Below are 54,412 nucleotides of genomic sequence, written 5' to 3'. Positions count from 1 at the left end.
CAGGCGCCCCACGACGTGGTGCTCGTTCTGGATGCCACCACCGGGCAGAACGCGCTCAACCAGATCGAGGTGTTCAAGGAAGTGGCCGGTGTGACCGGCCTGGTTATGACAAAGCTCGACGGCACCGCGCGCGGCGGCGTGCTGGTCGCCGCGGCCGAAAAGTTTGGCCTGCCGATCCATGCGATCGGCGTCGGCGAAGGAATGGACGACCTGAAGCCGTTCGATCCCGCCGAACTCGCCGAGGCGATCGCGGGCGCAAAGCCGGCCGCCTGAAGCGGCAGGCTTTTCAGGACTGGTTTGCCTGCACCTTCGCTGAGAAATTCCGACAGCATGAAAGTTGGCCGGGCGCGTTCCGCTAGAGATGCATTGAGCGATCCTGGCGGCAACCGCGGCATCGGGAGAGCGTTGACGAGGCGAACGCTTCCCTCGACTTCCCCGTTACGGACGGGCAGGACCCCGCCCCATGACCACTGCCGATCCCTCGCCCCGCGCGCCCATGTCCACCGGCCTCAGGCTGGCGGTGGATTATGGTCCGCTGGTGATCTTCTTTGCCACCAACCAGCTGGCGCCGGGCGCGCTTCATATTCAGCGCGTGCTGACGGCCACCGCCGCCTTCATGCTGGCGCAGATGGCGGCCATCGCGGTCAGCTGGTGGGTCGAACGGCGCGTGCCGCCGATGCTGTGGATCACGGGTGCGCTGGTGCTGGCCTTCGGCGCGCTCACCTTCCTGTTTCGTGACGAGCGCTTCATCCAGATGAAGCCGACCTTCGTGTACCTGCTGTTCGCCGGCACGCTGGGCATCGGGCTGATGACCGGCCGGCCCATGCTGAAGATGCTGCTGGACACCACCTACCCCGGACTGACGGACCTCGGCTGGCGCAAGCTCACCCGCAACTGGACGCTGTTCTTCCTGGCGATGGCCATCCTGAACGAGATCGTCTGGCGCTCCACCAACTTCGATTTCTGGGTGGGCTTCAAGCTGTGGGGCGCGATCCCGCTGACGCTGGTGTTCGTGCTCGCCAATATCCCGATGCTGCTGAAGAACGGCCTCGCCGACCCGACCGATCCGATCGCAAAGCCGCCGGCCGAGGGATGAGCGCCCCCGCACCAGATCCGCTGGTCGACGAGAACGGACGGCGCTGGCCACCCCTCGATCCCGTCAGGACGGGCGTTCTCGGGAGGTGCCCACGCTGCGGTCAGGGCCGGCTGTTCAAGGGGTTCCTGACGTTGGCCGACCGGTGCGGCGTGTGCGGGCTCGACTACAGCTATGCCGATCCGGCGGACGGGCCGGCGGTGTTCGTGCAGCTGTTCGCGTGCGTGCCGGGCGTCGTCTTCATCCTGATGCTGCAGGTGATCGCCGATCCGCCCTGGTGGGTGCACCTGCTGGTGAGCGTCCCCGTGCTGGCTCTGAGCACGGTCCTGCCGCTGCGCCCGCTCAAGGGCTGGCTGGTCGCGAGCCAGTTCTTCTACCGCGCGCGGGAAGGCCGGATCGTTCGAGATTGAGGGCGGCCTTTGTGCCGCCGCAATCCCGATAGACATCGGTGGCGGAAAGGAACCGTCATGAGCGCCGCCATCGCATTGCTGATGCAAATGTCGCTGGCGAACCCGCCGCCCGACCTCGCCAGCTTTGACCTCAAGGACGTGGCGCGTCCGGCGGCGGCCGATTGCACCCGGGCGACGCTTCAACCGAACGAGATCCTCGTCTGCGCCCGCCGGGCCGCGCCGCCGCTCGATGACGGGCGCTACAGCCAGGAAGCGCTGTTGCCGCGCGCCGAGATCGGCGTGGGCGGGGCGCGCCTGTCGGTCGATGCCGAACAGGCGACGCTCTCCCGCGGGGAGACCAGCCAGCGCGCGATGGTGCGGCTGAGAATCCCCTTCTAGGCCGCGGCGCCCCCAACGTGGGAGCGTCGCGCGCCCGTCAGCCCGCGACCGCGGCGTAGCGCTCGCCGACCTTGTCCCAGTCGACCACGTCCCACCACGCCTTCAGATAGGCGCCGCGATCGTTGCGGTAGGTGAGATAATAGGCATGCTCCCACACGTCGTTGCCGAGCAGCGGCGTGCCGCGATCGGCCACCACGTCCATCAGCGGATTGTCCTGGTTGGGTGTGGAGGTGACCTTCAGCCTGCCGTCGGCATCGGCGATCAGCCAGGCCCAGCCGGAGCCGAACTGCCCCGCGCCCTTCGTGTTGAATTCCTCCTTCAGCTTGTCCAGCGAGCCGAAGTCGCGGTCGATCGCGTCCTTCAGTGCGCCCGACGGCCGGCCGCCGCCCTTCTTCATGGTGTTCCAGAAGAAGTCGTGGTTCCAGAAGCCGCCACCATTGTTGCGGACCGCCGCCGGGGCGGAGGAGATGTTGCCGAGGATCTCCTCGATCGACTTGCCCTGAAGGCTCTGGTCCTTCTCGACCGCCTCGTTGAGCTTGTCGGTATAGGCCTTGTGATGCTTGTCGTGGTGGAACGTCATCGTTTCCTTGTCGATGGTCGGCTCCAGCGCGTCGTAGTCATAAGGAAGCGGGGGCAGTTCGAACGCCATGAGGCATCTCCTCGAGGGTTGATGACGGATGAAGCCCTAACGCACGTCAGCGGGGTGGGACGCAAGTCGGGAACGACGTTCTTTATATGTTCCGTCGATCGCGCTATCCTTGGGCATGGACTCGGGCCGAGAGCATGAGCTGCGTGCCGGGCGCGGCGCGCCGACCAACCGCACGCCGTCGCGCTTCGGCCTCGCCGCACGCGACGCGGACGGCGACTGGCTGGATGAGCGCGACCTGATCGATGGGCGGGCGCCACCGCTGCGCACCACCGTCACGGTGGAATCGCCGAAAACCATCATCAGCCGCAACCAGTCCCCCGACGTTCCGTTCGACCGCTCGGTGAATCCCTATCGCGGGTGCGAGCATGGCTGCGTCTACTGCTTTGCGCGACCGACCCATGCCTATCACGACCTGTCGCCCGGACAGGATTTCGAAAGCCGGCTGTTTGCAAAGCCCGATGCGCCGGCGCTCCTCCGGGCGGAGCTTGGCAAGCGCGGCTATGAGTGCCGGCCGCTGGCCTTCGGCACCAACACCGATCCCTATCAGCCGATCGAGCGTGACTGGCGCATCACCCGCGCATGCCTGGAGGTGCTGCGCGAGTGCCGGCACCCGATCACCATCACCACCAAGTCTGCGCGCGTGCTTGACGATCTGGATCTGATCGCCGGTATGGCGGCGGACGGGCTTGCCGCCGTGATGATGTCGGTCACCTCGCTCGACCCCGCCATCGCCCGCACGCTGGAGCCGCGCGCGTCGCACCCCGAAAAGCGGCTGGCGGCGGTGGAGGCGCTGGTCGCGGCGGGGGTACCGACCTTTGTGTCGATCGCGCCCGTCATCCCGCACGTCACCGATCATGAGATCGAGGCGATCGTGGCGCGCGCCGGCGCGGCGGGGGCGCGCGGTGTGTTCTTCATGCCCGTGCGTCTGCCGCACGAGGTCGCCCCGCTGTTTCGCGACTGGCTGGCGGCGCATCATCCGGAACGCGCGGGCAAGGTGATGGCCACGGTTCGGTCGATCCGCGGCGGGCGCGACAACGATCCCAACTTCTTTACGCGCATGCAGGGGCAAGGGCCATGGGCGGACCTGATCCGCGCGCGGTTCCGCATCGCGTGCGTCAAGGCCGGGATCGACAACCGCCGCATCCAGCTTCGCTGCGACCTGTTCCGCCCGCCGGCGGGCGATCAGCTCCGACTGTTCTGATCGGGCCCGGCCGTGATGCGGCCGCCGTCAGCCCCCGACCACCGCCAGCTGCGGCGGGCCGGCCGCCCGCAGCGCGACCGCGGTTACCCCCGGCATGCGCTCGGCCCGGGCGGCGAGTTCCGCATCGAGCAGCAGCCCGCGACCCAGCCGCAGCAGCGCCTCGCCCCCGTCGGGCAGTCGCGCGCGCAGCAGGAGCTCGCCCCGCCCCGCGCCCGGCGACCCGACCAGGCTGCGCAGCCCTGCAACGGCGGCGGGATCGGCGACCGTCACCTCCATCACCAATCGGGCGTTCGCGGTCAGCCCCTCAAGCGGGCGAAGCGCCTTGATGGTGACGCGCGGCGTCTCCTCGCCCGGGCGGCGGTCCAGCTCGACCGTCGCCAGCGCGCAGCCGCCGGCGCGCGCCGCCTCCTCGATCGTCGCGGCGACCTCGTCGTCGAAGCAGGTGGCGACAAACTGTCCGGACGCATCCGACACCGTTGCCATCATGTAGCGCTTGCCACGCGCGGACGTGCGCCAGCGCGCGTCCTCCACCAGCAACGCCATGGTCGCGCCGACACGGCCTCCGTCGGCCGGCGCGGGATCGCGGCAGATGGTGGCGTACGGCCTTGCGCCATGCGCGCCCGCGACATGGCGATAGCTGTCGACCGGATGGGCGGAAAAGTAAAAGCCGAATGCGTCCTTTTCCTGCGCCATCGCGTCGGCGATCGACCAATGGGCGTCGGCGGCCAGCCGGATCGCGGAGACGCTGGCGTCGCCGGCACCGAACAGGCCGCCCTGCCCGCTCGTCCGGCTGCCATGCGCCTGCACGGCGACGGCCAGCAGCGTTTCGGCCGCGGCGAACACGGCGGCGCGGCGGCTCCGCCCGCCGTCCACCAGCGCGTCGAACGCACCGGCGGCGGCCAGGCTTTCCAGCTGGCGTCGGTTCAGGAGCTTCGGGTCGACACGGCCGGCGAAGTCGTCCAGCGAGGCAAAGGCGCCCGCGGCCGACCGTTCCTGCACCAGCAGCTCCATCGCCCGCTCGCCGACGCCCTTCAGCGCGGCCAGGCCGAAGCGGACCGCCCCCTCCTCCACATCGAATTCGGCGACGCTCCCGTTCACGCATGGGCCGAGCACAGGCACGCCCATGCGGCGCATGTCCTCGACGAAAACGGCCAGCTTGTCGGTCAGCGCCATGTCGAAGCACATCGACGCGGCGAAGAACTCGGGCGCGTGATGCGCCTTCAGCCAGGCGGTCTGATAGGCGAGCAGCGCATAGGCCGCCGCGTGGCTCTTGTTGAAGCCGTAACCCGCGAACTTGTCGATCAGGTCGAACAGTTCGTTCGCCTTTTCCGCCCCGATGTCGTTGCGCGCGCACCCGTCGACGAAGCGCTGGCGCTGCGCATCCATCTCGGCCTTGATCTTCTTGCCCATCGCGCGGCGCAGCAGATCCGCCTCGCCCAGCGAATAGCCGGCGAGGACCTGCGCGGCCTGCATCACCTGTTCCTGATAGACGAAGATGCCGTAGGTTTCCGACAGGATCCCTTCGAGCAGCGGGTGCGGATAGGCGATGGCGGCGCGGCCGTTCTTTCGGTCACCGAACATCGGGATGTTGTCCATCGGACCCGGCCGATAGAGCGACACGAGCGCGATGATGTCGCCAAAGTTGGTCGGCCGCACCGCCGACAGCGTGCGGCGCATGCCTTCGGATTCCAGTTGGAACACGCCCACCGTCTCGCCGCGCTGAAGAAGCGCATAGACCGCTGGATCGTCCCATTCGAGCGCATCCAGGTCGATGTGCACGCCGCGCTTGGCCAGCAGGTCGGTCGCCTTCCGCAGCACGGACAGCGTCTTCAAGCCAAGGAAGTCGAACTTCACCAGCCCGGCGCCCTCGACATATTTCATGTCGAACTGCGTGACCGGCATGTCGGAGCGCGGATCGCGGTAGAGCGGCACCAGCTGGCTCAAGGGCCTGTCGCCGATCACCACGCCTGCGGCATGGGTGGAGCTGTGGCGTGGAAGACCTTCCAGCTTCATGGCCAGGTCGAACAAGCGCTTCACCTCGGCATCGCGCTTATATTCGGTGGCGAGCTCGGACACGCCGTTCAGCGCGCGCTCCAGCGTCCATGGGTCGGTCGGGTGGTTGGGGACCAGCTTTGCAAGCCGGTCGACCTGGCCGTAGCTCATCTGGAGCACGCGGCCGGTGTCCTTCAGCACCGCGCGCGCCTTCAAGCGCCCGAAGGTGATGATCTGCGCGACATGGTCGCGGCCATATTTCTGCTGGACGTAGCGGATCACCTCCTCGCGCCGGGTTTCGCAGAAATCGATGTCGAAGTCGGGCATCGACACGCGTTCCGGATTGAGGAAGCGTTCGAAGAGCAGGCCGAGCTTGATCGGGTCCAGGTCGGTGATGGTGAGCGCCCAGGCGACCACCGATCCGGCGCCCGATCCGCGCCCCGGGCCGACGGGGATGCTTTCGCCCTTCGCCCATTTGATGAAGTCGGCGACGATCAGGAAATAGCCGGGAAAGCCCATCTTCACGATCACGTCGACTTCGAAGTCGAGGCGATCGAAATAGAGCGCGCGCGACGCGTCGTCGGCAATGCCGGCCTTTTTCAGCCGCTCCTCCAGCCCGGCACGCGCGTCCTCGCGCAGCTTGATCGCCTCGGCCTCTCGGTCGCCCGCCAGGCTCGGCAGGATCGGCTTGCGCGCCGGGGCGGCCACGGCACAGCGCTGCGCCACGACGGCGGTGTTTGCGATGGCCTCCGGCAAGTCCTCGAACAGGCGCCGCATCTCGGCGGCCGGCTTCATCCAGGCGTCGGGCGCGCTTCGCACCCGGTCGGTGCTGTCGACATAGGCGGAGCCGGCGATGCACAGCATGGCATCGTGCGCGGGATGGAAATCGGCTTCCGCAAAGCTGCACGGGTTGGTCGCGACCACCGGCCAGCCGCGCGCATAGGCCAGCGCGATCAGGTCGGCCTCCGCGCCTTCCTCCACCGCGTTGCCGCAGCGCGACAGCTCCACGTAAAGCCGGTCCGGGAACAGCGCGGCGAGCCGATCGGCATAGGCATAGGCCGCCTGTTCGCGGTGATCCTCGAACAAGCGGGCAAGCGCCCCCTCCCGCCCCGCCGTCAGCGCGAGCAGCCCGTCGGTGCGACCCTCCAGCTGGTCGAGCTCCACATGGGCGTCCTCCTCGACCGGGCGATCGAGATGCGCCATCGAGACCAGCGCGCAGAGATTCTCATAACCGCGCTCGTCCTTGGCGTAGAGCGCAAGCCAGTCGATCGCACCGCCCGGCATGTCGGGCAGGTCGGGACGCCGGACCGCGAGCAGCGCGCCGATGATCGGCTGCACGCCCGCCTTCATGCAGGCCTCCGAAAACGCCATGGCGCCATAAAGCCCGTTGCGGTCGCAGATGGCGACGGCAGGAAAGCCGAGCTTGCGGGCCTGCGCGGCGATCAGCTTCGGGTCGATCGCCCCTTCGAGCATGGTGTAGGCGGACAGGACACGGAGCGGAACAAAGGGCGTTGGGGACATGACCGAGACTATGGGACCTCCGCTCGATTCGTTAAACCGCCAAGCGCTTGAAGCGCGGTGGATGGAGCTGACCCGCCGGTTGCTGCCGGATGTCGCGACGGGGCGGCGCTGGCCGATCCGGCTGGATCACTGCTTTCAGCGCGTCTTCCTGGATCATGCCTTCGGCGGACGCTGGACAGACGCCCATTCCGCCCGTCCGGCCTATCTGACCGTGTCGGCCGACCGGCTGCGCGCCGCCGTCGACCTGGCCGAGCAGGTGCTGGCCGGCACCGCCGACCTTTCGGCGCTCAACGCCCGCTCACTGGCGTGGCGGGGCAAGGATTAACCGTGCTCGTTCATTGATCTGGGCGACATTCCGTCGGCTGAAATTACAGCTACCGGCAGCTTAACCAGCTAAGTTGTTGTTTTTACGTTCTGGCACGCTTGTTGCGGAGATTGGCCCGTTAACAACTCGCTCGAAAAAGGTTACCGCCATGATCCGCACCATCGCTCTCGCCGCCACGCTGCTGGCGTCCGCCACCTCCGCCAACGCCGCCGTCACCATCACCCGCGTCGGCGATGCCTATTCGAACGCCAATGGCGGTCAGAACATCATCTTCCGCAACGACTTCAACACCTCGCAGGAACAGAGCCAGGTCACCGGCACGGGCTTCCTGTTCCGCAACGTGACCGATCAGTTCGGTGCGATGCCGGCTCCGGGCAACCCGTCGGGCTCGACCGCCAACCAGTATCTGTCGGTTCTCGGCGGTGGGACGGCCACGCTGGCGATCAATCCGGCGCTGAACATCAACAGCTTCATGATCGATATCGGCTCGATCGACTCGTACAATGACCTGACGATCACCTTCAACGGCGCTGCGTCGCAGACCTTCACCGGCGGCCAGCTTCTCGCCCTGTCGGGCATCCAGGGTCCGGCCAACGGCGACCAGGTGTCGTCGCGCACCAACGGCCGCTTCATGTTCGCCGGCGTTCAGGGCTTCTCCAGCGTGACGTTCGCCAGCGGCCAGAACAGCTTCGAGATCGACAACTTCCGCGCCGCGGTGCCGGAGCCGGCGACCTGGGCGATGATGATCGCGGGCTTCGGCATGGTCGGTGCCGGCATGCGCCGCCGCCGTGCGTCGGGCCAGGTCGCGTTCGCCTAAGCGACCGCCACCTGCAGGTTGAAGGAGGGCGGCGCCACGGCGTCGCCCTTTTTCATGCCCGGTCGCGGCGACGCCGCGTCGGCGCGTGGAAGTCCGACGGCTTGTCGGCGATCCAGCGGAGAAAGTCCTGCAACTCCGGCCGGGCGCGAAGCGCGGCCACGTCCCGCGTCTCGCGCGCCAACAGCTGGTTCGCCATCGCCGCATGGATGGCGCGGTGACAGATCGGATGAACCGGCACGGTGTCGCGCCCGCCCTCCGATTTCGGGATCAGGTGGTGAAGCTCGACCCGACGGCCGAGCGGGCGCTGGCACAGCGCGCATGTCGGGGGTGCCGGCGGCGGCGGCGCGGGGTCGTCGCCCCGCCACCGCGTCTGCCGCCGGCCGACCAAGCTACTCCGGCTTGACCAGCGCCGCGGCTGCGGGCTGCGGCTTGGTTCCCGGCTGCTCGACGATGCGGATGCCGAGCTCGCGCAGCTGCTTCGGCGTCACGGGCGCAGGGGCCTGCATCATCAGGTCCTCCGCCTTCTGCGTCATCGGGAAGACGATCACCTCGCGGATGTTCGGCTCGTCGGCCAGCAGCATCACGATGCGGTCGATGCCCGGCGCCGATCCGCCGTGCGGCGGCGCGCCGAACTTAAAGGCGTTGATCATGCCGGCAAAGTCGCTGTCGACCTGCGCCTGTGTATAGCCCGCGATCTCGAACGCCTTGTACATAATGTCCGGCCGGTGGTTCCGGATCGCGCCCGACGACAGCTCAACGCCGTTGCAGACGATGTCATACTGGTAGGCGAGGATGTCGAGCGGATCCTTGGTCTCCAGCGCCTCCAGCTCGCCCTGCGGCATGGAGAAGGGATTATGCGAGAAGTCCACCTTCTTGGCGTCTTCGTCATATTCGAACATCGGGAAGTCGACGATCCAGCAGAACTCGAACCGGTTGGCGTCGATCAGGCCCAGCTGCTCTCCCACGCGGGTCCGCGCGGCACCGGCCAGCTTGGCCGCCTGCGCCGCCTTGCCGGCCGCGAAGAACACGCCGTCGTCCGGGCCGAGGCCGAGCGCCGCGATCAGCTTCGCCGTCGCTTCCGGCCCATGGTTCTTGGCGATCGGGCCGCCCGCCTCGCCGCCCTTCATGGTCATGTAGCCAAGGCCCGCATGACCTTCGCTGCGCGCCCAGTCGTTCATGTCGTCGAAGAACTTGCGGCTCCTGTCGCCCGTGGCGGGGGCCGGGATCGCGCGCACCACGCCGCCGCCTTCCACGATCCGCGCGAACAGGCCGAAGCCCGATCCCGCGAAATGGTCGGACACGTCGGCGATCTCGATCGGGTTGCGCAGGTCGGGCTTGTCGCTGCCGTATTTCAGCATCGACTCGGCATAGGGGATCCGCCGGAACGGCAGCGCGGAGACCTGACGCCCCTTGCCCTGCCAGTCGGCGAACTCCTCGAACACGCCGTGCAGCACCGGCTCGATCGCGGCGAACACATCGTCCTGCGTGACGAAGCTCATCTCGAAGTCGAGCTGGTAGAACTCGCCCGGGCTGCGATCGGCGCGCGCATCCTCGTCGCGGAAACAGGGCGCAATCTGGAAGTAACGGTCGAAGCCGGCGACCATCAGCAACTGCTTGAACATCTGCGGCGCCTGCGGCAGCGCGTAGAACTTGCCCGGATGGACGCGGCTGGGCACCAGGTAATCGCGCGCGCCTTCCGGCGAGGACGCGGTCAGGATCGGCGTCTGGAACTCGGTGAAACCCTGGTCGATCATGCGCTTGCGGATCGACGCGATGACGCTCGACCGCAGCATGATGTTGGCGTGCAGCTTGTCGCGGCGAAGATCGAGGTAACGGTGCCGCAGCCGGATCTCCTCCGGATATTCGGCGTCGCCCGCGACCGGCATCGGCAGCTCGGCGGCGGCGGACTGCACCGCCACCTCGTCGGCGCGCACCTCGATCTCGCCGGTGGCGAGCCCGGCGTTCACCGTTTCCGCCACGCGCGCCACCACGCGCCCGGTCACCGTCACGACGGATTCAACCCGCGCGCCGTCCAGCGCGGCAAAGGCCGGGCTGTCGCTGTCGACCACCACCTGCGTCAGGCCATAATGGTCGCGCAGGTCCACGAACAGCAGCTGACCATGGTCGCGCTTGCGATGGATCCAGCCGGACAGGCGCACGGTGGAGCCGACGTCGCCGGCACGCAGCTGGGCGCAGGTGTGGGAGCGGTAGGCGTGCATCGGTGGAGAAAACCCGTTCGGATGATGGAGAAAGCCCCGGCGTAAGGCAGGCCCGCCGTCGGCTTGTCAAGCAGCGACGCCCCTTCCCTCCAGCCGCTGCCTTGCTATTCAGGGGCGATGCGTATTCACCCGTTGATCGACAGCAGTGCCGATCTCGCCGCCCTGTGTTCCCGCCTCGCCAAGTCGCCCTATGTCGCGGTCGACACCGAATTCATGCGCGAGAACAGCTACTGGCCGGAACTGTGCCTGATCCAGATCGCCGACGAGCATGAGGCCGCGGCGATCGACCCGATGGCGCCCGGCATCGACCTGAAGCCCCTTTTGGACCTGATGGTCGACAATGAGGAGGTACTGAAGGTCTTCCACGCCGGTGGGCAGGACATTGAGATCGTCCACAACCTGACCGGCAAGACCCCTCATCCGCTGTTTGACACGCAGGTGGCGGCCATGGCGATCGGGCAAGGCGACCAGATCGGCTATTCGAACCTTGTCGACACCTGGCTCGGCATCACGCTCGACAAGGGCGCGCGCTTCACGGACTGGGCGCGCCGCCCGCTCGACAAGCGGCAGATCGACTATGCGATCGGCGACGTCACCCACCTGGTGAAGATCTTCCCGCGCATCCTGGACAAGCTGAAGAAGCTCGGCCGCGGCGCCTGGCTTGACGAGGAGATGGATCGGCTCGCCGATCCCGCCAATTACGAGAACCAGCCCGACGACGCCTGGCTGCGGCTGAAGCTGCCCAGCCGCAAGGCGGACGCGCTTGGCCGGCTGAAGGTGCTGGCGGCCTGGCGCGAGCGCGAGGCGCAGGCGAAGAACCTGCCGCGCGGGCGCATCGTCAAGGACGAAACGCTGGTCGACCTGGCCGGCAGCCCGCCGGCCGCCCAGGCCGATCTCGGCCGGGTGCGCGGCCTGTCGCAGGCCTGGTCGGGCAACGACATCGGCGGGCGGCTGATGAAGGCGCTGGCCGCCGCCGTGCCGCTCCCCGCCGACGAGATGCCGGGGCGCGAGGAGCGCCGCCCCGGCGTCGGCAAGGACGGGGCGCTGGTCGCCGATCTGCTGAAGCTCCTCCTGAAGATCCGCGCGAAGGAGATCGCAGTGGCGCCGCGCCTGCTCGCGCGCACGGACGAGCTGGAGCAGCTCGCCTGCGGCCAGCGCGAAGGCCTGTCGATCCTGGACGGCTGGCGCGGGGAGCAGTTCGGGCGCGACGCGCTGGCGCTGGTGGAAGGTCGCATGGCATTCGCCGTGCGCAATGGAAAGCTGCGCATGACGCGCACGGAGGAGGAACGGGCATGACCAAGCTGCTGGCCGCTTTGCCGCTGATCGCCATCGCCGGCTGCACCACCACGGCCGCGACGCCCGATGGGGCGGAGGGGGCCGAGCCCGGACCGGTGATCGCAGGCGAGGGACGCTGCAATGCGGCCGCCACCGCAGACCTGGTCGGGCGCCCGGCCGATGCGGCATTGGGTGCGGAGGTGCTGAGGCGCACCGGCGCGCGCACGCTTCGCTGGATTCAGCGCGGCACGGCCGTGACCATGGACTATCGCACCGACCGCGCGAATGTGACGCTGGACGACGCCGGCCGCGTCGAGGGCGTCAGGTGCGGCTGACCAGCTCCGGCTGAAGGCCAAGGCTGGTCGCCGCCTTGCGGTGGCGGCGCTCCACCGGGTCGGAGTACCAGTCCTCGTCACCCGGCTTCAGCACGAGGCGGAGGGCACCGTCCGCGACCTCCAGCCGGGTATCGGTCAGCGGCGACGCGACGCCCGCGCTCAAACGCTGGGCAAAGCGGATGGCGTGGCCCCATCCGGACGCAAGCTCCAGGCTCGGCGCATCGGCGAGCAGCGGCAGCGGATCGACCGGAACCGTCGCATCGCCAAGCGCGACGCTCAATGCCTGCGCCATCATCGCGCGGCCCCGTGCATCGATGCCGACCCAGTTGCCGTGCAGGGCCACCTCACGCGCCCGCTCCGCCCGGAATTCCGGGTTCGCGCGCCAACCGGTGTCGGCGAGGAGGCAGGCGGCATGGCGCAGGCGGCGGTCGCCCGGACCGTCGTTGCGGAACAAGGGCGCGATCCAGCGGTCCAAGAGGTCGCCATGTTCCGGAAACCGTCCAGTCGATGCCGCCTCGTCGCGCGCGGCGACGATCAGCGGGTCGGACGCACGCCCATCGGCATCCAGCCGCTCGAACAGCAGCCCGTCCCGCACGCCGAGCGCGGACACGACCAGTTCGGCCGGACGCAGCCGCCTCACCACCGCTTCCAGAAGCTCAACTGCCTGTCCCAGGGTCGCGATGCGCGCCGACGACAGGTCCGGCACCTTCTTCAGCTCCGCCTTGTCCGCAGCATCGATGCGCGCGGCCAGTTCGCCCAGCGCGGCCGGATCCATCCGGTAATCATGGATGATGGGGAGTGCGTAGCCCGACAGGTGCATGTCGAGCCGCGCCAGCGCGCGCCACGATCCGCCCACCAAGTAGAAGGCGCCGCCGTTGCAATCCTCCGTCCAGCCTGCGGCCTCCAGCCCTTGAGCGAGCGCCGCGTCGATGCGGCCTCGCATGCCGGCGGTGCGGAGCACGCCGAGCGGCAGCGACAGCCGGTCGCCGACCGTGCCGTCGCCGACCTGCACCAGTTCCAGGCTCCCGCCGCCGAGGTCGCCGACCACCCCGCTCGCGCCCGGCACGCCGGACAGCACCCCCAGCGCGGCCAGCTCCGCCTCGCGGTCGCCCGACAGGATGGTGACGTCGATGCCCAGCGCTGCCGCCCGCTCAACCAGCACGGAGCCGTTTGCGGCATCGCGGACGGCAGCGGTGGCGACCGCGATCATGTCGTCCGGCTCCAGCACGCGGCACAGGCGGGCGAACCGCGCCAGCGATGCGGTGGCAAGGTCCAGGGCGGCGGGGTCGATCCGCCCGCTTTCCTCCAGCCCGCGGCCAAGCCCGGCCATGATCTTCTCGTTGAACAGGATCGCCGGCCGCCGCGCCGGCCCGTCATAGACGACGAGGCGGACGCTGTTGGAGCCGATGTCGACAATGGCGGTGCGTCGGCGGCCGCTCCCCGCCCGCGGGTCAGTCACGCTGGACGAGGCGAAGCGTCGGCACCGCGTCGCTGTCGCGCAGCGCCTGCCCGCGTCCCGACAGCGACGGATTGGTCATGAAATAACGGTGGAGGTTGAACGGCCGCGTGCCGGGATCGGCGCGCAGATACTGGCCGTCCGGCATCAGCTCCCAGCTCTGCTCGTTGTCGATCAGGTTGGCGACCATCACCTGGTCCAGCAGCTGGTCGTGAACCGTCGGATTGAGCACCGGCATCATATATTCGACCCGCCGATCGAAGTTGCGCCCCATCCAGTCGGCCGAGGAGATGAACACCTTCGCCCCGTCGTGCGGCAACGGCTTTCCGTCGCCGAACGCGAAGATGCGGCTGTGTTCCAGGAAGCGCCCCACCACCGACTTCACGCGGATCGTCTCCGACAGGCCGGGCACGCCGGGCTTCAGGCAGCAGATGCCCCGCACGATCAGGTCGATCGCCACGCCCGCCATGCTCGCTTCGTAAAGCTTGTCGATGATCAGCGTGTCGGTGAGCGAGTTGAGCTTCGCCCAGATGTTGCCCGCCTTGCCGGCGCGCGCATGGCCGATCTCAATGTCGATCAGCTCGCACAACCGCGTCCTCATGCCATGGGGCGACATGCTGATCAGTTCGAGCCCGCTCGGCTCCACATAGCCGGTGACATAGTTGAACAGCTGCGCGGCATCGCGTCCGGCGCGCGGGTCGGCGGTGAAGAAGCTGATATCCGTGTAAACCCGCGCGGTCACCGGATGGTAGTTGCCGGTCCCGAAATGGCAGTAGGTGCGGTAGCCACCGGCCTCGCGCCGCACCACCATCGACACCTTGGCGTGCGTCTTCCACTGGGTGAAGCCGTAGATCACCTGCACGCCCGCCCGTTCAAGCTGGGCTGCCCACAGCAGGTTCTGCTCCTCGTCGAACCGCGCTTTCAGCTCCACGACGGCGGTCACCGACTTGCCGGCCTCCGCCGCGTCGATCAGCGCGCGGATCACTGCCGACTGCTTGCCCGCGCGGTAGAGCGTCTGCTTGATCGCGACCACGTCCGGGTCGGTCGCCGCCTGCCGCAGGAACGACAGCACCACGTCGAACGCCTCGTACGGATGGTGGACGACGATGTCCTTGGCGCTGATCGCGGCGAAACAATCGCCGCCATGCTCGCGGATGCGTTCGGGAAAGCGCGGGGAAAACGGCACGAACTTCAGGTCGGGGCGGTCTTCCTCGACGATTTGGGCGAGGTCGGCGATGCCCACAAAGCCACCATCCTCGCCCGACAGCATGTCGTCGCTGCCGAGCGTGTCGCGCACCAGCTCCTCCAGCTCGGCGGGGATGCCCGCCTCGATCTCCAGCCGGATCACGCGTCCGCGGCGGCGGCGCTTGATGGCGGTGCGAAAGAAGTCGACCAGGTCCTCGGCCTCTTCCTCCAGCTCGATGTCGCTGTCGCGGATGACGCGGAAGGTGCCAGACCCATTCACCTGATATCCGGGGAACAGCATGGGGGTGAAGCGCTTCAGGAGCGTTTCCACCGCAACGAAGCGGGCGTCGTCGACGGTGCCCAGCCGCACGAAGCGCGGGATGGACGCCGGCACCATCACCAGCTCGCGGATCGGCTCCCCATCCGACAGGCGGCAGAGATCCAGGATGATCGCCAGCCCCTTGTTGGGGATGAAGGGAAAGGGATGCGCGGGGTCCAGCGCCTGTGGCGTCAGGATCGGGAACAGCTGTTCGCGAAAATACTGCTCCAGCGCGGGCGCGTCGTCGTCGGAGATGTCGTCGGCACCCAGCACGCGGATGCCGGCCTGGTCGAGCTCCGCCGCGATCTGCTTGAAGGCCGCGCGCTGCGCCGCGAACAGCCGGTCCGCTTCCTCCGAGATGGCGGCGAGCTGCTGCGTGACGGTCAGCCCGTCGGGCGACCGCTCCTCCACGCTTTGCAGCTGCTGGCCCTTCAGGCCCGCCACGCGCACCATGAAGAACTCGTCCAGGTTGCTGCCCGAGATCGACAGGAAGCGCATCCGCTCCAGCGCGGGATGGGCGGGGTTGAGCGCTTCTTCCAGCACGCGCCGGTTGAACGCGAGCCAAGACAGCTCGCGATTGAAATAGCGATCCGGGTGAAGGTCCATCGCCGGGTCGGTCATCGCCTGTGTCGCCATCATGCGGCGTCGCCGCTCCTTATGTCCGTCTCGTCGATCAACCGGCCAAGGGCCGTGCGGGCCAGTTGCACCGTCAATCGGGCGCGCCGGGCCAGCGCTGCTTCGTCCAGTGCGTCAACCGCACCGATGATCGCAAGGTGGGTTCGTTCAACCCGTCGCGCCAGCCAGTCGACGAGCGCGTCCGGCGCATGAAGGTTCCGCCGTTCGAACAGATGCGCGATCAGCTGCGGCACCAGCGCCGCGTCCGGATCGTCGATGCGGACATGCGGCGTCGCCGCCAGCCGCGACCGGAGATCCGGCAGGCGCACGATCCAGGCAGGCGGCGGCGCATCGGCGATCAGGACGAGCGGCCGGCGATCGTCGTTGGCGGCGTTCCAGTGGTGGAACAGCTGCGTCTCGTCGATCGTGTCGGCCGCATCGACGATCCGCCCGCCGACCGGCCGCATCGCCACCCGGGCAAGCAGGCTGCGGCCGGATTTGCGCGGGCCGGTCAGGATCGTGACCGGCACCGGCCAGGTGCCCCAGCGGTCGAGATGGGCGGCGGCCGCGCGGTTGCTGTCGGCGAGGAGAAACGACTCTTCCCGCCGCCCTTCGGGAAAGGCGAGCGGGAACGCCAGCTGGCTCATTGCGCGGGCGGCGTGCCCGCGGGCTGGGCGGCGGGCGCGCGGCGGCTGATCCGGATCGATCCGCCACCCTGGCTGACGCTCCAGCCACGGCTTTCCAGCGCGGTGGCGAGCGCGGCCGCCTCCCCCTCATAAGCAACACGCATCACCGACACGCCGCCGATCGCGAGGCTGCCCGTGACGGCGGAGCGGACGCCGGGGATCGCCCGCAGCGCCGCCTCCGCCGCGTTCACCGCGCCGGCATCGGGCGAATCGAACTGGACGGACAGCTGCGTCACGCCGACAACGGCCTGGTCCCCGGCGAACGGATCGACACCGTCTTCGGCCAGCAGTTCCTCCGGCAGCTCCTCGGGAATGGGCTCCTCGATCACCAGCGACGGATCGGGCGTCAGCGCGCCGCGGGTGAGTGCGGCGACGTAGATCTCATCCAGCCGCCGAACGCCCTCGTCCAGCATCTCGGCGATCGCGGCAGAGCTTTCCCCGCGCAGCGAGAAGCTGCCGAGCAGCCGCCGATCCGGCCCGTGATAGGCGGAAAAGCGCCCGACCACCGGCCCGCCCGGCCACAGTCGGCTGAGCGACACCTGCGGCACGATCACGTCGGCGGCACCATATTGGTCGAGCAGCTGGCGCCAGAGCACGCGCCCCCGACGCTCCGTCTGCCCCTGGTTCAGCAGCAGCGGGTCCGGCCCCGTCCCGACCGGCCGGACATAATCGACCGGGCTGTTGCCGGTGCGGAAACGCGCCCACGCCTCCTGCCAGGGATTGCGCAGTTCCAATGCGGTCATCGCGCCGCCGGAGACCTGGATGGGAATGACAAGCAGCGGGGCGGACCGCCGGGTGCGCCCAGTGACGCCCAGGATCTGCCCCGTGCGGGCGCGATCGAACAGCACACCCAACGTCGCGACGTAGCGCCTCGGTCCGGTGCCCTCCTGCTCCACCACGATGCCGGAGACGATGCTGTCCAATGTCGAATCGGACAGGTTTGGCGCTGCGTCGCTGCCATGCGTCCGGCGCCACAGCGATCGCCAGCCGCGCCGCTGCGCCTCGCGCCAGCCGCCGACGCGCGCCGCCTCCGCTGTTGGGCCGGTCACGTCGACCTTGATGCCCGACACCTCGAAGCTCGACGAGCTGTCGATGGGCGGCACGCCGCGCTCGCCACCCTCGATCTGGGCGCGCAGCGTCACCGCCATTCCCAGTGCCAGCGCAGCCCCCGCCACGCCAAAGCCTATGCGCCTCAGCCCCATCACGCCTGCCTTCTGGCGGGTCGAGCCGTTGAAGCCAAGCACGCTTTGACGTGAAGGCGTCGATTGGCGGCCGGCGGTTGAGCGTCGCGGGCTGATTGGCTAGGCGGCGGGCATGACCAACAGCTACACCTATGCCGGCGCCGGCGTGTCGATCGATGCCGGTAACGCGCTGGTGAAGGCGATCGCGCCGCTCGCCCGCGCCACGCGCCGGCCGGGTGCGGATGCGGAGCTCGGCGGCTTCGGCGGCTTCTTCGACCTGAAGGCGGCGGGGTACAGCGACCCGCTCCTGGTCGCGGCCAACGACGGGGTCGGCACCAAGCTGAAGCTGGCGATCGAGCATGGCGCGCACGACGGCGTCGGCATCGACCTGGTGGCGATGTGCGCGAACGACCTCGTCGTCCAGGGTGCCGAGCCGCTGTTCTTTCTTGATTATTACGCCACGGCCAGGCTCGACCCCGCCGTGGCGGAACGCGTGGTGGCGTCGATCGCGGAAGGATGCCGCATCGCCGGATGCGCCTTGATCGGCGGCGAGACGGCCGAGATGCCGGGCATGTATGCGGACGGCGACTATGATCTCGCCGGTTTCTGCGTGGGCGCGGTGGAGCGGGCGGATGCGCTGACCGGTGATCGCGTGAAGGCGGGCGACCTGCTGCTGGGCCTGCAATCCTCCGGCGTCCATTCCAACGGTTTCTCGCTGGTCCGGCGGCTCGCCGCCGACCGCGGCTGGAAGCTCGACCGGCCGGCGCTGTTCGACCAGGACATGATCCTGCTCGATGCGCTCATGGCACCGACGCGCATCTATGTCCGCGCATTGCTGCCGCTGGTGCGGAGCCGGGCGGTGTCGGCGCTCGCCCACATCACCGGCGGCGGCCTTCTGGAGAACATTCCGCGCGTGCTGCCTGCCGGGCTTCACGCGCATGTCGACGCCGATGCCTGGCCGCAGCCGCGGCTGATGGCCTTCCTGCAGGCGCAGGGGAATATCGAGCCCGGCGAGATGGCGCGCACCTTCAACTGCGGCATCGGCATGGTGGCGGCAGTCGCGCCGGACCGGGTGGACGAGGTGACCGCCGCGCTCCAAGCCGCGGGCGAGACGGTGTTCCGCATCGGCCACGTCGCAGAGGGCATGCGCGGCTGCACCGTTGCCGGATCGGCCGAAGCCTGGTCCGGCCGGGCGCCGTGGTCCGCCACCCATCATGGCTGATCGCAAAAGGCTCGGCATCCTCATCTCCGGGCGCGGCAGCAACATGGCCGCGCTGATCGATGCCGCCGCCGCGCCGGACTGCCCGTGGCAGGTGGTGCTGGTGGCATCCAACAACCCGGACGCCGCCGGGCTGGCGCGCGCCGCCGCGGCGGGCGTGCCGACCGTCGCCTTCTCCCACAAGGGCACCGCGCGCGAGGCGTTCGATGTGCGGCTGACGCAGGCGCTGCGCGCGCATGGAGCTGAATGGGTGGCGCTTGCCGGCTATATGCGGCTGTTGTCGCCGGCGTTCGTGGCGGACTGGGCCGGCCGCCTGGTCAACATCCATCCGTCGCTGCTGCCCCGGCACAAGGGCCTGGACACGCATGCCCGCGCGCTCGCCGCGGGAGACCGGGAGGCGGGCGCATCCGTGCACCATGTCACGGAGCTGCTCGATGACGGTCCGGTGATCGCGCAGGCGCGCGTGCCGATCCTGCCCGGCGACACCCCCGAAACGCTTGCCGCGCGCGTGCTCACGGTGGAGAACCGGCTGTACCCGAAGGCGCTGGCCAAGGCGATGACCGATGCTGAGTGACGATCCCGAAACGGCGCTGACACGGTTGCGAGAGGCCGCGCTGGCGCTGCCGGAGGCTGAGGAGCGCCCGTCGCACGGCCAGCCGACCTTCTTCGTCGCCGACCGGCAGTTCGCGCAGTTCCGCCACGACCATCATGGTGACGGCCGCACAGTTGTCTGCGTGCGGACGAGCGGCACGGACGAGCAGGCCGCGCTGATCGAGGCCGACCCCGATCGCTACAGCCGCCCCGCCTATCTCGGCCCGGCCGGCTGGGTCGCGCTTTCGCTGGCCGGCGATGTCGACTGGCCGCAGGTGGATGACCGCGTGGCGATCAGCTGGGAACTGGCGGCGCCGCGGGGTCTGCTGGAGGCGAGCGGTCGATGAGCGAGCCGCAGACACCCAAGCAGGCGGCCGAGGCCGCGGCCATCCGCCGCCGCTGGATCACGCTGGGCGAGGTGCTGGCGGTGGTCGCGGTGGTGATCTCCGGCCTCACGCTCTGGAACAGCTATTCCGAACGCTCCACCGCGGCCGCGGAAAAGGCGGCCGAGCGGCAGTCGGAGCAGGCGGCCGCGGCCAGCATCGTGCTGTCCGGCCGCGTGGAGGAGGACGGCGAGGCGATCAGCTTTTCCTCGGCCAACGAGGGACGCGTGATCCAGTCGCTGACCGTGCGCTTCCCCTCCGCCCTCGGCGTTTCGCCGGTGGAAACGCTGGCCGATGCCCGCCTGGATGCCGGTGCGTTCGCCCGGGCCGTACGCGGTGCCACCGACGCCAAGCGCATCCGGCTGCCGATCGCCGTCGAGGCGGTGTTCACGGCAGGCGGCGATCTCCATCGCGCCACCGGGCTCTACCAACTGGGTCTCGAGCGGCGCGACCGCCTGATCGGCGGCGATGCCATCCGCATCAGCGGCGTGGCCTATCAGGGCGCCGCCGGCCGCGCGCCGCAGGCGGAGATCGACCGGCTTTGGCGGCCGACCGCAACATAGCCGCTTAGAAGCCGCCCCATCCCGACAGCGCGAGCCCGATCAGCGCCCCGCCTGCAGGGCGGCGATCAGCATCAGCCAAGCGTGAAGGGCTGTTTGCGCGTCTTGTGGCGATAAAGCCGGCGGGCGATCAACGCTCCGGGCATTCCGCCCAGCGCCGCCAGAAGAAGGAGGTCCGATTCAGGGATCCGCCGCCGGCCCGCGACGGCGTTCTGCTTGTCACGGCGAAACGCCGCCGCCGTCCAGACGCTCATCAGAGCGCAAAAGATGAGGGCGGGAAGGATCACAGCGGCGCCAGTCCGACGACCGAAAATTCAGATGATCCTGCCCGCCCCGACCGGGAAGGTCAGCCGACGATCTCGTCGTCCTTGAAGAAGAACGCGATCTCGGTCGCCGCATTCTCTTCGCTGTCCGATCCGTGGACCGAGTTCGCCTCGATCGATTCGGCCAGCTCCTTGCGGATCGTGCCCGGCTCGGCATTGGCGGGATTGGTCGCGCCCATGATGTCGCGGTTCTTCTGAACGGCATTCTCGCCTTCCAGCACCTGCACCACCACCGGGCCGGAGATCATGAACTCGACGAGGTCGTTGAAGAACGGACGCTCGCGATGAACGCCGTAGAACCCCTCGGCCTGCTCGCGGGTCATCTTGATGCGCTTGGACGCGACGACGCGCAGGCCGGCCTCCTCCAGCATCTTGGTGACCGCACCGGTCAGGTTGCGGCGCGTGGCATCGGGCTTGATGATGGAAAAGGTCCGCGTGGCGGCCATGGCCGTCGTGCTCCTGTCTATGACGATGGTGGATAAGTGGCCGCGTCCCTAGTCGGCGGCGCGCGGCAGGGCAAGGCGGCGCGATCAGGCGGCCTGCGTCCAGCGCCCCGCCTCATCCTGCTTCCAGAAGCGTCGTTCCACCCCGTCGCGCGCGGCCAGCGCGCGCCAGGCGTCTCGCGCGGCCGGCGTCGCAGCCTCGTCGAACAGGTGGAAGCAGCGCTCGAAGTCCAGCGCCTCGTCCCGCCAGCGGCCGTCGGCTAGCACGATGTTGCGCGCGCCGTTTGCCGGGTCCACGGCCGCCGACAGCAGGATGGGCTGGTTCGCCGCATCGCCCTCGCCGGCCTGGCCGTGCGCCAGGAAGGCAGGACCGGGCACCCGCCACAGCGCGGCGTCGATCCGCGCCCGATCGCCGTCGTCATCGGCGACCACCAACAGGCGACCGCCGCCGTCCGTCACCCGCTCTGCGATGCGGGCGAGGACGGCGTCGGGATTGCCGCTCAGCTGGTAGAAGTCGACCTGCAGCGGGTCAGGCCCCCTGCCCGCCCGCGCCGCCCTCCAGCGTGTCCGCGACGAACCGGTCGAGCAGCCGCACGCCAAAGCCCGTCGCGCCCTTGTCGAAACGGGTGCCGGGCTTGTCGGCCCACACCATGCCGGCGATGTCGAGGTGGGCCCAGCGGACGCCTTCGTCGACGAAACGCTTGATGAACTGGGCAGCGGTGATCGATCCGGCGCCGCGCGGACCGACATTCTTCATGTCGGCGATCGGCGAGTCGATCAGCTTGTCGTAAGCGGGCGATAGCGGGAAGCGCCACAGCGCGTCGCCGGACGTCCGCGACGCCGCCAGCAGCTCCTCGGCCAGGCTCTCGTCATTGGCGAACAGCCCGCCATGCTCGCTGCCCAGCGAGATCACCATGGCGCCCGTCAGCGTCGCCAAGTCGACGATGGTCTTCGGCCGGTACCGCTTCTGCACCCAGGCGATGGCGTCGCACAGCACCAGCCGCCCTTCGGCATCGGTGTTCAGGATCTCGATGGTCTGACCGGACATGGAGGTAACGACGTCGCCCGGCCGCGTCGCCTCGCCGTCCGGCATGTTCTCGACCAGCCCGCAGACGCCGACGACATGCGCCTTGGCCTTGCGCCCGGCGATCGCCTTCATCGCACCCGCGACGGCGCCGGCGCCGCCCATGTCCCACTTCATGTCCTCCATGCCGGGCCCGGGCTTCAGCGAAATGCCGCCGGTGTCGAAGGTGACGCCCTTGCCGACCAGCGCAAGCGGCGGGTCCCCGGCGTCGCCCGTGCCGTTCCAGCGCATCACCAGCAGCTGGCCTTCCCGCGCCGACCCCTTGGACACGGCAAGCAGCGCGCCCATGCCGGCCTCGGCCATCTGCGCCTCGCCCAGCACCTCGATCTCGACACCCAGCGCCTCCAGCTCGCGGCAGCGCTCGACGAAGCTTTCGGGATAGATGATGTTGGGCGGCTCGCTCACCAGCTCGCGCGTCAACGACAGGCCCTCGATCACGGCGGCGCCGCGCGACCATGCGTCCTCGCTGCCCTCCGGCGCGCCGACGATCACCACCTCGTCCAGCGTTGGCTTCTGCTTCTGCGGCAGGCGGGAGCGGTAGCGGTCGAAACGCCACCCGCGCGCGGCGGCGCCGGACGCAAGCGCCGCGACGTTTGCCGCCGTCGCGTCCGTGCCCGATACGTCAACGGCGACGACATGCGTTCCAGACACCAGCAGGCGGGCGACGATCGCGCTGCCGGCCTTCTCCCAGTCCGCATCGGCTCCGGCACCAGTGCCGACCAGAAGGATGCGCGCGATGCCCGCGCCGGTGTCGGCCACGAAATCGACAATCCCGCCCGCTTCGCCGTCGAACCGGGCGGCCGCCGCCGCCGCCTTGCCCAGCGCGGTCGCCGGTGCCGCCAGTCCGGGGAACCGCGCGGCGCCCAGGCCGCCGGACGCCACCGGGATCGCGATGTCGTGGACGCTGTCGGGCCGGGCGGCTTGAAGTCTGATGGCGGGCATGGGCGACCTTTCGATGTCTTCTCTTGAGGGATGCTTCTAGGCGAAGCCGGTCGCGGACCCAACCCCGGGTCGCGCATTGCGGCCCGCGCGGGCGTCTGCAATAGGCAGCGATCGAACGGGGGCGGCCCCGGCATTGTGCGTGGGGAAGTGGTTTGACGGGGATGGAGGCGATCCGCTGGGCCACGCTTCCGATCGTCGGCCTGTGCAGCCTTCCCGCCGCGGCGCAGGATCTGTCGCCCCGCCCGGTCGCGCCGCCGCCCGAAACCGGCGCGGAGGTCCCGGCCGACCAGATCGAGTTCAGCGCCGCCACCGTCGAATATGACCAGAATGCCGATGTGATCACCGCGTCCGGCGATGTGCGTGTCGCCCGCGAAGGCAATCGCCTTCGCGCCGATCGCGTGATCTGGAACCGGCGGTCGGGCGAGGTGCGGGCGGAGGGCGATGTCGCCATCACCAATCCGGCGGGCGACACCGCCTATGGCGACTCGGTTGTGTTGGCGGAGGATCTGCGCGACGGCGCGGTCGCCAACCTCCTGCTGGTGCTCGACAACGGATCGCGGCTCGCGGCGGAAAGCGGCAACCGGGAGGGCGCGGTGTTCACCCTGTCGCGCGCCGCCTACACGCCATGCGCCGTGGTGGATGCGAACGGCTGCCCGCGCGAACCGTCCTTCAAGGTCACCGCCCGCCGCGTCGTTTATGACGAGAACCGGGAGCGGATCCGGTTCGAGGGCGCGACCGTGTCGCTGTTCGGCCTGCCGATCCTGCCGCTGCCGGTGCTGTCGCAACCGACTGGGTCGGGGGGTGGGCCCGGCCTGCTCGTCCCAGACGTGCGCATCAGCCGGGTGAATGGCTTCGAGGTCGCCCAGCCCTATTATTTCAAGCTGTCACCCAACCGCGATCTGACGATCACGCCGCACATCTACACCTCCGTCCTGCCCGCGCTGGAAGGGCAGTATCGCGCGCTGACGGAGGACGGCGCCTATCAGCTGCGCGGCATGCTGACCTATTCGGGCCGGGAAAGCCTGTCGCTCGATCCCACCGGGCAGGAGCGGGACCGCCTGCGCGGGTTCGTGGACGCGAGCGGCCGGTTCCAGCTCGACCCCAACTGGAGCATTTCCGGGTCGATCCGCCGCGCGACCGACCGCACCTTCCTGCGCCGCTACGACATTTCCCGTGACGATCGGCTGCGCTCCACCATCAATGTCGAACGCATCGATGCCGACAGCTATTTCTCGCTCGCCGGCTGGGCGGTGCAGACGTTGCGCGTCGGCGAAAGCCAGGGCCAGACGCCCATCGCGCTGCCGGTCGTCGACTACCGCCGCCGCATCAACGATCCGCTGCTCGGCGGACGGGTGGAGTTGCAGCTCAACAGCCTCGCCATCGGCCGCACCGACGGACAGGACACGCAGCGCGCCTTTGCCGGCGCCCGCTGGGATCTTCGCCGCCTCACCAACTGGGGACAGGAGGTCGATTTCACCCTGCTTGGCCGGGTGGACGCCTACCACACGGACGAGACGCTGCTGACTGCCACCATCCCCTATCGTGGGGACGAGGGGTGGCAGGCGCGCGGCATCGCCGCGGCGGCGATCGACGTCCGCTGGCCGCTGGTCGGCGCCGCATTCGGCGGAACGCAGCGCATCACCCCGCGCGTCCAGTTCGCCGTCACGCCGCCGCTTCGCAACGATCCCATCCCGAACGAGGACAGCCGCGCGTTCGACCTCGACGACAGCAACCTGTTCTCGCTCAACCGCTTTCCCGGCTATGACCGATTCGAGGATGGCGCGCGCGTCACCTACGGCGTCGATTATGCGCTGACGCTGCCCGGCGTCACCGTCGCCGCCAATGTCGGGCAGAGCCTGCGCATGTCCGGCGACGAGACGATCTTCCCGGCCGGCACCGGCGTCGACGAACGCTTCTCCGACTTCGTGGGCCGTACGGAGGTCCGCTTCCGCGACTTCATCAGCCTCACGCACCGCTACCGGCTCGACAAGGATGATTTCGAGCTCCGCCGCAACGAGATCGACGCCACCATCGGCACGCGCCGCACCTATCTCGTGCTCGGCTACCTCCGCCTCAACCGCGACATTGAGGAAGGTTATGAGGACCTGTCCGACCGGGAAGAGGTCCGCGCGGGCGGCCGCGTGCAGGTCAGCCGCTTCTGGTCCGTGTTCGGATCGGCGATCGTTGACCTCACCAATCGGTCCGAAGATCCGCTCTCGATTGCCGACGGTTTCCAGCCGATCCGCTCGCGGCTCGGCTTCGCCTATTCGGACGATTGCCTGGAACTTGGCTTGACCTGGCGTCGCGACTATGAGGACACCGGTGACGCACGGCGTGGCAACAGCTTTCTCTTCCGGGTCGCGCTCCGGAACATCGGCCGCTAAGCCGTCGTTCAGCGGCGCTGGCTTATCCGCCGCCGGTTCCTTTCAGTTCGAGGATCGATCTTCACTGTGACGATTCGCACCAGTTTTGAGCGGCTCCTGTCCGGCATGGCCGCGGCATCCGCGTCTTCCGCGCTCGTGATCGGCATCGCCGCCAGCGGCGCCGCCGTGCCCGCCCTCGCGCAGGAGGCGCCCGCATCCGCGCCCGCCGCGGACGCCGCTCAGCGCGCCGCGCTCGACATCCCGGCAGACGTCGTGCTGTTCGGCAACGACACGGCCGTGCGCAAGCCCACCGCCGTTATCAATGGCGAGATCATCACGCGCAGCGATGTTGACCACCGCCTTGCGCTCACTCTGCTCGCCAACCAGGGCCAGCAGATCCCGCAGGAGGAGATCGAGCGGCTGCGCCTTCAGGTGCTGCGCAACCTGATCGACGAGATGCTGCAGATCCAGGAAGCGCGCGCCAACGAGATCACGGTGAGCGCGGCCGAGATCCAGCAGAGCTACGACCGGGTGGCGCAGAACTTCCGCCGCACGCCCGCCCAGCTCGACGCCTACCTGCGCGAGAACAACAGCTCGGACACGTCGCTGAAGCAGCAGATCCATGCCGAACTCGCATGGTCGCGCCTGCTCCGCCGGCGGATCGAACCCACCACCAACGTCGGTGAGGCCGAGGTGCAGGCGATCGTCGACCGCTTGAACGCGGCGCGCGGCACCAGCGAATACCGCGTCGGCGAAATCTATCTCGCCTCCACGCCTGCGACCCAGAACGAGACGATCGCCAACGCCCAGCGCATCATGCAGCAGCTGCAGCAGGGCGCGTCGTTCGCCGCCTATGCGCGCCAGTTCTCCGAAGCCTCGACGGCGGCGGTCGGCGGCGATCTCGGCTGGGTGCGGGCGGAACAGCTCCCCGATCCGCTCGCCAACCAGGCGCGGCAGATGCAGGTCGGGCAGCTCGCCGGCCCGATCCCGGTGCCGGGCGGCCTGTCGATCCTCTACCTGATCGATCAGCGTCAGGTGCTGACGGCCGATCCGCGCGACGCGGTGCTCAACCTCCGCCAGGTGGCGATCAGCTTTCCGCCCAACGTCACCCAGGCGCAGCTTCAGGCGCGCGCCAATGCCTTTGCCGATGCCACGCGCAACATTCAGGGCTGCGGCGCGGTCGACGCGATCGCCCGACAGCTCAATGCGGAGATCGTCGACAATGATCAGGTGCGCGTCCGCGACCTGCCCGTGCAGCTGCAGCAGACGATGCTGAACCTGCAGGTCGGGTCGGCGACGCCGCCGTTCGGCTCTCCGGAGGACGGCCTGCGCGTGCTCGTCCTGTGCGGCCGCGATGATCCGGAGGTCACGAACGAGGCCTCGCGTGAGCGCATCGCCACGCAGCTGGAGCAGGAGCGTGTCGGCCGCCGGGCCCGTCGCTACCTGCGCGATCTGCGCCGCGACGCCGTTGTCGACTATCGGTGACGGTTCGCCTGTGGGAAGCGCCTTGAAGCCTCTGGCCGTCGCGCTCGGTGATCCGGCCGGCATCGGGCCGGAGATCGTGGCAAAGGCCTGGGCGGCGGGTCGCGACACCGGTCTGCCCCCGTTCTTCGCGGTCGGCGACGCCGCGGCGATCGGGGCGGTCTGGGACGGGCCGGTGCGTCGCATCTCGGATCCGGACGAAGCCACCCGGATCTTCGGCGACGCCCTTCCCCTCATCCATCTCGACGGCGATGGTCCGGTCGAACCCGGCGAGCCGAAGCTGGAGGGCGCGCGCACCGCCCTTGATTCGCTTGAGCTTGCGGCCGGCATCGTCCGGTCGGGCTCGGCCGGCGCGCTTGTCACCGCGCCCGTCGCCAAGGCGCAGCTCTACGCCATCGGCTTTCGTCATCCCGGCCAGACCGAATTCGTCGCCGAACGCTGCGGCATCGCCGAGGACAACGCGGTGATGATGCTGATGGGCGCCGGGCTGAAGGTCGTGCCGCTCACCACCCATGTTCCGCTGATGGATGTCACCTCGCTCCTGTCGGTGGAGCTGGTGGTGGCCAAGTCGCGCGTGCTGGTCCGCGGGCTGGCGCGCAACTTCGGCATCGAACGGCCGCGGCTGGCCTTTGCGGGCCTCAACCCCCATGCCGGCGAAAGCGGCAAGATCGGGCGCGAGGAGCTGGAGATCCTGCTGCCGGCGATCATGGAGCTGCGCGCGGAAGGCATCGATGCGCGGGGCCCCTTTGCCGCCGACACCATGTTCCATGCCAGCGCACGGGCGACCTACGACGCAGCCATCTGCACCTATCATGATCAGGCGTTGATCCCGCTGAAGACGATCGCGTTCGAGGAAGGCGTGAACATGACGCTGGGCCTGCCCATCGTCCGGACCGCGCCCGACCACGGCACCGCGTTCGGTATCGCCGGTCAGGACAAGGCCGACCACCGCGCCATGACGGCGGCGATCCGGGTGGCGGCGGAGGCGGCGCAGTGCCGGGCGCGCCGGGCCGCGGCCTGACCGCCCCATCCCCGGCGCTGCCGCCGCTTCGCGACGTCATCCGCACCCATTCGCTGCAGGCGTCGAAAGCGCTCGGGCAGAACTTCCTGCTTGATGAGCAGCTGCTGGGCCGCATCGCCCGCATCCCAGGCGATCTGGACGGCGCGGCCGTGTTCGAGGTCGGACCCGGCCCCGGCGGCCTGACCCGCGCGCTGCTGCGCGCCGGTGCGGATGTGACGGCGGTCGAGCGCGACCGGCGCTGCCTGCCCGCGCTGGCCGAGCTCGGCGCGGCATTCCCCGACAAGCTGCGGGTGGTCGAGGACGACGCGCTGCGGTTCGATGCCGCCGCCGCGATCGGAGCTCCCGCGCATATCGTCGCCAACCTGCCCTACAATGTCGGCACGGCACTTCTGGTCCGCTGGCTGACTGCGGATCCCTGGCCCTCCTGGTGGCTGTCGCTGACGCTGATGTTCCAGGCGGAGGTCGCCGAGCGCATCGTCGCGCATGCCGGCGACGAAGCCTATGGCCGCTTGTCCGTGCTCGCGCAGTGGCGCAGCGACGCGCGGCTGGCGATGCGGGTGCATCGCTCCGCCTTCACCCCGCCGCCCAAGGTCATGTCGGCGGTGGTCCACATCGTGCCGGCCGCCCAGCCGACGGCGGTCAGCATGGCGACGATGGAGCGCCTGACAGCCGCCGCCTTCGGCCAGCGCCGCAAGATGCTCCGCCAGAGCCTGAAGGGCGTGGCCGGCGCCGACCGTGCGATGGAGGTCGCCGGGATCGATCCGACGCGGCGTGCCGAAACCCTGTCCGTGGCCGACTTCGTGGCCCTTGCCCGCGTGATGGACGGGGAGGTAGCGACCCCCTCAGCCTGATCCGGCAGCGGCCGGGCGAGCGCGTCAGTTCTGCGGCGCGCGGGTCTGCGTTTCGGCTCCCGGCGGCGGCGCGCTCGGGTTCGCCTGCGCCGAGACGACGCGGGCGGGCGGGCCGGCGGTGATCGCCGCCTGCAGCGCGGTCGCCTCGCTGCACGGCGCGGTGCAAAGCGTGCGCACCCGCGCCAGATTGGCACGTGCCCGTTCGACCGCGCCCTTCTGCACCATCGCCTGACCCTGCCCGGCGAGCGCGCGGACGTCGTTCGGCTCCAGCCGCAGGGCGTCGCGGTAGAGCCGGATCGCCTTGCCGGGCAGCTCCTGCCGCCGCGCAACCTCGGCCAGCGCGATAAAGGCGGTGCGGTTTCGCGGATCCACCGCCAGCGCGGTTTCGTAAAGGCCGTTCGCCTCGGCGAGGTTGCCGGCCCGCTGGGCCACGCGGCCGCGCTCCACCAGCGCCACCGACCGCGGGTCGATTTCGTCATCGGGACGCTGTCCCAATCCCGCGCTCGACACCGTCACGAGCAGCAGCGACAGGGCAAGGGCAGCCGGGGTGAAGCGCATCACGGTCTCCATGGGGGGCACGGCGGTCAGCCTATCATGGCCGCAGCAGCCGCGCGACGAAAAAGCCGTCGGTGCCATGCGTTGCGGGCTGCAGCCGCCGTCCGGCCCCCGCCGGTTCGCCAAGCCCGTTGATCGGGTCCTCCGCACGCCAGCCCGGGTGCTCCGCCAGGAAGTCCGCCACCGCGTCCGGTCCCTCTTCCGGCAGCAGCGAACAGGTGATGTAGACCAATGCCCCGCCCGGCCGGACCAGCCCCGCCGCGATCCGGATCAGCCGGCGCTGCAGCGTCACCAGCGCCTCCAGACGGGCGGGCGTCAGGCGCCAGCGGGCTTCGGGATTGCGGCGCCAGGTGCCGGTGCCCGAACAGGGTGCATCGACCACCACCACATCCGCCTGCCCGGCGAGGTCGTCGAGCCGCTCGGTCTCGCGGCCGGGATCGAGCAGCCGGGTCTCGATCCCGGTCACTCCCGCACGCTCGGCGCGCGGCGGCAGCCGCTGCAGCCGGGCGCGGTCGGTGTCGCAGGCGACGATGCGGGCATCCGGCGTCGCCGCAGCGATCGCCAGCGACTTGCCACCGGCGCCGGCGCATAGGTCCACCACCAGCATCCCCGCGCCTGCCCTGGCGGCGCCCGCGACGATCTGGCTCCCCTCGTCCTGCACCTCGACGCTGCCGTCGACGGTCCGGGGGTGCCGGTCAATCCCGGCCGCCGCGCCGGGCTGGAGCCGCAGCCCGTCCGGTGAGAGCGGGCTCGGCTCGGCCTCGGAAAACTCGGCGAGCATCCGCTCACGCGTCGTTCGCGCGCGGTTGACCCGAAGGTCGACCGGCGCGCGGTCGAGCAGCGCGGCCAGCCCGTCCGCATCCAGGCTCCGGGTCAGGCGGTCGGCGATCCAGCGGGGGGCGATCCCCGCCGGCGCGCTCGCCTCTCCGGCGGCGATCGGCTGCGGACCACGGGCAGATCCGTCGAACAACGCCGCGAGAGCGGGGTCCTCCGCCGCCAGCCCCACCATCGCCGCGCGTCCGCTCTCGGGACGCTCGCCCGCGCGCCGGATCGCGGCGTAGATCAGCTCGCGGATCGCGCGCCGGTCACCCGACCCGGCATAGCGCCGGGCGGCAAAGCCGCGCTGGATCAGCGTGTCGGCGGCCGGACCGCCGTCCCGCGCGGCCGCCACGATCTCGTCGAGCAGCTCGATGGCGGTCTGGACGCGCGCGGCGGGCGTCACCGCTCAGCGCGTCGGATAGTTGGGGGCCTCGCGCGTGATGGTCACGTCGTGCACATGGCTCTCGCTCAAGCCCGCATTGGTGATCCGCACGAACCGCGCATTGGCCTTCAGGTCGTCGAGCGTGCGCGACCCCGTATAGCCCATGGCCGCCTTCACGCCGCCGACCAGCTGGTGGATCACGTCCTTGGCCGGCCCCTTGATCGGCACCTGACCCTCGATTCCTTCGGGCACCAGCTTCATCTGGTCCTTGATGTCCTGCTGGAAATAACGGTCGGCCGATCCGCGCGACATGGCGGCGACGCTGCCCATGCCGCGATAGGACTTGTAGGCGCGGCCCTGGTACAGGAAGGTCTCGCCCGGCGCTTCCTCCGTACCCGCCAGCAGCGATCCGATCATCACCGCCGACGCGCCGGCCGCCAGGGCCTTGGCGATGTCGCCCGACGTCCTGAGGCCGCCGTCCGCGATCACCGGGATGCCGGATTTCGCCGCTTCCCTGGCGCTTTCCATCACCGCCGACAGCTGCGGCATGCCGACGCCCGCCACCACCCGCGTGGTGCAGATGCTGCCCGGACCGATGCCGACCTTCACTGCGTCCGCGCCCGCGTCGATCAGGGCGCGGGTCGCCTCCGCCGTTGCCACGTTGCCGGCGACGATCTGCACCTCGTTCGACATCGCCTTGATGCGCTCGACTGCCTTCAGGACCATGGAGGAATGGCCGTGCGCGGTGTCGACCACGATCAGGTCGCAGCCCGCCGCCACCAGCGCCTCGGTGCGCTCATAGCCCTTGTCGCCGACCGTGGTCGCCGCCGCCACGCGCAGCCGGCCCGACGCATCCTTGGTCGCGCTGGGGTAGATCGCGGCCTTTTCGATGTCCTTGACGGTGATCAGCCCGACGCAGCGATAGGCGTCGTCCACCACGATCAGCTTTTCGATGCGGCGCTGGTGGAGCAGCCGACGCGCCTCGTCCTGTCCGACGTCGGCGGGTGCCGTCGCCAGGTTGTCGCGCGTCATCAGCTCGGCCACGGGCTGGCTGGCATTCTCGGCGAAGCGGACGTCGCGGTTGGTGAGGATGCCGACCAGCCGGCCGTCCTCCTCCGTCACCGGAATGCCGGAAATGCTGTTCTCCGCCATCAGCGCCTGCGCCTCGGCCAGCGTCGCCGTCGGGCGAATGGTGATCGGGTTGACGACCATGCCGCTTTCGAACCGCTTTACCTGGCGCACGGCGGCGGCCTGCACGTCGATGTCGAGGTTGCGGTGGAGCACGCCGATCCCGCCCAGCTGCGCCATGATGATCGCCATGCGCGCTTCCGTCACCGTGTCCATCGCGGAGGATAGCACGGGAATGTTCAGCGAGATCGTCCGCGTGAGGCGGGTGGAGGTGTCCGCGTCGCTCGGCAGCACGTCGGACGCCGCCGGGCGCAGGAGCACGTCGTCGAAGGTCAGGCCCAGCTCGATATCCATCGCGGGCCCTTAAACGGCGACGCCGTGGGATGCCAGACCCCGAATCCACTTGGCGCTCACGGGCGGCTGTTCCATAATCGTTCCGGATATTGCCAGGGGGAGGCATCAATGGCCGCGACGATCGGACTGTTCATCCTGATCCTTGTCGTGTTGTACCTGTTCGCCAGCGTGAAGGTGGTGCGCCAAGGGTACCAGTACACGATCGAGCATTTCGGCCGCTTCACCACGGTGGCGCGCCCCGGCTTCAACTTCTTTCCCGCCTTCTTCTACCGTGTCGGCCGCAAGGTGAACATGATGGAGCAGGTGCTGGACATCCCCGGGCAGGAGATCATCACCCGCGACAACGCCGTGGTCGCGGTGGACGGCGTCGTGTTCTTCCAGGTGCTGGACAGCGCGAAGGCCGCCTACGAGGTGTCGGACCTGCTGAGCGCGATCCTCAATCTCACCACCACCAACCTGCGCACGGTCATGGGGTCGATGGACCTGGACGAGACGCTGTCGCACCGCGACCAGATCAACGCGCGCCTGCTGAACGTTGTCGATGACGCGACCACGCCCTGGGGCATCAAGATCACCCGGGTCGAGGTAAAGGACATCCGCCCGCCGCAGGACATCGTCACCTCCATGTCGCGCCAGATGAAGGCGGAGCGTGAGAAGCGCGCTGCGATCCTGGAGGCAGAGGGCCTGCGCGCGTCGGAGATCCTGCGCGCAGAAGGCGCCAAGCAGAGCCAGATCCTGGAGGCCGAGGGCCGGCGCGAGGCTGCCTTCCGCGATGCCGAAGCGCGAGAGCGCGGCGCAGAGGCGGAGGCCAAGGCGACGCAGATGGTGTCGGACGCGATCGCGGGCGGCAGCGCGCAGGCCGTCAACTACTTCATCGCGCAGGACTATGTCCGCGCCGTCAGCCAGTTCGCGACATCGCCCAACGCCAAGACCATCCTGTTCCCGGTCGAGGCGACGCAGCTGATCGGCACGCTTGGCGGAATCGGCCAGCTCGCCAAGGAAGCGCTCGGCGGCGCCGAGGAGACGAAGCAGTCCGGACGAGCCGCGCCCGCGCCCGCGCCTGCCCGCCCGCCGCTGCCCTTTGATCCCGCCGGACAGCGCCAGGGATGAACCCGTCCGACCTCGACCCGGCCTGGTACTGGATGGGGCTGGCGCTGCTGCTCGCCATTGCCGAGCTGCTGGTGCCCGGCGTGTTCCTTGTCTGGCTGGCGGCGGCGGCGGCCGGGACGGCGGTGGTCACCTGGGGCCTTGCGCCCCCGCTCGTGGTCCAGCTGATCGCCTTTACCGCCTTCGCGATCGCCGCCGTGCTGGGGGGCCGCCGGTGGTACGTCACCCATCCGGTTGCCTCGCAGGATCCCTTCATCAACGAACGCGCCATCCGACTGATCGGGGAGGAAGTGCGCGCCACCACGGCGTTCCAGAACGGTCGCGGCCGCATCCGGCTGGGCGACAGCGAATGGTCCGCGCGCGGCCCCGACTGTGCCGAAGGCGCATGCCTCACCATCATCGGCTCGGAAGGCGCGACGCTGATCGTCCGCCCGGTCGAGATGCTGCGCTAGGCACCGGCTTCCACCCGTTGGAGGCCGGACACGACAGGCTAGACGCGCTCGTTCTCTGCGCCCACCGACGCTGACGATCCTGCTTCGACCAAGGCGCGTGTCTTGGGCAACGCTTCGGGCATTTCGTCGCGGATGAACTTCAGCAATCCCTCGCGCAGGTCGCAGCGCAGGTCGAACGCGGTGGATGCGTCCTTTGCGGTGGCGAGCGCCCGCACCTCGACGGCGTCGGCGGTCATGTCGGTCACCTGCATGTTCCAGAACCGCCGGTCCCAGCGTGGGTTGGCATCCACCAGCGCGCCCAGCCGGTCCCGCAGCCGATCGATGTCGGCGGCCGGGTCGAGCCGCCAGAACACGGAGCCGAGCAGGTGGCTCGTTTCGCGCGTCCAGTTCTGGAAGCTCTGCTCCAGGAATTTTGAAACCGGGACGATCAGGCGTCGTTCGTCCCACAGCTTTACCTGCACGAAGGTCAGCCGGATCTCCTCGATGCGCCCCCATTCGCCATCGATGATGACGACATCATCGATGCGGATCGGCTCGGAAAAGGCCATCTGCACGCCTGCGATGACGTTCTTCAGCGCAGGCTGTGCCGCGGCACCGACCACCAGGCCGGCGATGCCGGCGGACGCCATCAGCGTCACGCCCACGCTCCGCACGCTGGGGATGCTGAGCAGCATCAGGCACAAGGTGACAAAGATGATCGCGAACACGCCGATGCGGGTCAGGATGCTTGCCCGCGTGCGCTGCCGCCGTGCGCGAAGATTGTCCTCCACGCTGATGTCCGCCCGAATCTCCACGACCTTCTGGAAGGCGCGCAGCATGGCGATCGCCAGCCAGCCGATCAGCGCCGGCACGACCAGCCCGGCGACCTGCCGCCACAGCGTGTCGCCGCTCTCGCTGAGGTTCACGGCCGGGCGGATCAAGGCGAGCGCGACCGCCACGGTGATCCACCGCGCCGGCCGGCGCGCATGGGACACCAGGATGTCGTCTGCCGTCGCCGGCGTCCGTTCCGCAAAGCGGCGGAGCAGCCGGAATGCCGTGGCGTGAATCAGGAGGCCTGCCAGCACCGCCAGCGCGATCGCACCGGCCGCGACCAGGGGGGCGGGCACGTCCCACCCGAACATGTCGATCTGTCGCATGCTTGGGTAACACGGTGCGGCGGCGGCCGTTCCCCGCCGGCATGGGTCGCCGTCCTCAGTCGCGACCGCGCAGGCGCCGACGGCGCACCACCCAATAGGTCGCGGCGATCGCAAGGATCGCGGCGATGCCGATGGCAAAGCTGTGCTCCAGCGGGGCGAACTCGCCAATGGCGCTGCCAAGCGCCTCGCCGAACACCGCGCCCAGCGTCACGAACAGCGTGGCCCAGCACAGTGCGGCGGCCGCGTTGACCATCACGAACAGGCGGGTCGGTACCGCGCTGGTCCCGATCGCGATCGGGCTGATCGTGCGCAGCCCCCACAGGAAACGGAATGCGAAGATGAAGGCCACCGGCCGGCGCTCCAGCGTTCGCAGGATGCGCGCAAAGGCGGCGCGCCGCTGCGCCCGCACGACGATCCCCGCAGATCGGGATCGCCGCCCGATCGCGAAGAACAGCTGGTCTGCAATGAAGGATCCGGTCGCCGCCGCCAGCACCGCGGGCACCGGCGCCAGCAGCTCACGACTGACGCTGATGCCGCCCAGCACCACCACCGTCTCGCCTTCCACGCCCGCGCCGATCAACAGCGCGAGCAGCCCCCACCGGGCGACGAGCTGTTCCAGATCCATGTCGCCGGCATGTGACGGCTTTCGCCGCCCGCGTCACCCCGGCTTGTGGTTGGCGGTCACGCCGCGCGCGGCGCTGCCTCCCGCACGCCATCGTCCACATGCTCCTCGAACTGGGCGAAGTTGGCGATGAACTGCTCCACCAGCCGCCGGGCGGTGGCGTCATACGCATCGCCGTCGGCCCAGGTCGCGCGCGGATCCAGGATGCGGTCCTCCACGCCCGGCACGCTGACCGGCACCTCGAAGCCAAAGTTCGGGTCGGTCCGGAACGTTGCGCGCGACAGGCTGCCGTCCAAGGCCGCGTTCAGCAGCGCGCGCGTCACCTTGATCGGCATTCGGCTTCCGGTGCCGAAGCTGCCGCCCGTCCACCCGGTGTTGACCAGCCAGCAGGTGACTCCGCCCTTGGCGATCCGCTCCTTCAGCAGGTTGCCGTAGACGCTCGGGTGGCGCGGCATGAAGGGCGCACCAAAACAGGTGGAAAAGGTCGCGGTCGGTTCGGTCACCCCCATCTCCGTTCCCGCCACCCGCGCGGTATAGCCCGACAGGAAATGGTACATCGCCTGGTCCGGCGTCAGCCGCGCGATCGGCGGCAGCACGCCATAGGCATCGGCCGTCAGCATGATGATGGTGGTCGGCACCGGCCCCATGTTGTCGGCCGACGCATTGGGGATGAAGTCGATCGGATAGGCGCCGCGGCTGTTCTCCGCCAGGCTGGCATCGTCCAGGTCGAGGACGCGCGTTTCCGGATCGATCACGACGTTCTCGAGCACGGTGCCGAACCGGCGGGTGGTGGCGAAGATCTCGGGCTCGGCATCGGCCGACAGCCGGATCATCTTGGCATAGCAGCCGCCCTCGAAGTTGAAGACGGCGGTGTCGGACCAGCCATGCTCGTCATCGCCGATCAGCGTCCGGTTGGCATCCGCGCTCAGCGTCGTCTTCCCGGTTCCGGACAGGCCGAAAAACACGGCGGTGTCCCCGTCGCGGCCGATGTTGGCCGAACAGTGCATCGGCATCACGCCGCGTTCGGGCAGCAGGTAGTTCAGGATGCCGAACACCGACTTCTTCATCTCGCCGGCATAGGCGGTGCCGCCGATCAGGATCAGCCGCTCCGTCATGTTGACCGCGATCACCGTCTCCCCCCGGCAGCCGTGGCGCGCGGGATCGGCGCGGAAGCTCGGCAGATCGATGATGGTGAAGTCGGGCACGAACCCGTCGAGATCGGCGCGGTCCGGCCGCACCAGCATCGTGCGGATGAACAGGCTGTGCCACGCGAGCTCGTTGATAACCCGCACATTCACCCGGTGCTCGGGCTGCGACCCGCCGTAAAGGTCCTGCACGAACAGCTTGGGCTTGCTGCGGACGGCCGCCAGAAAATCTTCCTTCAGCGCGGCGAAGTGATCCGGGCTCATCGGCTGGTTGGACTTGCCCCACCAGATCGTCTGGTCCGTTCCGGCATCACGCACCGTATATTTGTCGGATGCGGACCGGCCGGTGTGGCGACCCGTCTGCACCACCAGCGGGCCGTCCTTGGCCAGCACGCCCTCGCCGCGGCGCACGGCTTCTTCCACCAGCGCGGCGGTGCCGAGGTTCCAGCGCAGCTCGGCGCCCGTCTCGATGCCGCCGGCCTTAAGGCCATGCTGCGGTTCCCGGTTCGCCACTGCCACTCTCCCCTGCCTCGTTCCTTTCCGCGCGCTTACCCGACCGGCGGCTTTGCCGTCAAACCGACTGACCGGTCGATCAATTAATAAGGACGGCTTTCGTCGTTAACGATTTGCGATCGGCCCGCCCGGCCGTGTAGGACCCGCCCGAGGGGTTCCTGGTGACAAGGCGAGGCTGAAGACGATGGCCGCATCGATCGCGCTGGTCGACGACGACCGCAATATCCTCACCTCGCTCTCGCTGGTGCTGCAGGCCGAAGGCTTCACCACGCGTCTTTATGCCGATGGCGAGGCCGCGCTGAAGGCGCTGCTCGACAATCCGCCCGACCTTGTCGTCAGCGACATCAAGATGCCGCGCATGGACGGGCTCGAGCTGCTGCGCCGCCTGCGCGAAAAAAGCCCGGTGCCGATGATCTTCCTGACATCCAAGGACGACGAGCTCGACGAGGCGCTCGGCCTCGCGATGGGCGCCGACGACTATATCGCCAAGCCCTTCTCGCAGCGCCTGGTGATCGCCCGCATCCGCGCGATCCTGCGCCGCACCGAACTGACGCAGCGTCCCGCCGACGGGTCGGCGCCCGAACCGCAGGCGGAGCCGATCGTTCGGGGCCGGCTGGCGATGGATCCGGCACGCCACCGCGTGACGTGGGACGGACACGACGTCACCCTGACGGTGACCGAGTTCATGATCCTCGAATCACTCGCGCAGCGCCCCGGCGTGGTGAAATCGCGCAGCCAGCTGATGGACGCCGCCTATCAGGAGGATGTCTATGTCGATGACCGCACGATCGACAGCCACATCAAGCGGCTGAGGCGCAAGTTCCGCGAGAGCGATCCCGAATTCGATGCCATCGAGACGCTCTATGGCGCCGGCTATCGCTTCGCCGAAGGTTGAGGATCCGCCCCGGCGCGAGCCCGGTGATCTCGCGCTTCGCTGGTCGGGGCGCGTTTCGCTCACGCGCCGCATCCTGGCGCTCAACATCCTCGTGCTCGCCTTTCTTGCCGGCGGCTTCTTCTATCTCGACACCTACCGCGCCCGCCTGATCGACAGCCGCGTTCGCGAGCTGGGGCGTGAGGTACAGCTGGTCGCGGCCGCCCTCCGCCGGCTGCCGGCGGATGAACATGGCGCGCTGCTCGCCGAGTTGGGCGCCGCCACGGGCGCCCGGTACAGGCTCTACCAGGGCGACCGCCCGGTCGAGGACAGCTGGCGCCTTGCACCGGGAAGCTACGGCGTCCGCGATCCCGCACGTGCCACGCTGGCCGCGCGCGGCGCGCTCGCCATCGACCAGCTGGTCAACCTGGTGGTGTGGCGCCGCCCCCTGCCCCCCTTTGCCGAGCCCGCGACCGACCGTGCCGTGGCCTGGCCGGAAGTGCGCGCCGCCTCCGACCGCGGACAGGCGCAGGCGATCGTGCGGGCGGCGGCCGACGGCACGCCGATCATCTCGGCCGCAGCACCGATCACGCCGGGCGGCGCGGTGCTGCTGTCCACCACCGGCGCGCGGCGCATCCTGGAGGTTGTTCGCGCGGAACGCGTCCGTCTGGGCATCGTGCTGGCGGCGGCGCTGGCGGCATCCGTGCTCCTGTCGCTGTTCCTCGCCCGCACCATCGTGCGCCCGCTGCGTCGGCTGGTGCGCGCCGCGGTTCGCGTGCGGCTGGGCCGTGCGCGCGACGTGGTCGTCCCCCGCCTCCCCTCCCGCCGCGACGAGATCGGCATGCTCGCGCGCGCCCTGTCGGACATGAGCCAGGGCCTCAACGCGCGCATCGACGCGACCGAGCGCTTCGCCGCCGATGTCGCGCACGAGATCAAGAACCCGCTCGCCTCGCTCCGTTCCGCCGTTGATGCGCTCGATCATGTCCGTGACCCGGCGGCGCGCGACCAGCTTCTCGGCATCGTCCGCGACGATGTGCGCCGCATCGACCGCCTGATCACCGATATCGCGGACGCGTCGCGCCTCGATGCGCAGCTCGCCCGCGCGCCGTTCGAACGGATCGACCTCGGCCGCCTGATCGAAGGGCTGCTCGCCAACCGCCCCGACCGCGACAGCCCGGCGTCCGTCGCCTTTGCCCGCCCGCAGCGCGATACGGCCGTGGTGATGGGGTTGCCCGCGCGGCTGGAACGCGTCGTTGACAACCTCATCGACAACGCGCTGTCCTTCTCCCCGCCCGGCGGGGTGGTGCGCGTCACCGCGACGCGCAGCGGCAACGACGTGCTCCTGTCGGTGGAAGACGATGGCCCGGGTGTCGCCCCGGACGCGCGCGAGGCGGTGTTCCGGCGGTTCCACAGCGACCGGCCGGACGGCGAGAGCTTCGGCCGGCACAGTGGCCTCGGCCTCGCGATCGCGCGCACCATCGTGGAAGGACATGACGGCCAGATCCATGTAGAGGACCGTGCGGACGGCCGGTCCGGCGCCCGTATCGTGGTCGTCCTGCCCGCCGCCGATGTCGAGGACCCCGATTGAGGTGAAAGAGCCGCTCAACCTGCACGCGACCACCGTCGCGATCGATGGCCGCGGCGTGATGCTGCGCGGGGCGTCGGGCAGCGGCAAGTCGGACCTGGCGCTGCGCCTGATCGATCGCGGCGCGTTGCTGGTCTCGGACGATCGCACGCTGGTCGCCCGGGCTGGCAACGGCTTGCTCGCGTCCGCCCCGCCGCGCATCGCCGGGATGATCGAGGTGCGCGGCATCGGCATCGCCACCGTCGTCGCCGCGGACGCGACACCGCTCGCCCTCATCGTCGACCTGGGTGCGGAGCCGGACCGCCTTCCCGACCGTCAGGAGGAAACCATCCTTGATCTCCCCCTGCCCCGGATCGCACTCGACGCCTTTGCAGCGTCCGCCCCGATCAAGACGGAACTCGCGCTTCGGATGCTTTGCCCATGACCCATGCGCCGCCCCGCACCCTGATCGTCACCGGCATGTCCGGTGCCGGCAAGACCACCGCGCTCCACACGCTGGAGGATCTCGGCTGGGAGGTGGTCGACAACCTGCCCATCCCGCTCCTGAAGCGCCTGCTGGGCGCCACGCCGGACGATGCGCGGGACGAGGCGCGCCCCCTCGCCATCGGCATCGACAGCCGCACCCGCGGCTTCGATGCGGTCGACATCATCCGTCGGATTGAGCGGCTGGCCGCCACGCACGACATCTCGACGCTCTTCCTTGATTGCAGCGCGGCCGAGCTCGAACGCCGCTTCGCCGAGACGCGCCGCCGCCACCCGCTCGCCCTGGACCGCGCCGCGAGCGACGGCATCGCGCAGGAACAGGCGCTGCTCGCGCCGCTCCGCGCCTGGTCCGAGAACCTGATCGACACGAGCGGCCTCACCTCGCGCGGCTTGCAGGGCGCGGTGCGGGATCGCTTCGCCGGTGCGGGCGCCGCCACCACGCTTGTTGTCATGTCCTTCGGCTATGCTCGCGGATTGCCGCGCAATGCCGACCTCGTGTTCGACATGCGCTTCCTGCGCAACCCGCACTGGGACGACGCCTTGCGGCCGCTGACGGGGCGGGACGCACCCGTCGCCGATTATGTCCGCGCCGACCCCGCCTATGCCGAAGCGGTCGATCGCATCGAAGGGCTGCTGCGGCTGCTGATCCCCCGCTACCAGGCGGAGGGGAAGGCCTATGTCGTCATGGCGTTCGGCTGTACCGGGGGGAGACACCGCTCCGTGCACGTCACGGAGACCGTCGCAGCACGGTTGCGCGCTGCCGGATTTTCCCCCACCATCGTGCATCGCGACCTGCCGGAAGCGCCCGACGCGCTCCCCGACCGGAGGTGACGCTTGCTCAAGAGGACTTGATGATCGGACTAGTGCTGGTGACCCATGGCCGGCTTGCGGCCGAGTTCGTGGTCGCCCTGGAGCATGTGGTGGGTCCGCAGGCCGGCGTGGAGACGATCTGCATCGAACCGGAAGACGACATGGAGCTGCGCCGCGGCGACATCGCCGGCGCGATCGGCCGGGTCGATGAGGGACGCGGCGTGGTGGTGCTCACCGACCTGTTCGGCGGCACGCCGTCCAACCTCGCCATCTCGCTGATGGTCCCGGGCCGTGTCGAGGTGATCGCCGGCGTCAACCTGCCCATGCTGATCCGGCTGGAAGGCGCGCGCAAGTCGATGGACGTGCGCCAGGCCGTGGCCGCCGCGCGTGACGCCGGCCGCAAATACATCTCCGTCGCGTCCGAGGTGCTGGGGGAAGCCGCTGCATGACGGAGCATTGCCGAACCGTCGCCATCACCAACCGCCGCGGCCTCCATGCCCGCGCCTCCGCCAAGTTCGTCACGCTGGCGAGCGGCCTTCCCGCCCGCGTGGAGGTGGAAAAGGACGGCAGCAGCGTTACCGGCACGTCGATCATGGGGCTGATGATGCTGGGCGCGGCGATGGGCGACAGCGTCACCATCCGCACGCACGGCGACGGGGCGGAAGACGCGCTCAATCAGCTCGTGGCGCTCGTCGAGGGCAAGTTCGGCGAGGATTGAGCCCGATGGCTCGCGAGATCACCGGCTTTTCCAATCCGCTCGTGAAGCGCCTGCGCTCGCTCCGCGACAAGAAGCACCGCCGTGCCGAAGGCCTGTTCCTGGCGGAAGGGCTGCGCATCCTGACGGAGGCCGCCGATGCCGGCGCGCTGCCGGAAATCCTGGTCTATGTCGACCGCCCCGATCTGCCGCCGCTGGCCCGCCAGCTGATCGCGCGGACGGAGGCGGCTGGCGGCGATGTCGTCACGACGGGCGCGGACATCCTCGCCAAGATGTCGGGGAAGGACAATCCGGGCATCCTGCTCGGCGCCTATGCCGACCGCGGCACTGCGCTGGAAGCGATCGACCGCACGGCCGCGCCGATCTGGATCGTGGCCGAACGGCTGCGCGATCCCGGCAATCTCGGCACCATCCTGCGCACCGGCGACGCGGTCGGCGCCGGCGGCCTGATCCTGGTCGACGACTGCGTGGACCCCTTCTCCGTGGAGGCGGTGCGTGCGTCGATGGGCGCGCTGTTCACGCAGGCGATCGTGCAGACCCGTTGGGAAGATTTCCTCCCCTGGCTGCGGTCCGGGCCCGGCACGCTCGTGGGGACCAGCCTGCGCACGGACACCGATTACCAAGCCATCGCCTATCCGCGCCCGACCTTCATCCTCGTCGGCAACGAGGCGCAGGGCCTGCCCGCCGACAAGGAAGCCGCCTGCGATCACCTCGTCCGCATGCCTATGCTCGGGCGGGCCGACAGCCTGAACGCCGCGGTTGCGACGGCCGTGATGGCCTATGAGGTGCTGAACCAGCACCGCCGTCAGGTCAAGCACGCTTGACACAGGTGTAAAGCCGACTTTACATCCATCCCGCTCTTGGGGAGGGATGACGATGTACGAGCCGACCGGACGGGGCACCTGGTTCAAGTGGAGCGCGCTCAACCGCGCCGAACGCATCCTGCTGGCGACGTCGCTCACCTGCATCGGCGTCGGCACCGCCTGCCTGACGCAGCTGATGGATGCGGGCGGCCCCTTCTACGATCTCGGCTTCCGCCTTGGCTCGGGCGGGATGGCGCCGCCGGAGACGCGATCCGCGCTGCTGTCGCCTGTCGTCGACCGCTGGCTGACACTGCTAACAGTGCTGCTGTTCGCCGTCGCCGCCGTCCTCTGGTCGCTGTTCAGCGCGCGCCAGGATGAGCTGTTCAACCGCGTGCAGAACCGGTCCTACGGTCTTGGCAGCTTCATCACGCTGGCAGCTCTTGCGCTGTGGCTCGCGGGGGAGCGGATCGGCTGGCTGCCGTCGCCGACCGCCGGCTGGGTGCTGCTCGACTGGCTGGTCATCTGCACCGCGGTGTGGATGGTGGACGCGCGCCGCCTGTGGCAGTGATCACTGCGGTGCTCGCCGCCCGCACCGACCAGCGCCTGACCCAGGCGCAGCTCGCCGAGGCGGTCGGCGTCTCGCGCCAGACCATCAATTCGATCGAGACGGGACGGTTCGAGCCGAGCCTGGAGCTCGCGCTGAAGCTTGCCCGGCACTTCGATCAGCCGGTCGAAACGCTGTTCACGCTTCACGAGGAAGGCTGATGAGACAGGTCACCACCACCGTGGCGCTGCAGATGGCGGCGGTGACGGGCACCGTGCTCGCCCTGCTCGTCATCGTCCGCGCCGCGCTGTTCGGCTACGACGATGCCGCCACCGGCCCTGCGAAGACGGTGGCCGCCGTCACCATGGCGGCGTTTCTGCTTCTCAGGCCGCGCGCCCGGCAGCCGGATCGCTGAGTCCGGCGGGCGCCGGCAGCGCGACATCCAGGTCGCCGTGCCGCGCCATGGCCTCGACCGGCAGCACGCTTTCCAGCTCGCGCGATCCGGTTTCGATGTTGAGGTCGCGGAACTTGCGCCCCGTCACCATCAACCGACCCTCGAAGCTAGCCACGAACTCGTTGTAGCTCCTGACGGCGGTGCCCAGCCCGCCGCCCACCCGGCGCAGCTTGTCCGCCGCCACCGCCAGACGGTCGTGCATTTCCTTGCCGAGCTCGCCGATCTGCTGCGCTTCCTTGGCGAGCTTTTCCTGCCGCCACACCGCCGCCACCGTGCGCGCGATCGCGATCAGGTTGGTCGGCGTCGCCAGCAGCACCCGCTTGTCGAACGCATAATCCCAGAGCGTGGGGTCATGCTCAAGCGCCCCGGCCAGGAAATGCTCGCCGGGAACGAACATGATCACATAATCGGGGGCGTCGGCGAACTGGTTCCAATATGCTTTCGCCGCCAGCCCGCTGACATGCGCCCGCATCGCCGCGGCATGCAGCGTCAGGTTGCGCTCGCGCTCGGCCTCGTCGACCGCGCCATAGGCATCCTGATAGGCATTGAGCGAGACCTTGGCGTCGATCACCAGCGATCGGCCGCCCGGCACGGTGACGATCGCGTCCGGCCGCAGGCGCCCCTCGCCCTCGTCCCCGGCGACAGACACCTCCATCATGAAGTCGGTGTGCTCGGCCAATCCGCAGGTCTCCAGGACGTTGCGCAGCTGCTGTTCGCCCCAGCGCCCCCGCGCCTTCGGTGCCGATCGCAGCGAGTTGACCAGCCGCGCCGCCTCGCTGCGCACCGCCTCCTGGCCGGCCCGCATGCCTTCGATCAGGCCGGTCAGGTTGCCATAGGCCTCGCGCCGCTCCGCCTCGACCTTGCCGACGCTCTCCTCGTAACGCTGCAGCCGCTCGCTCACCGGCTGCAACAGCGCCTTCAGAGACTGGCCGCTGGTTTCCTCTGCCTGCCGGAACCGGGCGTCCGCGCGCTCCAGAAAATGCCTCTGCGCCTCGCCCAGCGCCTTGCCCGCAAGCTCGCCGAAGCTTCCGTGCAGTCGCTGCTCCATCTCCTTCAGCGTGGCGAGCTGCGCGTCGTGCGCCCGCGCGCGCTCGTCCTCGCCGCGGCGGAAGCCCGCGACCTCGGCGGACAGGAGCTCGGCCCGCGCGCGCGCCTCGCCCAGCTCCTGCTCCAGCGTGCCCACCCGCTCTGCGATCGGCCGCGCCGCGGCCAGCTCGCGCTGCGCCTCGTCCCGCTCGTTGCGGACGGCATCCAGCATCAGGCGAAGCGGCGGCAGATCACCCGCGCGCTGCTCGGCAAGCGCCAGCGCGGTTTCCGCGGTGCGGGCGCGCTCCTCCGCGGCGCCGCGCTCCGCCCGCGCGGCCGCGGCGGGACGGCTGGCGATCAGCCAGCCGAGACCGACCCCGGCAACAAGGGCGATCGCCACCGCGATCAGGCTCATCAGCTCCACCCACCCGTCTCCCCTTGGAACACAAGGTGAACCTAGCGGCGGCGGCGGCCCCGCACAAGCGCGGCGTCAGGCGGCCTTGCGCAGCTTGGCGAGCTTCTTCAACAGCATGTCGCGCTTCAGCTTGGACAGGTGATCGAAGAACATCACGCCGTTCAGATGGTCGATCTCGTGCTGCAGGCAGGTCGCCAGCAAGCCGTCGAGCCAGGCTTCCTGCGTGCTGCCGTCGCGGTCCAGCCAGCGCGCCCGCACGCGGGCGGGCCGCACCACATCGCCGAACATCTCCGGCACCGACAGGCAGCCTTCGTTGTAGCTCGACAACTCCTCCGATTCTTCCAGCACCTCCGGGTTGATGAAGACGCGCGGCCGCTTCACCGGCTCGCCCTCGTCCTCCTCCGGCTCCTGCAGGTCGATCACCAGCACCCGCTTCGGCACCGCCACCTGGATCGCGGCCAGGCCGATGCCGGGCGCCGCGTACATCGTCTCGAACATGTCGTCGATCAGGGTGGAAAGCGCGTCGTCGAACTGCTCCACCGGCTCGGAAATCAGGCGCAGCCGGGGGTCCGGTGTCTCGATGATGGGAAGGATTGCCATGGCGCCGCGATACCGGAGCGGGTGCGCCGCTTCAAGCGACCGGTCGCCGCGCCCGCAGCGCCTGGGCGATCGTGCCCTCGTCCAGGTAATCGAGCTCGCCACCGACGGGCAGGCCGTGGGCCAGCTGCGTCACGCGCACCGGCATCCGCTCGATCCGGTCGGCGATGTAATGCGCCGTCGTCTGTCCTTCCAGCGTGGCGTTCATGGCCAGCACCACCTCGTCGATGCCGCCCGCCTCCAGCCGGCGCATCAGAAGGTCGATCGACAGATCCTCCGGCCGCACTCCATCAAGCGCTGAAAGACGCCCGCCAAGCACATGGAAACGCCCGGGAAACAGCTTCGCCCGGTCGAGCGCCCACAGGTCGGCGACCTCCTCCACCACGCACAGCGCCCGCGCGTCGCGCCGCGGGTCGCGACAGATGCCGCAGGGGTCAGACGTGTCGACATTGCCGCAGATGCCGCAGCTCGTCAGCCGGGCCTCCACTGCTTCCAGCGCGGCGCGGAGCGGCGCGAGTGCCGCCTCCCGCCGCTTGATCAGGTGCAGCACCGCCCGCCGCGCGGATCGCGGGCCAAGCCCCGGCAGCCGCGACAGCGCCTCCGTCAATGTTTCGATCTCGGGCGATGCCATGCCGGGAACAGATAGGGGTTGCTTACGCCCAAGCCAATCGGAAGAGACGGGTGCATGCGCATCGTCTTCATGGGAACGCCGCCCTTTGCCGTGCCGACGCTGGAGGCGCTGGTGTCGGCGGGGCACAATCTGGTCGCCGCCTATACCCAGCCGCCCCGCCCCGCCGGCCGCGGCAAGGCGCCGCGCCCGTCTGCCGTGCAGACGCGCGCAGAGGATCTCGGCATACCCGTGCGAAGCCCCGCGTCGCTCCGCTCGCCGGACGAGCAGGCCGCCTTTGCCGCGCTCGACGCGGACGTCGCCGTCGTTGCCGCCTACGGCCTCATCCTCCCGCGCCCGATCCTCGATGCGCCGCGCCACGGCTGCCTGAACGTCCATGGCTCGCTGCTGCCGCGCTGGCGCGGGGCCGCCCCGGTGCAGCGCGCCATCATCGCCGGCGACACCGAAACGGGCGTGTGCATCATGGACATGGAGGCCGGGCTCGACACTGGCCCTGTCCGCGCGCGCCATGTCATACCGATCATGGACGAAGACGCCGGCACGTTGACGGCGGCGATCGCAGCGGCCGGCGCGCGCCTGATGGTGGAGGTGCTGGCGGACCTGCCGGCACATCCGCCGGTGCCCCAGCCGGCTATCGGCGTGACCTACGCCCACAAGATCGAGAAAAGCGAAGCAAAGCTGGATTTTTCAGCCCCTTCCGACGCGCTCCTCCGGCAGGTTCGAGCCTTCGCTCCGGCGCCCGGCGCCTTTTTTGAGCTGGCGGGTGAGCGGTTCAGGCTGCTTGCCGCCACGCCGGCGCCCGGTGCCGGCGAACCAGGCCAGGTGCTCGACGACCAATTGACCATCGCCTGCGGCACCGGCGCCGTCCGGCCGACGCTGATCCAGCGGGCCGGTCGCCCGGCGATGGCGCCCGATGCCCTCCTTCGCGGCTTCGCCGTGCCGCCGGGAATGGTGCTGGCGTGACCCGCTATGCGCTGGTCGTCGAATATGACGGCCGCCCCTTCATGGGATGGCAGCGGCAGGATCATGGGCCCAGCGTCCAGGCCAGCCTCGAGGATGCCGTTCACCGCATGACCGGGGAGACGGTCGCGGTCCACGCCGCCGGACGCACCGACGCGGGCGTCCATGCGACCGCGATGCGCGCGCATCTCGATCTCGACCGGCACATCGATCCCTTTCGCCTGGCAGAGGGGCTGAACGCGCTTGTCCGGCCCGATCCCATTGCGGTGATCGGCTGCGTGGCGGTGCCGGACGACTGGCACGCGCGCTTTTCCTGCGTGGGACGGCGCTACCGCTACCGCATCGTCAACCGGCGCGCGCCGCTCACCTTCGACCGCGGCCTCGCCTGGCGCGTTCCCGATCCGCTTGACGCCGCTGCCATGCACGAGGCCGCGCAGCGGCTGGTCGGGCGGCATGACTTCACCACCTTCCGGTCGGCGCATTGCCAGGCGGACAGTCCGCTCAGGACGCTCGACCGGCTTGATGTGACGCGTCACGGCGACGAGGTGGTCGTGATCGCCGCCGCCCGCTCCTTTCTCCACCATCAGGTGCGCTCGATGGTGGGCTGCCTCGCGCTGGTCGGGCGCGGGCGGTGGTCGGCCGACGACCTGGCGGGCGCGCTCGCCGCACGCGACCGCGCCGCACTCGGCCACAATGCGCCCCCGGACGGGCTCTACTTCACCGAAGCGGTCTACCCGACCAGCACTTCCGCCGCCGCGGGGTGACCAAGGAAGGCTGCCGGGCTCGCCGACCTGCCATAGGCGCCTGCCAGGAAGATCGCGATCACGTCGCCCACCTCCGCGCGCGGCAGGGCGATCCGGTCGCCGAGCCGGTCGAGCGGCGTGCACAGCCGGCCGACCACCGTTGCCACCTCGTCCGGCGCCGCACCGATGCGCGCAGCCACCGCGATCGGATAGTTTCGCCGCACCACCGTGCCGAAATTGCCGGACGCGGCGAGCTGATGGTGCAGGCCGCCGTCCGTCACCAGGAACAGCTCGCCATGGCTCGTCTTCCGGTCGAGCACCCGGGTCAGGTAGACGCCCGCCTCCGCCACCAGCCAGCGGCCGAGCTCGATCGCGAAGCGCGTATCCGCCAGCACCGCCGGCCGCTGCGCCAGGCTGGCGGCCAGCCCCGCCCCCACCGCGTCGATGTCGAGCGGGGTATCGCCCGCGAAATATGGCACGCCGAACCCGCCGCCCAGATTGACCAGCTCCGGCGCGATGCCCGCAGCGTCCGACAGCCGCGCGGCCAGGTCGATCGTGCGGCGCTGCGCATCGATGATCGCCTCGGCGTCGAGCGACTGCGATCCGGCATAGATGTGGAAGCCGCGCACCTGCTGGCGCTGGAGCATGTTCAGCACGACCGGCACCTGGTCGACATCCACGCCGAACGGCCGCGCGCCACCGCCCATCCGCATGCCCGATCCGCGCAGCTCGAAGTCGGGGTTCACGCGAACGGCGACCCTGAACGGCCCGTCGCCGTCGCGTGACAGCCGGTCGATGCGCGCCGCCTCGCCGATCGATTCGACGTTCACCGTGACGCCGCGGCGCCGCGCCTCGACAAGCTCGTCATCCGACTTGCCCGGACCCGCGATCGAGATGTCGCGCACGCTCGATCGCGGGTGCGCGGCGGCCTCAGTCGCGAACTGGATCTCGCCCGCCGATGCGGTGTCGAACCCGTCGACCCGCTCCGCCATCCAGCCGAGCAGTGCGGCATTGGGATTGGCCTTGATCGCATAATGCAGGTCGATGCCGGCAAAGGCCTGGCGAAACCGCGTGATCCGCGCCGCCATGACGCCGCGGTCGTAGACGAACAGCGGGCTGCCGTGCGCCTCCACCAGCGCGTCCGCTGTCTGGCCGCCCAGGTGCAGCGCCCCCGCCGCGGCGAATTCCGGCGGGATCGGCCCGATCGGCTTGCCCGTCATGGCTGCGCCTCCCGCTTCAGCGCGGCGCGATCGATCTTGCCGTTGGGGTTGCGCGGCAGCACGTCCAGCCAGCGGATCTCGCGCGGCTGCATGAAGGCGGGGAGCACATGGGCCAGGTGCCTTTGCAGCCGATCGTCCGGCGCACCCGCCGCGACCAGCAGGATCGACTGGCCCAGCCGCGCGTCGGCCACGCCGATCGCCACCGCCTCCGTCGTCGCCCCGCTTGCCACCGCCGCTGCCTCCACCTCCGTCGGGCTCACGCGATTGCCCGCCGTCTTGATCATCTCGTCCTCGCGCCCGACGAAGCGGAGCAGCCCGTCCGCATCCCGCACCACCGTGTCGCCCGACCATACCGCCAGCGAACCGTCCGGCTCCGGCCGGAAGCGCGCGGCGGATCGCTCGGGGTCGCGCCAGTACCCTCGCGCCACCAGCGGACCGGCGTGGACCAGCTCGCCCGGCTCGCCATCGGCCGCGATGCCGCCGTCGGGCGTCCGCACGCTGATCTCGGCAAAGGGGATCGCCGTTCCGATCGATTCCGGATGCGCCGACAGCAGCGCGGGATCGAGGCTGGTGGAGCGAAACGCCTCCGTCAGCCCGTACATCGCGTGAATGCGCGCGCCGGGAAAGGTGGCCTGCAATCGGCCGATCAACGCCGGCGTCAACGCACCGCCCGAATTGGTCAGCCGCTCCAGGCTGGTCTCCGAAGGCCAGCTGATCTCGCATAACTGCGTCCACAGCGGCGGCACCCCCGCCAGCGTCGTCGGCCGCCACCGCTCCACCGCGCGCAGCACGTCGCGCGCCACCAGATAGTCGATCGGGATCACCGTCCCGCCGGCATGCCAGGTGGAAAGAAGCTGGTTCTGCCCATAATCGAACGCCAGCGGCAGCACCGCCAGCACGCGGTCGGCTGGCGACAGCGCCAGATAATGCGCGACCGACACCGCTCCAAGCCACAGGTTGGCATGGGTCAGCATCACGCCCTTCGGCCGCCCCGTAGATCCGGACGTGTAGAGCAGCGCGGCGAGCGTCTCAGGGTCCACGTCGGACGGCGGCAGCGCCGGCGCCCCCGCGCCCGCCGCCTCGTCCTCCGTCACGGCGGCGCATCCGGACGGCACGTCATCCGCGCTCAACGTCGCCAGCCGCGGCGCCTGGCTCAGCAGCAGCCGCGCTCCGCTGTCGACCAGGATATGTGCGACCTGCGCGCGCTTCAGCAAAGGATTGACGGGCACATGGATCAGCCCCGCCCGCGCCGTCGCCAGCGGCAACAGCAGCGCCAGCCGCGTCTTCGGCAGCCAGCTCGCCACCCTGTCGCCGGTCGTCAGCCCGCGCGACACCAGCCACCCGGCGAGGCTGCCCACCGCCTCCTCCAGCCCCGCATAGCTCAAGGCGCCGTCGCGCCGGTCGATCGCGACGGCGTCGGCCCGGCCGCGCAGCGTCAGATGGTCGAGCGGCCGCGGCTCCCGATCCGGCACGGTCATCGCTGCCGCCCCATTGATCCTGCCACCATGTGCGTTACAGGCGCGTGCATGATCCGCGACGACGAACCCGCCACCGATCGCGCCCTGCGCGACGCCCTTGTCCACACGCTCGGCATCGATGCGGACCGCGTCGCGGCCTTCACGAACGACACGCCGCTGTTCGGCGCGCTTCCGGAGCTCGACTCGATGGCGGTCGCCGGCCTCCTGACCGATGTCGAGGACCGCATGGGCATCGTCATCGAGGATGACGAGGTCGACGGCGAGCTGCTGGAGACGTTCGGCTCGCTGAAGCAGTTCGTGCTCACCAAGGCGGCCGTCTGAGCCCGCGCGCTCAGGCCGCCTCCGCTTCCTCCACCCGCTCCTCGAAATCCAGCTCCTGCAGGTAACGCTCGGCGTCGAGCGCAGCCATGCAGCCGGTGCCCGCCGCCGTCACCGCCTGGCGGTAGATCTTGTCCTGCACGTCGCCGCACGCGAACACGCCGGGAATGGCGGTGCGGGTCGATCCCGTCTCCACGACGACATAGCCTTCGTCGTCCAGCTCCAGCTTGCCGCGGAACAGCTCGGTCGCGGGATGATGACCGATCGCCACGAAGCCGCCGTCCACCGCCAGCGTCGACGGCTCGCCCGTAACCGTGTCGACCAGGTCGATCGCGACCAGCCCGGCATTGCCGCCGCCGTCCACGAACTGCTCGACCCGCTTGTTCCACAGCACCTTGATCTTGGGGTTGGCGTGCAGCCGCTCCTGCAGGATGCGCTCGGCCCGCAGCCGGTCGCGGCGGTGAATCAGCGTCACGTCGTCCGAATGGTTGGTCAGGTACAGCGCTTCTTCGACCGCGGTGTTGCCGCCGCCGATCACCGCCACCTTCTTGCCGCGATAGAAGAACCCGTCGCAGGTCGCGCAGGCGCTGACGCCCTTGCCCTTCAGCGCGTCCTCGCTCGGCAGCCCCAACCAGCGCGCCTGCGCGCCGGTCGCGATCACCAGCGTGTCGCCCTCGTACACCTGCCCGCCGTCGCCGATCAGGCGGAACGGCGCGCTGTCCAGCTGCGCCTCGACGATATGGTCGTAGATCATGCGCGTGCCGACATGGACGGCCTGCGCCTCCATCTCCTGCATCAGCCATGGGCCCTGGATCACGTCGCGGAAGCCGGGGTAATTCTCGACGTCCGTCGTGGTGGTCAGCTGGCCGCCCGGCTGGATGCCCTGCACGACGATCGGCTTCAGACCCGCGCGCGCGCCATAGATCGCCGCCGACAGGCCCGCCGGGCCCGATCCCAGGATCAGCATACGGGTCTTCATGATGTCGGCCATGGGGGGCAAGCGCTCCAGGTTGGGTGGTTCCCGTCCAGATAAGCGCTTGCCCGCGCCGCGGCAACGCGCCGCGTCAGAAGCGGATGCTGCCGCCCACCCGGATGTCGCGTCCGGCCAGCGGCGCATAATCCTTCAGGAAGGATGCGTGGCGCCGCGCCTCCACGTCGAAGATGTTGTTTGCCGCCACGCGGATCGCGAACGCGCCTTCCGGGCCGCCCGGGCGCCATTCGGCCCGCGCGTTCACCAGCGTGTAGGCCGGTGTCTCGGTCTCGAACTGCGCGATCCGCTCCTGCTCGGTCACATGCTCCACCTCGCCGCGCAGGTCGAAGCTGTTGGTGCGATATTCGATCGCGCCGAGCGCGCGGAGCGGCGGAATGAACGGCGCCGGGCCGACATCGTCCAGGGTCACCCGCACATAGTCGGCCAGCGCCTCGACGCGCACCTCGCCCTCGCCGATCCGGGCCAGCCTGGCGCTCACCTCGCCCTCCAGGCCCCACTGCTCCGCACCGGCAGACTGGTAGGCATAGACGGGCAGGCCATCCTCCTCCTCGCCGGTCGGTGCCTGGAAGATGAAGTTGCTGAAGTCGTTGTAATATCCGGACACTTCGAACCGGAAAGCATCGCCGCCGCCGCGCAGCACCAGTTCGGCACCGTTCGACCGCTCCTTTGCAAAGTCCGCATTGCCCACCTCGAACGCCTGGGTGGCGAGATGCGGGCCGGCCGCGTACAGCTCCTCGACGGTTGGGGCGCGCTCGGTGTGGCTGAGGTTCAGGCCCAGCCGCACGGTGTCGGCCAGCCCGACGCTGCCGCCGATCGATCCGCTGAACGCGTCAAAGGTCCGCCGGTCCCGCTCGGTGCCCAGTGCCTCGGATGCCTGCGATTCCGTTGTCGTGTTCTCGTACCGGCCACCCACCTCCAGCCGGACGGCGCCCAGGTCGAGGTTCTGGACCGCAAACAGCCCCACCTGCGCCGTGCTCGTCGGCGGCAGAAATGCTTCCTCGCCGATCACCGTGAAGTCGCGCGTCATCAGCTGCGCGCCAAACGCCCCGCTCCAGGCGCCCTGCCGGCGCTGCACGAACTCGAGCCGTGCTTCCGCGCCGTCGTTCAGGAAGGTCGTGGCGATCTCGCCCGTGTCCTCGATCTCGAAATGGCGGTAATCGCCATATCCGGCGCGCAGGCGGATGGCGTCGAACGCCCCGGTCGCCGGCGTGATCTCGGCGCGCAGGTCGACGCGATCCTGGCGAACGTCCAGCGTCGGCGCTTCCGCCTCCTCGCCGGGCTCCAGCGGGAAGCGGATCGGCACGCCGTAATTGTTGTCGAGCCGGCTGAACGACACGCCGATGTTGCCGCCCTCCGCGACATAGGCGACGCCGCCGCCGAACTCGCTCTGCTCCGAAGCCGTGTTGGGCAGGCGGCCGCGCAGGGTCGCCAGCTCCTGCACCTCGGCGTCCGGCGATGCCGCCGCGGCCGCGCGCAGCGGCCGGCTCAGCAGATATCCGCCGGTGCGCAAGTCATCGGTCTTGGCATAGCTGCCGTCGAGATGGACGACGAAATTGCCGCCGATCGCGACATCGACGATGCCTGCCGCTCGGCGTTCCTCGGCCGCCGATCCGTAATCCGCATTCGCCTCCACATGGACCGTCTCGGCCGGCACGCTGCGTGGGATGCGGGTGCCGAGCACGTTCACCACGCCACCGATCGCCGCCGAGCCGTAGAGCAGCGCCGCCGGGCCACGCAGCACCTCGATGCGCTCGGCCAGCAACGGGTTGATCGCCACGGCATGGTCGACCGACGACGACGACGCATCGAAGCTGCCGATGCCGTCGGTCAGCACGCGGATGCGATCACCCTGGAAGCCGCGCAGCACCGGCCGCGACGCGGTCGGCCCGAACGAGGTCGCGCTGACGCCCGGCAGCTGCGCCAGCGTCTCGCCGATCGACGTGCGCCGCGCCGCATCCAGGTCCGCGCCGGACAGGACGGACACGCCGCCGAGGAAATCCTCCCGGTTGCGCGACAGCGCAGTGACGACGATCGTCTCGGGCTGGTCGGCATGATGATCGCCATCGGTGCCGGTCGTCGTCTGCGCCGCCGCCGGCGCGGCGATGGCGGCGATGCTGCCCAGAAGGGCGAGGCGAAGCGTGTGGGTCATGTCTGTCACTCGTGGCTGAAGCTGGCGCCTCCCACCACGTTACAACATCACATGTCAAGTTCGCTTCGTCTGATCTCGGGCAAGCACTGCGGCAGCGCAATCTGGCTCTGCATTCACCTGAGTGAGTGGCGCGTGAGGACAGTCTACCGCATCCGCCACCGCGCAATCACGCGGCGGCGGACTGCGCGGTCAGGCCGTCAGCGGGCGCCGGCGGCGGAGTGTCGATCCGACAAGGCCGAAGCCGCAGACCATCGTCGCCCATGTCGCCGGCTCAGGCACCGCACCCAGCGCGGCCGGCACGAACGGCACGCCATAGTTCACCGGGCCTTCGGTCGGCGGCAGCGGCGGCAGCGGGCTGCCCGACAGGTTGAACGCGAACGGGACGGACACCGCGTCATACTCGCGGTTGATGATCGGCGTGCCATCGTCGGCAAAGGCTGCGAACGACGCCATCCGCGACAGGATCGTGCCGTTGTTGCGCGGATCGCCG

The 54,412-nt window shown here is 69.6% G+C and carries 58 protein-coding genes (2 of these 58 running past the window's edge); 32 read left to right on the top strand and 26 right to left on the bottom strand.

Going from position 1 to position 54,412, the window contains the following annotated elements:
* From ftsY to GGR88_RS04185, 4 genes are all read left to right on the top strand, one after another.
* On the top strand, positions 1–273 hold the final stretch of the coding sequence (gene ftsY / locus GGR88_RS04200; RefSeq protein WP_167953281.1) for a signal recognition particle-docking protein FtsY. It extends 660 nt beyond the left edge of the window; only the last 273 of its 933 coding nucleotides appear in the window; its start codon lies beyond the left edge, outside the window; it ends in the stop codon at positions 271–273.
* Positions 274–463: 190 nt separating this feature from the next.
* Positions 464–1,096 (top strand): septation protein A, encoded by a 633-nt coding sequence (locus tag GGR88_RS04195; protein ID WP_167953279.1) that lies wholly within the window; start codon positions 464–466, stop codon positions 1,094–1,096.
* A complete protein-coding gene (locus tag GGR88_RS04190; protein ID WP_167953277.1) occupies positions 1,093–1,503 on the top strand; it encodes a DUF983 domain-containing protein in 411 nt (136 codons plus the stop codon). Before GGR88_RS04195 ends, GGR88_RS04190 begins: the two co-directional genes overlap by 4 nt.
* Before the next feature lie 57 nt (positions 1,504–1,560).
* The gene (locus GGR88_RS04185; protein ID WP_167953275.1) at positions 1,561–1,881 is read left to right on the top strand and encodes a hypothetical protein; all 321 of its coding nucleotides are present in this window, start codon (positions 1,561–1,563) and stop codon (positions 1,879–1,881) included.
* Positions 1,882–1,918: 37 nt separating this feature from the next.
* Here the strand turns inward: GGR88_RS04185 and GGR88_RS04180 are convergent, their stop codons facing one another.
* Positions 1,919–2,530: a superoxide dismutase gene (locus tag GGR88_RS04180; RefSeq protein ID WP_167953273.1), complete on the bottom strand. Its 612-nt coding sequence runs from the start codon at positions 2,528–2,530 to the stop codon at positions 1,919–1,921.
* 115 nt (positions 2,531–2,645) lie between these two features.
* On the opposite strand from GGR88_RS04180, the gene GGR88_RS04175 reads away from it, so the two are divergent.
* Entirely contained in the window at positions 2,646–3,731 is a 1,086-nt protein-coding gene (locus GGR88_RS04175; RefSeq protein ID WP_167953271.1) for a PA0069 family radical SAM protein, read from the top strand.
* Positions 3,732–3,758: 27 nt separating this feature from the next.
* Here the strand turns inward: GGR88_RS04175 and dnaE are convergent, their stop codons facing one another.
* Positions 3,759–7,244 (bottom strand): DNA polymerase III subunit alpha, encoded by a 3,486-nt coding sequence (gene dnaE / locus GGR88_RS04170; RefSeq protein WP_167953269.1) that lies wholly within the window; start codon positions 7,242–7,244, stop codon positions 3,759–3,761.
* A 61-nt stretch (positions 7,245–7,305) separates the two neighbouring features.
* On the opposite strand from dnaE, the gene GGR88_RS04165 reads away from it, so the two are divergent.
* Together GGR88_RS04165 and GGR88_RS15215 are read left to right on the top strand one after the other, a co-directional pair.
* Positions 7,306–7,569: a GCN5-related N-acetyltransferase gene (locus tag GGR88_RS04165; protein WP_245196438.1), complete on the top strand. Its 264-nt coding sequence runs from the start codon at positions 7,306–7,308 to the stop codon at positions 7,567–7,569.
* A 148-nt stretch (positions 7,570–7,717) separates the two neighbouring features.
* Positions 7,718–8,386, top strand: a complete 669-nt coding sequence (locus GGR88_RS15215) for a PEPxxWA-CTERM sorting domain-containing protein (protein WP_245196437.1) — start codon at positions 7,718–7,720, stop codon at positions 8,384–8,386.
* Positions 8,387–8,438: 52 nt separating this feature from the next.
* On the opposite strand, the gene GGR88_RS04155 is transcribed toward GGR88_RS15215, so the two are convergent.
* Complete coding sequence (locus GGR88_RS04155) at positions 8,439–8,774, bottom strand: HNH endonuclease (protein ID WP_167953265.1); 336 nt, start codon at positions 8,772–8,774, stop codon at positions 8,439–8,441.
* Position 8,775: 1 nt separating this feature from the next.
* The gene (gene aspS / locus GGR88_RS04150; protein WP_167953263.1) at positions 8,776–10,605 is read right to left on the bottom strand and encodes an aspartate--tRNA ligase; all 1,830 of its coding nucleotides are present in this window, start codon (positions 10,603–10,605) and stop codon (positions 8,776–8,778) included.
* Between the two features lie 117 nt (positions 10,606–10,722).
* On the opposite strand from aspS, the gene rnd reads away from it, so the two are divergent.
* Positions 10,723–11,901, top strand: coding sequence for a ribonuclease D (rnd, locus tag GGR88_RS04145; RefSeq protein WP_167953261.1), 1,179 nt, complete (start codon positions 10,723–10,725; stop codon positions 11,899–11,901).
* Complete coding sequence (locus GGR88_RS04140) at positions 11,898–12,215, top strand: I78 family peptidase inhibitor (RefSeq protein WP_167953259.1); 318 nt, start codon at positions 11,898–11,900, stop codon at positions 12,213–12,215. The genes rnd and GGR88_RS04140 overlap by 4 nt, the downstream gene beginning before the upstream one ends.
* On the opposite strand, the gene GGR88_RS04135 is transcribed toward GGR88_RS04140, so the two are convergent.
* Genes GGR88_RS04135 through GGR88_RS04120 form a run of 4 tightly spaced genes read right to left on the bottom strand, consistent with a single transcriptional unit; the run spans position 12,202 to position 17,720 of the window.
* Positions 12,202–13,674 (bottom strand): Ppx/GppA phosphatase family protein, encoded by a 1,473-nt coding sequence (locus GGR88_RS04135; RefSeq protein WP_167953257.1) that lies wholly within the window; start codon positions 13,672–13,674, stop codon positions 12,202–12,204. The two genes, GGR88_RS04140 and GGR88_RS04135, sit on opposite strands and share 14 nt — an antisense overlap.
* The gene (locus GGR88_RS04130) at positions 13,667–15,814 is read right to left on the bottom strand and encodes an RNA degradosome polyphosphate kinase (RefSeq protein ID WP_167953255.1); all 2,148 of its coding nucleotides are present in this window, start codon (positions 15,812–15,814) and stop codon (positions 13,667–13,669) included. Before GGR88_RS04130 ends, GGR88_RS04135 begins: the two co-directional genes overlap by 8 nt.
* On the bottom strand, positions 15,811–16,437 hold the full coding sequence (locus GGR88_RS04125; protein ID WP_167953253.1) for a P-loop NTPase family protein: 627 nt from the start codon (positions 16,435–16,437) through the stop codon (positions 15,811–15,813). The genes GGR88_RS04130 and GGR88_RS04125 overlap by 4 nt, the downstream gene beginning before the upstream one ends.
* The gene (locus GGR88_RS04120; protein WP_342449713.1) at positions 16,434–17,720 is read right to left on the bottom strand and encodes a heavy-metal-associated domain-containing protein; all 1,287 of its coding nucleotides are present in this window, start codon (positions 17,718–17,720) and stop codon (positions 16,434–16,436) included. The genes GGR88_RS04125 and GGR88_RS04120 overlap by 4 nt, the downstream gene beginning before the upstream one ends.
* 70 nt (positions 17,721–17,790) lie before the next feature.
* On the opposite strand from GGR88_RS04120, the gene purM reads away from it, so the two are divergent.
* From purM to GGR88_RS04100, 4 genes are read left to right on the top strand one after another with little or no spacing between them, the layout of a single operon-like run.
* Positions 17,791–18,879: a phosphoribosylformylglycinamidine cyclo-ligase gene (gene purM / locus GGR88_RS04115; RefSeq protein WP_167953251.1), complete on the top strand. Its 1,089-nt coding sequence runs from the start codon at positions 17,791–17,793 to the stop codon at positions 18,877–18,879.
* Positions 18,872–19,450, top strand: coding sequence for a phosphoribosylglycinamide formyltransferase (gene purN / locus GGR88_RS04110; RefSeq protein WP_167953249.1), 579 nt, complete (start codon positions 18,872–18,874; stop codon positions 19,448–19,450). Before purM ends, purN begins: the two co-directional genes overlap by 8 nt.
* Positions 19,440–19,814 (top strand): MmcQ/YjbR family DNA-binding protein, encoded by a 375-nt coding sequence (locus GGR88_RS04105; RefSeq protein WP_167953247.1) that lies wholly within the window; start codon positions 19,440–19,442, stop codon positions 19,812–19,814. The genes purN and GGR88_RS04105 overlap by 11 nt, the downstream gene beginning before the upstream one ends.
* The gene (locus GGR88_RS04100; RefSeq protein WP_167953245.1) at positions 19,811–20,413 is read left to right on the top strand and encodes a hypothetical protein; all 603 of its coding nucleotides are present in this window, start codon (positions 19,811–19,813) and stop codon (positions 20,411–20,413) included. Before GGR88_RS04105 ends, GGR88_RS04100 begins: the two co-directional genes overlap by 4 nt.
* A 71-nt stretch (positions 20,414–20,484) precedes the next feature.
* On the opposite strand, the gene GGR88_RS04095 is transcribed toward GGR88_RS04100, so the two are convergent.
* From GGR88_RS04095 to GGR88_RS04080, 4 genes are all read right to left on the bottom strand, one after another.
* Positions 20,485–20,664, bottom strand: a complete 180-nt coding sequence (locus GGR88_RS04095) for a DUF1294 domain-containing protein (protein ID WP_342449712.1) — start codon at positions 20,662–20,664, stop codon at positions 20,485–20,487.
* Positions 20,665–20,756: 92 nt separating this feature from the next.
* Complete coding sequence (ndk, locus tag GGR88_RS04090) at positions 20,757–21,179, bottom strand: nucleoside-diphosphate kinase (protein WP_167953243.1); 423 nt, start codon at positions 21,177–21,179, stop codon at positions 20,757–20,759.
* Between the two features lie 84 nt (positions 21,180–21,263).
* The gene (locus GGR88_RS04085) at positions 21,264–21,701 is read right to left on the bottom strand and encodes a DNA polymerase III subunit chi (RefSeq protein WP_167954350.1); all 438 of its coding nucleotides are present in this window, start codon (positions 21,699–21,701) and stop codon (positions 21,264–21,266) included.
* Positions 21,702–21,705: 4 nt separating this feature from the next.
* Positions 21,706–23,202: a leucyl aminopeptidase gene (locus GGR88_RS04080; RefSeq protein WP_167953241.1), complete on the bottom strand. Its 1,497-nt coding sequence runs from the start codon at positions 23,200–23,202 to the stop codon at positions 21,706–21,708.
* 161 nt (positions 23,203–23,363) lie between these two features.
* On the opposite strand from GGR88_RS04080, the gene GGR88_RS04075 reads away from it, so the two are divergent.
* From GGR88_RS04075 to rsmA, 4 genes are all read left to right on the top strand, one after another.
* Complete coding sequence (locus GGR88_RS04075) at positions 23,364–25,586, top strand: LPS-assembly protein LptD (RefSeq protein ID WP_167953239.1); 2,223 nt, start codon at positions 23,364–23,366, stop codon at positions 25,584–25,586.
* Positions 25,587–25,691: 105 nt separating this feature from the next.
* Entirely contained in the window at positions 25,692–27,050 is a 1,359-nt protein-coding gene (locus GGR88_RS15210; protein ID WP_167954348.1) for a peptidylprolyl isomerase, read from the top strand.
* A gap of 22 nt (positions 27,051–27,072) precedes the next feature.
* Entirely contained in the window at positions 27,073–28,068 is a 996-nt protein-coding gene (pdxA, locus tag GGR88_RS04065) for a 4-hydroxythreonine-4-phosphate dehydrogenase PdxA (RefSeq protein ID WP_245196436.1), read from the top strand.
* A complete protein-coding gene (gene rsmA, locus GGR88_RS04060; RefSeq protein WP_342449710.1) occupies positions 28,041–28,919 on the top strand; it encodes a 16S rRNA (adenine(1518)-N(6)/adenine(1519)-N(6))-dimethyltransferase RsmA in 879 nt (292 codons plus the stop codon). Before pdxA ends, rsmA begins: the two co-directional genes overlap by 28 nt.
* A 24-nt stretch (positions 28,920–28,943) precedes the next feature.
* Here rsmA and GGR88_RS04055 read toward each other — a convergent pair whose 3' ends face one another.
* The 3 genes from GGR88_RS04055 to guaB are packed head-to-tail and all read right to left on the bottom strand — an operon-like array spanning position 28,944 to position 32,157.
* Complete coding sequence (locus tag GGR88_RS04055; RefSeq protein ID WP_425338461.1) at positions 28,944–29,489, bottom strand: tetratricopeptide repeat protein; 546 nt, start codon at positions 29,487–29,489, stop codon at positions 28,944–28,946.
* Between the two features lie 22 nt (positions 29,490–29,511).
* The gene (locus GGR88_RS04050) at positions 29,512–30,696 is read right to left on the bottom strand and encodes an SAM-dependent methyltransferase (RefSeq protein ID WP_167953237.1); all 1,185 of its coding nucleotides are present in this window, start codon (positions 30,694–30,696) and stop codon (positions 29,512–29,514) included.
* Positions 30,697–30,699: 3 nt separating this feature from the next.
* Positions 30,700–32,157 carry an IMP dehydrogenase gene (guaB, locus tag GGR88_RS04045; RefSeq protein WP_167953235.1) on the bottom strand — a complete coding sequence of 486 codons (1,458 nt, stop codon included), beginning with the start codon at positions 32,155–32,157 and terminating at the stop codon, positions 30,700–30,702.
* A gap of 108 nt (positions 32,158–32,265) precedes the next feature.
* Between guaB and GGR88_RS04040 the strand changes: the two genes are divergently transcribed.
* A complete protein-coding gene (locus tag GGR88_RS04040; protein WP_167953233.1) occupies positions 32,266–33,267 on the top strand; it encodes an SPFH domain-containing protein in 1,002 nt (333 codons plus the stop codon).
* On the top strand, positions 33,264–33,716 hold the full coding sequence (locus GGR88_RS04035) for an NfeD family protein (protein WP_167953231.1): 453 nt from the start codon (positions 33,264–33,266) through the stop codon (positions 33,714–33,716). Before GGR88_RS04040 ends, GGR88_RS04035 begins: the two co-directional genes overlap by 4 nt.
* Before the next feature lie 38 nt (positions 33,717–33,754).
* Here the strand turns inward: GGR88_RS04035 and GGR88_RS04030 are convergent, their stop codons facing one another.
* From GGR88_RS04030 to GGR88_RS04020, 3 genes are read right to left on the bottom strand one after another with little or no spacing between them, the layout of a single operon-like run.
* Positions 33,755–34,852 (bottom strand): mechanosensitive ion channel family protein, encoded by a 1,098-nt coding sequence (locus GGR88_RS04030; protein WP_245196435.1) that lies wholly within the window; start codon positions 34,850–34,852, stop codon positions 33,755–33,757.
* Positions 34,853–34,907: 55 nt separating this feature from the next.
* The gene (locus tag GGR88_RS04025) at positions 34,908–35,477 is read right to left on the bottom strand and encodes a DedA family protein (protein WP_167953229.1); all 570 of its coding nucleotides are present in this window, start codon (positions 35,475–35,477) and stop codon (positions 34,908–34,910) included.
* A gap of 56 nt (positions 35,478–35,533) precedes the next feature.
* Positions 35,534–37,132 carry a phosphoenolpyruvate carboxykinase gene (locus GGR88_RS04020; RefSeq protein ID WP_167953227.1) on the bottom strand — a complete coding sequence of 533 codons (1,599 nt, stop codon included), beginning with the start codon at positions 37,130–37,132 and terminating at the stop codon, positions 35,534–35,536.
* Between the two features lie 184 nt (positions 37,133–37,316).
* Between GGR88_RS04020 and GGR88_RS04015 the strand changes: the two genes are divergently transcribed.
* Genes GGR88_RS04015 through GGR88_RS03970 form a run of 10 tightly spaced genes read left to right on the top strand, consistent with a single transcriptional unit; the run spans position 37,317 to position 43,358 of the window.
* Entirely contained in the window at positions 37,317–38,027 is a 711-nt protein-coding gene (locus GGR88_RS04015; protein WP_167953225.1) for a response regulator transcription factor, read from the top strand.
* Entirely contained in the window at positions 37,996–39,591 is a 1,596-nt protein-coding gene (locus GGR88_RS04010) for a sensor histidine kinase (protein WP_167953223.1), read from the top strand. The genes GGR88_RS04015 and GGR88_RS04010 overlap by 32 nt, the downstream gene beginning before the upstream one ends.
* Positions 39,572–40,012 (top strand): HPr kinase/phosphorylase, encoded by a 441-nt coding sequence (locus GGR88_RS04005; RefSeq protein WP_167953221.1) that lies wholly within the window; start codon positions 39,572–39,574, stop codon positions 40,010–40,012. The genes GGR88_RS04010 and GGR88_RS04005 overlap by 20 nt, the downstream gene beginning before the upstream one ends.
* Positions 40,009–40,902: an RNase adapter RapZ gene (rapZ, locus tag GGR88_RS04000; RefSeq protein WP_167953219.1), complete on the top strand. Its 894-nt coding sequence runs from the start codon at positions 40,009–40,011 to the stop codon at positions 40,900–40,902. The genes GGR88_RS04005 and rapZ overlap by 4 nt, the downstream gene beginning before the upstream one ends.
* 20 nt (positions 40,903–40,922) lie before the next feature.
* Positions 40,923–41,330, top strand: a complete 408-nt coding sequence (locus GGR88_RS03995; RefSeq protein ID WP_167953217.1) for a PTS sugar transporter subunit IIA — start codon at positions 40,923–40,925, stop codon at positions 41,328–41,330.
* Positions 41,327–41,599: an HPr family phosphocarrier protein gene (locus tag GGR88_RS03990; protein ID WP_167953215.1), complete on the top strand. Its 273-nt coding sequence runs from the start codon at positions 41,327–41,329 to the stop codon at positions 41,597–41,599. Before GGR88_RS03995 ends, GGR88_RS03990 begins: the two co-directional genes overlap by 4 nt.
* Positions 41,600–41,604: 5 nt before the next feature.
* Entirely contained in the window at positions 41,605–42,420 is an 816-nt protein-coding gene (locus GGR88_RS03985; RefSeq protein ID WP_167953213.1) for a TrmH family RNA methyltransferase, read from the top strand.
* Between the two features lie 52 nt (positions 42,421–42,472).
* The gene (locus tag GGR88_RS03980) at positions 42,473–42,967 is read left to right on the top strand and encodes a hypothetical protein (protein WP_167953211.1); all 495 of its coding nucleotides are present in this window, start codon (positions 42,473–42,475) and stop codon (positions 42,965–42,967) included.
* On the top strand, positions 42,958–43,164 hold the full coding sequence (locus GGR88_RS03975) for a helix-turn-helix transcriptional regulator (RefSeq protein WP_425338460.1): 207 nt from the start codon (positions 42,958–42,960) through the stop codon (positions 43,162–43,164). The genes GGR88_RS03980 and GGR88_RS03975 overlap by 10 nt, the downstream gene beginning before the upstream one ends.
* Positions 43,164–43,358: a hypothetical protein gene (locus GGR88_RS03970; protein ID WP_167953209.1), complete on the top strand. Its 195-nt coding sequence runs from the start codon at positions 43,164–43,166 to the stop codon at positions 43,356–43,358. The genes GGR88_RS03975 and GGR88_RS03970 overlap by 1 nt, the downstream gene beginning before the upstream one ends.
* Here the strand turns inward: GGR88_RS03970 and GGR88_RS03965 are convergent.
* From GGR88_RS03965 to recR, 3 genes are all read right to left on the bottom strand, one after another.
* Positions 43,327–44,838: a DNA recombination protein RmuC gene (locus GGR88_RS03965; RefSeq protein ID WP_167954343.1), complete on the bottom strand. Its 1,512-nt coding sequence runs from the start codon at positions 44,836–44,838 to the stop codon at positions 43,327–43,329. The genes GGR88_RS03970 and GGR88_RS03965 overlap by 32 nt on opposite strands.
* A gap of 75 nt (positions 44,839–44,913) precedes the next feature.
* The gene (gene def / locus GGR88_RS03960; RefSeq protein WP_167953207.1) at positions 44,914–45,438 is read right to left on the bottom strand and encodes a peptide deformylase; all 525 of its coding nucleotides are present in this window, start codon (positions 45,436–45,438) and stop codon (positions 44,914–44,916) included.
* A gap of 31 nt (positions 45,439–45,469) precedes the next feature.
* Positions 45,470–46,066 carry a recombination mediator RecR gene (gene recR / locus GGR88_RS03955; protein ID WP_167953205.1) on the bottom strand — a complete coding sequence of 199 codons (597 nt, stop codon included), beginning with the start codon at positions 46,064–46,066 and terminating at the stop codon, positions 45,470–45,472.
* Positions 46,067–46,120: 54 nt separating this feature from the next.
* Here recR and fmt point away from each other — a divergent pair, with 54 nt between their 5' ends.
* Both fmt and truA read left to right on the top strand, forming a co-directional pair.
* Positions 46,121–47,026 (top strand): methionyl-tRNA formyltransferase, encoded by a 906-nt coding sequence (gene fmt / locus GGR88_RS03950; RefSeq protein WP_167953203.1) that lies wholly within the window; start codon positions 46,121–46,123, stop codon positions 47,024–47,026.
* A complete protein-coding gene (gene truA, locus GGR88_RS03945; RefSeq protein WP_167953201.1) occupies positions 47,023–47,787 on the top strand; it encodes a tRNA pseudouridine(38-40) synthase TruA in 765 nt (254 codons plus the stop codon). The genes fmt and truA overlap by 4 nt, the downstream gene beginning before the upstream one ends.
* Here truA and GGR88_RS03940 read toward each other — a convergent pair.
* Positions 47,754–48,986 carry a pyridoxal-dependent decarboxylase, exosortase A system-associated gene (locus tag GGR88_RS03940; protein ID WP_167953199.1) on the bottom strand — a complete coding sequence of 411 codons (1,233 nt, stop codon included), beginning with the start codon at positions 48,984–48,986 and terminating at the stop codon, positions 47,754–47,756. The genes truA and GGR88_RS03940 overlap by 34 nt on opposite strands.
* Positions 48,983–50,464, bottom strand: coding sequence for an AMP-binding protein (locus GGR88_RS03935; protein WP_167953197.1), 1,482 nt, complete (start codon positions 50,462–50,464; stop codon positions 48,983–48,985). Before GGR88_RS03935 ends, GGR88_RS03940 begins: the two co-directional genes overlap by 4 nt.
* A gap of 48 nt (positions 50,465–50,512) precedes the next feature.
* Here GGR88_RS03935 and GGR88_RS03930 point away from each other — a divergent pair, with 48 nt between their 5' ends.
* On the top strand, positions 50,513–50,785 hold the full coding sequence (locus tag GGR88_RS03930) for an acyl carrier protein (protein ID WP_167953195.1): 273 nt from the start codon (positions 50,513–50,515) through the stop codon (positions 50,783–50,785).
* A 10-nt stretch (positions 50,786–50,795) separates the two neighbouring features.
* On the opposite strand, the gene trxB is transcribed toward GGR88_RS03930, so the two are convergent.
* The 3 genes from trxB to GGR88_RS15195 form a co-directional block, all read right to left on the bottom strand.
* Positions 50,796–51,773 (bottom strand): thioredoxin-disulfide reductase, encoded by a 978-nt coding sequence (trxB, locus tag GGR88_RS03925; protein ID WP_425338459.1) that lies wholly within the window; start codon positions 51,771–51,773, stop codon positions 50,796–50,798.
* A gap of 73 nt (positions 51,774–51,846) precedes the next feature.
* A complete protein-coding gene (locus GGR88_RS03920) occupies positions 51,847–53,922 on the bottom strand; it encodes a TonB-dependent receptor (protein WP_167953193.1) in 2,076 nt (691 codons plus the stop codon).
* A 189-nt stretch (positions 53,923–54,111) separates the two neighbouring features.
* Positions 54,112–54,412, bottom strand: the final stretch of a protein-coding gene (locus GGR88_RS15195) for a PEPxxWA-CTERM sorting domain-containing protein (RefSeq protein WP_245196434.1). Its footprint extends 740 nt past the window's final position; only the last 301 of its 1,041 coding nucleotides appear in the window; its start codon lies off the right edge, out of view; it ends in the stop codon at positions 54,112–54,114.

It is taken from the genome of Sphingomonas jejuensis (assembly GCF_011927695.1).
In the GTDB taxonomy this organism is placed as follows: Bacteria; Pseudomonadota; Alphaproteobacteria; order Sphingomonadales; family Sphingomonadaceae; genus Sphingomonas_K; species Sphingomonas_K jejuensis.
This window is presented reverse-complemented; position numbering and strand designations above follow the sequence as displayed.

Bases quoted from the DNA above. Each gene is read 5' to 3' on its own strand.
- rnd (WP_167953261.1), top strand. From the start codon at position 10,723: ATGCGTATTCACCCGTTGATCGACAGCAGTGCCGATCTCGCCGCCCTG.
- GGR88_RS04165 (WP_245196438.1), top strand. From the start codon at position 7,306: ATGGAGCTGACCCGCCGGTTGCTGCCGGATGTCGCGACGGGGCGGCGC.
- GGR88_RS04055 (WP_425338461.1), bottom strand. From the start codon at position 29,489: ATGGAGACCGTGATGCGCTTCACCCCGGCTGCCCTTGCCCTGTCGCTG.
- GGR88_RS04130 (WP_167953255.1), bottom strand. From the start codon at position 15,814: ATGATGGCGACACAGGCGATGACCGACCCGGCGATGGACCTTCACCCG.
- GGR88_RS03965 (WP_167954343.1), bottom strand. From the start codon at position 44,838: ATGAGCCTGATCGCGGTGGCGATCGCCCTTGTTGCCGGGGTCGGTCTC.
- guaB (WP_167953235.1), bottom strand. From the start codon at position 32,157: ATGGATATCGAGCTGGGCCTGACCTTCGACGACGTGCTCCTGCGCCCG.
- GGR88_RS03970 (WP_167953209.1), top strand. From the start codon at position 43,164: ATGAGACAGGTCACCACCACCGTGGCGCTGCAGATGGCGGCGGTGACG.
- GGR88_RS04075 (WP_167953239.1), top strand. From the start codon at position 23,364: ATGGAGGCGATCCGCTGGGCCACGCTTCCGATCGTCGGCCTGTGCAGC.
- fmt (WP_167953203.1), top strand. From the start codon at position 46,121: ATGCGCATCGTCTTCATGGGAACGCCGCCCTTTGCCGTGCCGACGCTG.
- GGR88_RS04040 (WP_167953233.1), top strand. From the start codon at position 32,266: ATGGCCGCGACGATCGGACTGTTCATCCTGATCCTTGTCGTGTTGTAC.
- GGR88_RS04035 (WP_167953231.1), top strand. From the start codon at position 33,264: ATGAACCCGTCCGACCTCGACCCGGCCTGGTACTGGATGGGGCTGGCG.
- GGR88_RS03935 (WP_167953197.1), bottom strand. From the start codon at position 50,464: ATGACCGTGCCGGATCGGGAGCCGCGGCCGCTCGACCATCTGACGCTG.
- GGR88_RS04080 (WP_167953241.1), bottom strand. From the start codon at position 23,202: ATGCCCGCCATCAGACTTCAAGCCGCCCGGCCCGACAGCGTCCACGAC.
- GGR88_RS15210 (WP_167954348.1), top strand. From the start codon at position 25,692: ATGGCCGCGGCATCCGCGTCTTCCGCGCTCGTGATCGGCATCGCCGCC.
- GGR88_RS04195 (WP_167953279.1), top strand. From the start codon at position 464: ATGACCACTGCCGATCCCTCGCCCCGCGCGCCCATGTCCACCGGCCTC.
- purN (WP_167953249.1), top strand. From the start codon at position 18,872: ATGGCTGATCGCAAAAGGCTCGGCATCCTCATCTCCGGGCGCGGCAGC.
- GGR88_RS04030 (WP_245196435.1), bottom strand. From the start codon at position 34,852: ATGCGACAGATCGACATGTTCGGGTGGGACGTGCCCGCCCCCCTGGTC.
- GGR88_RS04125 (WP_167953253.1), bottom strand. From the start codon at position 16,437: ATGAGCCAGCTGGCGTTCCCGCTCGCCTTTCCCGAAGGGCGGCGGGAA.
- trxB (WP_425338459.1), bottom strand. From the start codon at position 51,773: ATGGCCGACATCATGAAGACCCGTATGCTGATCCTGGGATCGGGCCCG.
- GGR88_RS04175 (WP_167953271.1), top strand. From the start codon at position 2,646: ATGGACTCGGGCCGAGAGCATGAGCTGCGTGCCGGGCGCGGCGCGCCG.
- GGR88_RS15215 (WP_245196437.1), top strand. From the start codon at position 7,718: ATGATCCGCACCATCGCTCTCGCCGCCACGCTGCTGGCGTCCGCCACC.
- GGR88_RS04005 (WP_167953221.1), top strand. From the start codon at position 39,572: ATGTCGAGGACCCCGATTGAGGTGAAAGAGCCGCTCAACCTGCACGCG.
- GGR88_RS04025 (WP_167953229.1), bottom strand. From the start codon at position 35,477: ATGGATCTGGAACAGCTCGTCGCCCGGTGGGGGCTGCTCGCGCTGTTG.
- GGR88_RS03985 (WP_167953213.1), top strand. From the start codon at position 41,605: ATGGCTCGCGAGATCACCGGCTTTTCCAATCCGCTCGTGAAGCGCCTG.
- ndk (WP_167953243.1), bottom strand. From the start codon at position 21,179: ATGGCCGCCACGCGGACCTTTTCCATCATCAAGCCCGATGCCACGCGC.
- GGR88_RS04095 (WP_342449712.1), bottom strand. From the start codon at position 20,664: ATGAGCGTCTGGACGGCGGCGGCGTTTCGCCGTGACAAGCAGAACGCC.
- GGR88_RS04010 (WP_167953223.1), top strand. From the start codon at position 37,996: ATGGCGCCGGCTATCGCTTCGCCGAAGGTTGAGGATCCGCCCCGGCGC.
- GGR88_RS04100 (WP_167953245.1), top strand. From the start codon at position 19,811: ATGAGCGAGCCGCAGACACCCAAGCAGGCGGCCGAGGCCGCGGCCATC.
- GGR88_RS03995 (WP_167953217.1), top strand. From the start codon at position 40,923: ATGATCGGACTAGTGCTGGTGACCCATGGCCGGCTTGCGGCCGAGTTC.
- aspS (WP_167953263.1), bottom strand. From the start codon at position 10,605: ATGCACGCCTACCGCTCCCACACCTGCGCCCAGCTGCGTGCCGGCGAC.
- def (WP_167953207.1), bottom strand. From the start codon at position 45,438: ATGGCAATCCTTCCCATCATCGAGACACCGGACCCCCGGCTGCGCCTG.
- GGR88_RS04190 (WP_167953277.1), top strand. From the start codon at position 1,093: ATGAGCGCCCCCGCACCAGATCCGCTGGTCGACGAGAACGGACGGCGC.
- purM (WP_167953251.1), top strand. From the start codon at position 17,791: ATGACCAACAGCTACACCTATGCCGGCGCCGGCGTGTCGATCGATGCC.
- GGR88_RS04015 (WP_167953225.1), top strand. From the start codon at position 37,317: ATGGCCGCATCGATCGCGCTGGTCGACGACGACCGCAATATCCTCACC.
- GGR88_RS03980 (WP_167953211.1), top strand. From the start codon at position 42,473: ATGTACGAGCCGACCGGACGGGGCACCTGGTTCAAGTGGAGCGCGCTC.
- dnaE (WP_167953269.1), bottom strand. From the start codon at position 7,244: ATGTCCCCAACGCCCTTTGTTCCGCTCCGTGTCCTGTCCGCCTACACC.
- rapZ (WP_167953219.1), top strand. From the start codon at position 40,009: ATGACCCATGCGCCGCCCCGCACCCTGATCGTCACCGGCATGTCCGGT.
- GGR88_RS03990 (WP_167953215.1), top strand. From the start codon at position 41,327: ATGACGGAGCATTGCCGAACCGTCGCCATCACCAACCGCCGCGGCCTC.
- GGR88_RS03940 (WP_167953199.1), bottom strand. From the start codon at position 48,986: ATGACGGGCAAGCCGATCGGGCCGATCCCGCCGGAATTCGCCGCGGCG.
- GGR88_RS03930 (WP_167953195.1), top strand. From the start codon at position 50,513: ATGATCCGCGACGACGAACCCGCCACCGATCGCGCCCTGCGCGACGCC.
- GGR88_RS04105 (WP_167953247.1), top strand. From the start codon at position 19,440: ATGCTGAGTGACGATCCCGAAACGGCGCTGACACGGTTGCGAGAGGCC.
- recR (WP_167953205.1), bottom strand. From the start codon at position 46,066: ATGGCATCGCCCGAGATCGAAACATTGACGGAGGCGCTGTCGCGGCTG.
- GGR88_RS04180 (WP_167953273.1), bottom strand. From the start codon at position 2,530: ATGGCGTTCGAACTGCCCCCGCTTCCTTATGACTACGACGCGCTGGAG.
- GGR88_RS04185 (WP_167953275.1), top strand. From the start codon at position 1,561: ATGAGCGCCGCCATCGCATTGCTGATGCAAATGTCGCTGGCGAACCCG.
- GGR88_RS04140 (WP_167953259.1), top strand. From the start codon at position 11,898: ATGACCAAGCTGCTGGCCGCTTTGCCGCTGATCGCCATCGCCGGCTGC.
- GGR88_RS03920 (WP_167953193.1), bottom strand. From the start codon at position 53,922: ATGACCCACACGCTTCGCCTCGCCCTTCTGGGCAGCATCGCCGCCATC.